This is a genomic window from Mesorhizobium sp. G2-6-1 (genome assembly GCF_055809095.1).
Map to the genome: position 1 here is coordinate 2072501 of NZ_CM147896.1, position 57671 is coordinate 2130171.

Here is a 57671-nt window from a genome sequence, read left to right on the forward strand (position 1 = left end):
TGCAAGCTTTGAATCGAAGCCCCAGTAAACGGCGGCCGTAACTATAACGGTCCTAAGGTAGCGAAATTCCTTGTCGGGTAAGTTCCGACCTGCACGAATGGCGTAACGACTTCCCCGCTGTCTCCAGCATAGACTCAGTGAAATTGAATTCCCCGTGAAGATGCGGGGTTCCTGCGGTTAGACGGAAAGACCCCGTGCACCTTTACTATAGCTTTACATTGGCATTCGTTGTGGCATGTGTAGGATAGGTGGTAGGCTTTGAAGCCAGGGCGCCAGCCTTGGTGGAGCCATCCTTGAAATACCACCCTTATTACTATGGATGTCTAACCGCGGCCCGTTATCCGGGTCCGGGACAATGTATGGTGGGTAGTTTGACTGGGGCGGTCGCCTCCTAAAGAGTAACGGAGGCGCGCGATGGTGGGCTCAGAACGGTCGGAAATCGTTCGCTGAGTGCAATGGCATAAGCCTGCCTGACTGCGAGACTGACAAGTCGAGCAGAGACGAAAGTCGGTCATAGTGATCCGGTGGTCCCGTGTGGAAGGGCCATCGCTCAACGGATAAAAGGTACGCCGGGGATAACAGGCTGATGACCCCCAAGAGTCCATATCGACGGGGTTGTTTGGCACCTCGATGTCGACTCATCGCATCCTGGGGCTGGAGCAGGTCCCAAGGGTATGGCTGTTCGCCATTTAAAGCGGTACGTGAGTTGGGTTCAGAACGTCGTGAGACAGTTCGGTCCCTATCTGCCGTGGGTGTAGGAATATTGAAAGGATCTGTCCCTAGTACGAGAGGACCGGGATGGACGGATCTCTGGTGGACCTGTTGTGGCGCCAGCCGCATTGCAGGGTAGCTATATCCGGACGGGATAACCGCTGAAGGCATCTAAGCGGGAAACCCACCTTAAAACGAGTATTCCCTGAGAACCGTGGAAGACGACCACGTTGATAGGCCGGGTGTGGAAGAGCGGCAACGCTTGAAGCTTACCGGTACTAATAGTTCGATCGGCTTGATCGTTCTCATTCCTTATGCTCATCGCTGCGGCGATGTGTTGCACAAACGAACAGCTTCTCGAAAAATGTGCGTTTTGCCGACCTGGTGGTTATGGCGGAGCGGCTGCACCCGATCCCATTCCGAACTCGGCCGTGAAACGTTCCAGCGCTGATGGTACTTCGTCTTAAGACGCGGGAGAGTAAGTCGCTGCCAGGTCTGCCAAGCGCACATTTTCAATCTTCTCTTTACAATATGGCCCGCCAAACGGGATTTCGGGCCGCGAAAGCGGCCTTTTTATTTGGTGGTCATGTGAATTATGCGGGCGAATACCTGCATATTTGGTGGCGCGGGGTGGAGCAGCCCGGTAGCTCGTCAGGCTCATAACCTGAAGGTCACAGGTTCAAATCCTGTCCCCGCAACCATTTTTACCGAACAATCATTGAGATTGGCTTCTGGCTCTGCCAGGCTGATCATTGCCGTGATAGCGCCTTCGAGCTCCACGGTTATGTCGCCATTGACGTCGTGGATTGTCACTGATGAAATGAGACTGCGAATGATCTCCAACGCAGCAGTACGAATTCCCGGATCGGTTAGCGTTTCTGCCAACGCGCCGACCTTTCTACGATAGATCTCACCTAGGTTTGGATGAAAACGGATTGGCGAAGGTGGGGGCTTTGAGAGCCGCACCTCGAGCTCTGCACGACGTTCTTCCAATTTCTCCAGCCTTTCCTTGAGGCCGGAAGTACGGAGTCCGTCAGCTATAGCGTCATACAGGCCATCAAGGCGACGAGTGATCTGTGCGCCTTCTGCCTCAAATCGTTGCCTCTCGGCATTATCCTCTGCACGGTCGGCGTTTGCCTCTTTGGCACAGGCGGAAATGAATTCTGCGACTGCCTCCGGCTGCATTAGCCGCTTGCGCAGAAGTTCGAGAATGAATTCTTCCAACTCTGGCCTCCTGAATGAGCGTCTTTGATTACAGGTGCCCATCTTCCGCGCGGCCGAGCAGGCAAGGTAGTCACGCCCAATTGCGGCGAACCCGCCACCGCAACAACCACAGCGAAGAAGTCCAGTGAGTAGATGGATCTGACGGCGCTGCTCCCAGAATCGGGTCGCCTTGATGGCCATCACGCGGGGGTCCGCGTCGATCTCACCTTGGCGATCCTTGGCGCGCTCCCAGAGGATATTCTCAACAATTCGTAGCTCGGGTACTTCGGTTACGATCCAATTTCTACGGTCATTGAGGCGTGACACGCGTTTTCCGGTATCAGGATCCTTGATATAGTGGAGGCGATTCCAGACGAGCCTGCCGATATATAGCTCATTGTTGAGAAGCCCTGTGCCCCGAGCGCGGTGGCCACGGATTGCGGTGTCCCGCCACAACTTGCCGCGTGGACCCAAGACGCCTTCTAGGTTCAACTGTTTTGCTATGGATTTTGGTGAATGCCCGTCACTGAATTCCTCAAAAATCCGGCGGATGATGGCTGCCTCATTCTCATTGATCTGCCTCTCTCCGGTGACGGGTTGTCCGTCCGAGCCAAGCCTGCGAACCACATCGTAGCCATAACTGTTACCGCCACCGGATAGGCCGGCCTCTACACGTCCGCGAAGGCCGCGATGGGTCTTCGCAGCGAGGTCCTTGAGGAACAACTGGTTCATTGTGCCCTTAAGCCCGACGTGGAGTTCCGAAACATCGCCTTCCGAGAGTGTGACGATCCGGATCCCATGGAAGCTGAGCCGCTTGAATAGGGTGGCCACGTCCGCCTGATCTCGGCTCAACCTGTCAAGAGCTTCGGCAAGGACAATGTCGAAGTCGCCGCGACTTGCACCATCAATCAGGCTCTGCAAGCCGGGCCGATGCAGGCTTGCTCCAGAAATTGCCATGTCCGAGAATATGCCTGCGACGGGCCAGTGATCGTGCTCTGCCCGCTCCTCGCAAACGCGCACTTGGTCCTCGATCGACGTCTCCCGCTGCATCTGGCTAGAAAACCGGGCATAGATAGCGACGCGGGTCATCGTTACTTCCTCTTCAATCTACTGATTAGCGCTGCATAGTCGCGGCCAGCGTCGATCATCTGGGCGTGGATGTAGTGACGTTCGGCAGTACCGAATCCGGAATGTGCCAGAATTGGGCGGATCAGTCGCGCGCTTTGTGGAGATAGGCGGGCCAAGGTCGTTGCGGCTGCATCACGAAAAAATGCGGCGGTATGCGCTTTCCAGTAAGCTTGAGCGTGAGATCCCCAATCCTCATTCCAACGTAGTCGTCGCCAAGTTGTTCTCCTTTTTTGCCAACCCATAGATAATCGTGTTGCTGGTTGCCACGGGCCATGAGCCAAGGGCGGACCTCGTTCAGATAGCGGCGAAGCAGCGGTTCGATCTGATGTGGAATCGGTGCTTCCCACGGCACACCGGTTTTTGTCATTTCTTCGAGAAGGGAAATGAGAATCTTGTCCTCGCTCACGTGAACTGAGACGCCGATGCGAAGGCCGTTGAAGGAGCGTCGACGCATCGGCATGAGTGCCAGCATGGCGATCATTGTGCCATCGCGCTGTCGTTTCATGGCCTCAAGGGGGTGGTCGCTGTGGCCGCATGCTGTCCAGAATACAACAAGCCGGCATTTAGCAACACGTCGCTCGAGAGAACCCGCCCGAGTTTCCGGTTCGGATCGCCTCGTTCGGCCGCACTCTTCAAGGATGCGAGGAGGCGCTTTTGTTCGTGCCAATCGAAATCGGATGCCTCAGCCCGTAGAGTACGCAGAACACCGTCGACGAACATCAATTGGGTCATCGGCTTTGTGTGTGCGAGGTCTGTGAGCCAAGCTTTCAGGTGAAACATACTTGCCCGCTCTGCGGGCGGCATTGCCATCGTGTCGGGCGCGTTGACCGACAGCCAGCACAACCAACGACTATAGCTGCACTCAAGTATTTTGAGTGATGTGGCGCGGAGGTGGGAGAGCGCGCCATTGGAATCAAGTGGACCAGCTCGTATTTGCAGGGCGTCCCACATGGCACGGTCTTGTATCGGCCAATCCTTCACAGCCAGAACGAGACTCATTTGCGCCGGCCTTTCTTGGCTTCTATGAGATCTGCGAATGCCCTAGTCGCTGCCTTAACTTCCAGACCGGAATACATATTGATGGTGCTGCTTAGTTCCGAATGGCCAAGCAAGCGCCGGGCGACTTCATAGCCGCCAGGATTGGCGTCGAGCCAGTTCATCACCGCGAAATGACGAAAGAGATGAATGTTCATTTCAAGACCGGTTTCTCGTTTGACGCGCGTCGAAATACGATTAGCCAGTTGCCCGCTAATAATTGCACCAAGTCCGTCCCGTCGCGGAAAGAGCCAAGGTGTCCCGGCGGGGCACAGCTCTGGCGCGCGAGTGGCGAGATGTCTATCGATCATTCGAATCAGATATTTTGGCAATTCGAATTCCAGCGGACGCTCATTCTTGACCTCGTCTTCGGTCAAAACGAGGTACACATTCCCGTCACCTGGCCGTTGAAGATTTCGCTCCAGATGGATCTGTGCGAGATTCTTCACGCGGACAGGGCAAACCAGAAGGATGGCGATGGCCAACGCATCCTCTTGGGCAAGCGCCATCGTGAAGTTTTGAGTCTTGCCGTGCGCACGGGCGAATATCCGTTCCGGAAGAAACAAGAGGCGTTGTTGATGCTTCTCCTCTTGCAATATTCTCAGACGGTCGCGGTTCTTTCGCGTGATACCCCGCTGCCGTTCGACTGTCACCCTGCTGGCCAACTTCGCAACTTGTGCCTGTGCCTCCGGCTGAATGCCAATGACCTTGCCGAGTCCGCGCAGAAATTGTGCAACCTCACTTATCATGTTCGTGGTCTTGTTATCGGTGCGCGACAACATATGGCGCAGGCCGCGCTCAACCATGACAGGGTCGAGAATGACACGGAGGCTGGTTACCTCGTCCGAGGTCACCCCTGAATGTACGAGTTCCGATGCAAACCGGAACATGTAGCGACGATATTGCGAGACAGTCACAGGCTTTAGTGGCTTCGTGAGGGAGTTGTCATCGAGCGGATCGGGGGCTGAGTACTTTTTCAACACTTCGGAAACTTCGCGCCGGAAACTCTCAGGCAGCTGTTCCTCATTTATTGTGATGATCTTCTTGCGCGATGTGAGGGAAGGCTTTGGCGAGGCCATGTCGGAACTCGACGCACGGCAAGGTTCCATCCATTCACGGCGGCACGATAGGCAACTTCCGGTGATTTGCTGATTTCATTGTGTTTTAGGGCATGGCGGTAGGTGAGCGCATGATCTTCATTGACCTCGTGTGGGCAAATGCGGTGTCGGCTCAGGAAATATACGAAACGGCAAAGAGCTGGCTCGAGTGTCCTGTCTTTAGAGGCGAGGACAGTAGTCCATAACGTAACCCACTCAGGTGAAAGATCAGCGATCTTGTTGGAACGACGTTCCAACAAGCCGAAATGTGCCATGGCTGCTCGTGTATCGCTCAGGGCATTCTGCCAAGTTTTGGTTGCCACTCCATACCGCGCGGGGCTGATTTTTGACAGACGGGGTTGCAGCCAGCGTCCATGACACGGTACGTCGGATGGAGGCAGGCCAAGGACTTTGCGACACGACGCAAGCCAGATATCATGTCGCGGCGACGTGTCTCCTTTAGACTCTCGTCGTCAACAAGGCGATCTATCAGATTACCGAACATCGGCGTGTCTGGCGGCACGAACGCCATTTCGATCCTAATATTCTCGTGTTTGGTCATCGGGAACCTCTCGTTCTGGTCAGGCGTGATCTCGAGATGACGCCAAAGGTCAAGGGTGGACATTCGGGAAAACAATAGCATGAATAGTTGATATCTATCGTACGACACCTCTTCCCGAATTCCATCTAAGATATTGACATTATTGTACATTCGTGGACTTTGGAGATTAGAGGCGCGTGCCGACGCGGTAGATTGCGTGGGCGGCAGGATCGATGCGAACAAGCCGCCCTCCGGGGCCGATTCTGATGGACTCGAGCTGGCCGGCGGTGATGGCACGACGCACGGTCTTTTCCGAACAACCATCGAGTTCCGCAACCTCGTGGACGGTCAGCAGCGTTCTGGGCCTGTCAGTCTTTTTTTGTTGCATCTTGACCATGATGGTAGTCCCCTTCGGCGTTATGGGCGTCATTCAATTCCCGCACCGTCTGCACAGCGAGCAGACGGATCAAGAGCCGCACCGATTGATCGGCATGGTCCAGTTTCGGTGTTGTCTTGTTGGGAATGGTGGTGCCGGTTGTCATGGCATGACCATGACGCTAACGCCCGATTGGGTCTAAGTGGAATGATTGAACAAATTCGTTTCGATCAGTCCACTTATGCCGTACTCACCTTGCTGTCTGGGCGATGATCGCGCTTCGCAGTACGCTTGAATGCTCGGAGTTCGTGGTAGATCGTGTGGCCGTTGAGAGCTGTGGCTGGATCAGTCAGGTACTCAGTAACGGCATTCACGAATTCAAACAGCATGCCTTGCCGCTCGCTGGTCACGGGATCGGTCGTGAATGTGAGCTTTTTCCAGCCTTGTTCCAGAAACCAAAGAGCGCGTGGCAGATTAACCCGCGATGTACGTCACGCAGCATCCTATGGTCCGGGGTGTCGTTGAACACGGTGGTGCGCTGCTCTGCGTTCTTGTGAAAAAGCTTATGGATTCTATTGATATCACCGTAGGCGTTGCGAAGATCCCCGCAAAAAACGAAATAGGGGTTCTCTGTACCCGTGCGCCCACACGGGTCGATCATCGTGATTTTATCGAAATGCTCCAAAGCCTTCGCCAAAGATTGTTTAGCGCTGTGTAGCTTTGTCAGCGCTTTTTGCAGTTCCTTTGGGCCCTTTGTAATCATCCGCATTGATTCATCCAGACCGATTGCGCGAAAGGCCGGATTGAGAAGTTTGCCCAATCTAACCGAGAGGGTTCCCAATTGTGCTCGGTCGAGTTTAAACCGAATAACGAGCGTCTCGATTTGCTTTTCGGTCAGGGCACCATCGTCGCCGTATATGCCGAGTTTCCAGCTTGGACCTGACGCAGTCATTTTTGTCATTGTATGGTTCTCCAGATCATGTGCCATAAGCTCGAGCATTTGGTCACAGGTCATAAACATCTCCTTCTTCCCAATTCTGGGAGGCTAGGGGAATGTCCCGAGAGCAATGGCAAATCTACAGGCCGCCTTCTCCGCCGTGTCCGTCATCAGATCTCGACGCAATGAACCTCGATGCCGGTTTCACGCTCCAGACTCTCCATCCGGCCATAGGGGAAGTTTGGTGCGTAGAAAAACGCGTATCGAAATCGGGCGTTTGAATTTTTCAGCTTGGCTAGGTCTTTCGCCAGTTTTCGGTTGCTATTGGGGTGTGTGGCTGCAAACGTTTCAGCTCCCACGAGATCAGTCACATTACTCATAATGTCGAGAGGCATAGCCATGGTGGCTCCCGGCGCAAGCTTGAACCCCTCTGCTTCCGGGTGCTGTTTCAAGAGCCATTGTGTCGCTTTGAACGCGACCATGAATGTATAGGTCTGGTTGATTTGCTCGATTAAATTCAGTGGCCGTCCATCAATAGGATGGAACCCAATTTTCTCGAATTTCATGGCACGCAGAATGTCACGTGAATCGCCAAGAGACGGCAAAGCGGATAATGCGCGATTGGTCACGTCATCCATGTGTTCTAAATGATCTTCGAGATCGCTCGCGTTGTTGATCGTCAGGATCATCTGACAATCTCTGCACAGGATGACGAAAAATGCAAAAGGCCGGGTTGACGCCCGGCCTCGCTGCCTCACTGCCTCACCCTGCGTGTGAATTTCCACGAAACTTAAACCCGCCGTCGAACTGGCTTTATCATGCTGATTTGGCAGCATAAATCGACATTTCCACCAGGACAAACGCCGGACAATTTGGAGGATGACCTTGGAGTGACACTGCTCGAAGCCCGCGTCAGCTAGGCGCCACGCGATGGGTCTGTGATAATTGCTAGTCGTCTCAAAGCCGCAGACCACAGGTCGGCCGTACGCCAGCAGCACCTCGATCTACCGATCAAGTTCGGCACTATTGCTAAGGACCTGCAGCCGGCGGCAGCGTCTGTTGCCAGGTGCTTCGATCAGAACTTCATTGCGAATCTTGGCAATGTCGATGGCAACCAGCACGGCATCGGTGGGTATAGAATTTGCAATGGTCATGGTTGGTATCTCCGGAATGGGTTGTGACATTCACATTCTAGAGAAACTCTGACTGGCCATGGCCGCCTCGAGCGGTGCGTGCCTGCAGCGAAAAGCTGCGCGCACCGCTGCTCGACTGCCTCCGCTCATTCCTTCCGTAGGTGATACGGTCATGAGTTCCAAGCCAAGTTCCATTGGCACATCGAAGATATTGGCATCCGGCACGCCTACATCAAGTGTGGCACACCCCAGCTGAACGGCAAAGTGGACGAATGGGAGCGCTTCTACAACTTCCACAAACCGCACGGCGCGCACAGCGAAAAGACACCTTACGAAGCACTCAGAGAAAAGCTATAACTCGAAAACAGGATGTCCCAAAAGCACCCGTAGCTTACACCTCGCTGGCGCGCTTTTCTCCTGTTCAGGAACGATTTCGGACACCAACGCTGATAACCGTTAATTCGTCGCTACGACCAAGTTTAGCTCACGGATCGAATTTGGGGGAAAACCATGACCGGCAAGGATCAGTATCGCATTCGCGATTTCGTTCTAGATTTTGACGCAATCGCATCCGAGATCGCGGCGCGCAGCCGGGCGTTGTCGGCTCGTATCACAATGCAAACGGATATCGCCTACGGCTCGACCCCGCGCGAAGTGCTGGACATTGTGTTTCCTGAAACGCCACTGGCCGGCGCGCCCCTGCACATCTTCGTGCACGGTGGCTACTGGCGTTCGGGCGAAAAGGCCGATTATCGCATCGTGGCTGCGCCGGTGCTTGCGGCAGGCGGTATAGCCGCGCTGGTGGAATATGACCTGATGCCCGGCCAGCGCTTGGGGGGGCTGGTGGCTCAAGTGCGGCGTTCGGTGCTCTGGCTTCAGCACCATGCAGAGCATTTTGGAGTCGACCCCCAACGTATCACTGTCAGCGGCCATTCTGCCGGCGCGCATCTTGCGTCCTACCTTGCGGCGAAGGGCCCGCAGGAAACCAAGCAACCTGCCTTGCCGGAAATAAATGGCCTGTTGCTTGTAAGTGGCATTTATGAATTGTCGGAGATACCCGACAGTTACCTTAAATACGAAACCGAAATGACAAAGAGCGAGGCGACAGCCTGGTCACCGCTATCTTCGCTGCAAAATGTGGGGCCGAATCGAATCGTTGCCTATGGTGGTGGTGAAACGCCGCCTTTTCATCACCAAGCAGTCTCGCTTCATGAAAAGCTTGTAACCCAAGGCCACCCATCGGAATTGCTGGAGGTGCCTACACTTAACCACATGAATATCGTTCTGGATCTTGCCGATGTTGACGGAGTTCTGGGCTCGAAGCTGGCGAACCTTGTAGCATCCGAGGAGTTTGTGTGAACCATATGGGCTTTCACCATTGTCGGTGGGCGACGGACCTAGGGGTCAAGTCGAAGCCACATGCAATGAGCGGAGCGGAGATCGCATCGCCCAGCCGCCAAGAACAGCGGTCTTGATCCAGCATCATCCATCCAACTCGCTTCAATCCGTATCTGGTTGAGAACATATGAGTCGGTGATCTAGTGTCGGATGCGCCCTGCACCCAGCAGCCCCTTCGTTATTTCAGTTGCGCTTGGAGAACTTCGCTTGCCCGCGAGATATCGTAGCAGATTTCCGCTCTGACCGCTTTCGCGTCGCCTGCTGCCAGAGCCTCCACGATCTCGGAATGTGTGCGGTTACCCTCCGTGAAATTGCCCGCGGGTTGCAGGTGGTGGAGATAGGGAGACACCTGCAACCACAAGTCCTCAATGATCCCGCAAGCGGTGTCTGACCCTGAATTCCAGTAGAGGGCGAAGTGAAAATTCCGGTTGTATCGAAGGTACTCCTTCGGATCCGGTTTCCCGATCGCGGCAGACGTGGCCTCGAAGTGCGCCCTCATCTCGTCCACCAGGGCTGCGGAGGCTCTCTCGGTCGCCCATTCCGCAGCAGCACCCTCGATTTCAAGCCTGACGCGCGTGAGGTCACGGAAGCGTTCGAGTGTCAGGGAGGGGATCCCGATCGTCCGACCGGAAATCACGGTCAGGATGTTCTTGGCCGCCAACTTCTGCAAGGCTTCGCGCACCGGCATCGCACTGACCCCGAAAGCGTCCGAAAGCTCGGCTATAGTAATACGCTGACCCGATTGGATCTCCCCGTTCAATATTAGATTGCATAGTTCGTGATATACATGATCTGGCAACTTTCTTCTTGGTAGAGTAAAAGAAGGAATACTGCGCGATTTAGTAGAGATATCCGGAATATCTCTTTCAGATTTTTCCATAATACTGAGTACCTTTTCTCATAGTTCGATTGTTATTATTTTGCAGTCAGCAGCCGCCGGAACATCGGTCTCTCCTCTTGCGGGCACATTAGCACAGGTCGCTAACCTCGTTGAGTGCCGGTTCGCAGTGCTTGATTTGGACGCTTGACATTTAATTGATATATGATCAAATATGAAATGCAACCCGATTTGGGACATATGGGAGGAACTAACCGTGTCCAATGTTGAATCTGTAGGCTGGGCCGCGCGAGCGCTCGCGGTCATGGCAATCGTACTAACAGGCACTGTGGCGAGCGGGCCACATGCCTTGGCGCAAGAAAGCGAACCTGTTAAAATTGGTGTACTCCAGTCCCTAAGCGGAGCGTTTGCACCGATCGGGCCGTTTGGTGTAAATGGCGCTCAACTCGCCGTGGAAGGGGCGACCGCACTCGGCCGGTCCGTCGAACTGGTCGTGGAAGATGACCAGAGTGATGCCCGAGTTGGCGCGCAGAAGGCGCGCAAGCTGATTGATGTCGACAAGGTAGTGGCAATCGAGGGAATGGTCGGAAGCTCGGTCGGTGCGGCGGTATCAAACGTTGCCGACGAAGCCCGGATACCTTTGATTCTTGCGGGCCCCAGCGCCAGTGAACTTACCGGCAGCAAGTGCAGGCGTTCGACTTTCCGCGTCAAGCCGCCTACCCGTCCAATGGTTAACGCGGTTGTGCCGTACGTCCTGGAGAACGCTGGCAAAAAGTGGTACTTCATCGCCTACGACTACTCTTGGGGTCATGAAGGCGTGCAGTTCGCCTCGGAGATTCTCAATGCCAACCAGGGTGAGATCGTCGGAACCGACTATGTTCCCGTAGGGACGCAAGATTTCAGTTCCTATCTACTAAAAGTGCGGAGTGCGAATCCGGATGTGCTGTTTTTTATGCTCGGCGGAAACGACGCGGCTGCGCTGATGAAGCAGTTCAGCGACTTTGGGCTGAGCGACACAGTTACGCTTAGCAGTGGCGTGATGGATGTCGCCGTCGCCTGGCAGGTTGGCGATTCAACCACGGGCATCTATCCCGTTTCCTTCTATCACAGGGCACCTGCGGCGGCGGCGTTCGTCGAACGCTATCAGGCCCGATTCGGTGCTGCGCCCGACAATCAGGCTTGGCAGGATTATACAGCCGTCAAATCGCTTATTGCTGCCATAAACAAGGCGGGTTCCACTGAATATGACGCCATCGTCGGCGCACTTGAAGGTCTCGAGATCGATGCCGACAAGGGTCGACCCGCTTGGTATCGTCCTTTCGACCACCAATTGATGCAGAGTATCTATGTGGTCAAGGCCAACCCGGGTGCCAATCCTGACGATAAATGGGATTGGGGTGAGATCGCTTTCGAATCCCCTGCAACCGATGCGCCGCTGGACTCGATCTTTGGCGACGAAGCGATGGTTGGCTGCAATTTTGCTGCGGCTGCCCAGTAAGCCGGGCAGTCAGCATCCACCGCGGGCAAGAGTAACTCTCTAGGGCATCGGACTGAAAGTGATATCTGGGTTTCAGGCTATTCCGATGCATAATCAAAGTGTTAGATCGCCCTTCGTGCGTCCGGGAGGACGCACGACGATCTAAGTACGTCTTCAGGAGTGGCAGATGGAAGCCTTGCTGGCTCAGCTCATCAACGGGCTTGTGCTCGGAATTCTCTACGTGATGCTCGCGGTGGGTCTTTCGCTGATCTTTGGCATGGTTGGCCTTATCAACTTCGCCCACGGGGTGTTATTCACCCTCGGGGCGTATCTTGCATACACTTTGTATTCGATAATTGGTTTCTGGCCTGCTATCGCTGCTTCGGCGTTGCTGTCGGCGTTGTTCGGCATGGCTGTCGAATATAGCCTGCTGAGACAGCTCTACGACCGAGATCCACTCGACGGTTTCCTCATGACTTTCGCGCTTGCACTCATGCTGGAGGAAATCGTCCGCGCCGTATGGGGACCGGCTGCACTGACTTTCAACGTCCCTGAAGGCCTCAGTGGCCTTGTCGTCTATGGCCCGATCATCCAAACCAAGTACCGGCTTGTCGTTTTAGCCGTATCGACGGTGCTTTTGTTAGCACTATGGCTTGGCCTGGAGCGGACCAGACTCGGCATGGTCGTTCGAGCGGGAAGCCGGGATCCGATCATGGCGCAGATGCTTGGAGTTAATATCAGACGCACGTTCACACTAGTGTTCGGGACGGGGGCGGCGTTGGCCGCAGTGGCCGGCGCCATGGCTGCACCCTTGTGGGGGCTGCATCCGGGGCTCGGCACCAGTGCCGTGATGCCGGCCTTCGTGGTTGTCACGATCGGGGGGCTGGGGAGTATTCGCGGCGCGATCGTGGGCGGGATCCTGATCGGCGAGGTCGTCAGCTTAAGCATCATGTTCTTTCCACCCGCTTCCGAGGCGGCCATGTACGCGATCATGGCCATTATCCTTCTGCTCCGTCCTCGCGGGCTGCTGGGAGAAGAGTGGGAAAAATTCGAATGAGGCAGGAAGTGAACGACTTGACCATGACCACCGAGAATGCTTCCTCGCGGGCTTTCCATCGCTTGGGACTACACCCGCTTTTACTGGTAGCCGCCTTGTTCATGGCGCTGCCGTTCCTGACCCGTTCGGTTGGAACCAACATCGCGACTGAGATCGTCCATCTCGCGCTCTATGCCACGGCATTCAACCTGCTCTTGGGCTATACTGGCGTGGTTTCCTTCGGCCACTCGCTGTTTTTCGGAATCGGCGCCTATGCCACCGGTCTGATCCAGCTGCATCTGATCCAGTCGACCAGCGTCGCACTGATCGCCGCGCTCTTCCTGGGAGCTGCCGCCGCATTGTTGCTGGGCGCACTGATCATCAGGCGGAAGGGATTTTATTTCGCGCTGCTCACGCTCGCGTTCACCCAGATGATGTTCACTATCATCTTCCGCTGGACGGATTTCACCGGTGGCGAGATGGGTCTGCAGGGTATCAGGCGTATGGCAATCGGCCCGTTCGCATGGTCGATAGAATCTCCCGGCGCATTCTACATATTCACCAGCATCGTATCCTTTGCCGGCATTGCCGCAGTATGGATGCTGCTGGGTACGCCATTCGGGAAGACCCTGCAGGGTATCCGCGAGAATGAGAAGCGCATGCGCATGCTGGGCTGCAACACGTCGGCATATAAGCTGGCGGCATTTGCGATCTCCGCGGCGCTGGCCAGCATAGCCGGGGGACTTCAGGGACTGCTCTTCCACTCGACCTATGCCCAGATATTCGACTGGAAGTCCGCAGGCGTCGTCGTCGTGATGGTGGTGCTTGGCGGCACACGTTACTTCCTGGGCCCGATCGTTGGCGCCGCCATCTATGTGTTCCTGCAGCACTATCTTAGTTCTTTGACGCAGCATTGGATGATCGTTCTCGGCCTCATCTTCATAGCAAGCCTGATCTTCTTGCCGGAAGGTGTCGCCAGTCTCTACCGGCCGCTCGTCCGCACCTTCACCCTCGGCAGGCTGAACCCCATGCGCCCGGCGGATTCGCCTTATCCGCGTCCTACCCGGCAGATCGTCGACCCGCCGAGCGAGCCGGAAATCTTAGAGATCGAGGGTGTTTCAAAACGTTTCGGTGAGGTTGTTGTCGCTAGAAACCTGAGCCTGAAAGCTGAAAAGCATCTGCTCAACAGCATCATTGGCCCCAACGGAGCCGGCAAGACGACGCTGTTCAATCTTCTGACCGGGGTTCTTCCGCTCGACGCTGGGCAGATCCGGATGGGAGGCCTCCGTATCGAGACCATGAAGGATTACGAAAGAGCCCGAGCGGGCCTTGCGCGCTCCTTCCAGATAGTCAGCGTGTTCCGGGGGTTGACGGTATTTGAAAATGTTCGTCTGGCCGTACAATCGCAACTTGGCGCAGGCCCGACCTTGTTCAGATTTGCGAGCCGTTTCGACGAAGTGAACGGGCGCACTTGGGCTATACTGGACCGTCTGGGCCTGTCGTCCAAGGCCGGAATTATCGCCGAGCAACTGCCTTACGGCGATCAGCGGCTCGTTGAAATAGCTATTACCCTGGCGGTCAATCCGAAGGTGCTGCTACTCGATGAGCCGCTGGCGGGTCTTGCAGAAGCAGAGCGTGTGGTCGTGACATCACTGATCCAGGAGCTTGCGAGCGAGCGCACAGTGGTGCTGGTCGAACACGATATCGACCGCGTTCTGGCGATTTCGGATACGGTCGCGGTTTTGAACCAGGGGCATCTGGTGGCGAATGGTTCTCCTGAACTCGTCTCCATCGATCCCGAGGTGAAGCGTGTCTATCTGGGCACGGCTCACTCGGAGCGACGCGCGCCCGTACGCCCTGAGGTGTCGTCCTCCGCCGAGACCATTCTCTCCGTGGAAGACCTCCATGCAAGCTACGGCAAAAGCAGGGTTCTCCACGGCGTATCGTTGAAGATCCGCCGGGGGGAAATCGTCGGCCTGCTCGGGCGCAACGGCGTGGGCAAGACAACAACGGTGATGACCGTTATGGGAACTCTTCCCGCGGACAGCGGGAAGGTGGAATTCGCCGGGCAGGATGTCACCAAGCTGAGGACAGACCGAATCAATCGTCTGGGAATAGGCATCGTTCCGCAGGGGCGGCGGATATTCCCGAACCTTACGGTGCTCGAGAATCTGCGCGTCGCGCAAGTGCCAGGACGTCCCGGGCGCTGGAACGAAGACAAGGTGTTCGAGATATTCCCCCGCCTCAACGAGCGGCGTCATCAGAAAGGCCGTTTCCTGAGCGGTGGGGAGCAGCAACTGCTCGCGATCTCACGTGCGCTGATGGGACGTCTGGATCTTCTGATCCTCGACGAGCCTCTCGAAGGTCTCGCCCCGGTGATGGCCGATCTCGTCGCGGATGCGATCGAACGGCTTAGAGAGGAAAACCTTACGGTGCTCCTGATCGAGCAGACGGCGAGCATCGCCCTGCGGCTCGTTGATCGCGTCTACGTCCTAAACAACGGCAAAGTAGTCCACGAAGGGTCGGCGGTCGATCTCGCCGACGATGCCGAACAGCAGAACAGGCTGCTTGGTATCCATGTCTGATCAGGTCCATGCAGAGCGGCGGCTCGCCGGCAGGCTTGCGGTAATCATCGGCGCGGGAAACGGCATCGGTCGCGCGACCGCGATGCGGATGGCCGCACACGGCGCGCAAGTGGTTGCCGTTGACGTTCATGCGGATGTGCTTACCGAGCTTGCCGAAGAAATCGGGGAAACGCTGCACCCGGTACGGGCCGACATCCTGTCCCTGGAGGGACGCGAGACGGTTCTCGAGAGGGCGCTGAAACTTGGCTCTCCCGATATCCTGGTGAACTGTGTAGGAGGAAGCACGGGTCTCACACGGCCTGACATGCCACTGGTCGAAATGACCGAAACGCAGTGGGACGGGATGATCGGCTTCAACCTGAAATCGGTGTTCCTGAGCTGCCGGGACATGATTCCGCACATGGTCGGCCGACCCGACGCCGCGATCATCAATCTCAGTTCCATTTCGGGCCGTGGGATCACACCGGAATCCGGAGTCGCATATGCTACGGCCAAGGCCGGGCTGGTCGGCTTCACCCGTCGTCTCGCAGTCGAACTCACTGGGAGCGGAATTCGCGTCAACGCTGTCGCGCCGGGATATGTGATGACGGAACGGATACGAGCCAATCTTTGGGAAAAGATCGGCAAGGACAACCAGGATGCGCTCCTTCGTAGGATTCCAATGGGTCGTTTTGCCGAACCTGAGGAGGTTGCCAGCTTGATTGCGTTCTTGGCTTCGCGAGAAGCGTCTTACATAACGGGTGTAACTTATGATTGCAATGGGGGCGTCGTTTAGCTCTAACCGGGCATCCGACCTCGATGGATCAAGCTTTAGTGAGGGCATTTCAATGAAAAACGTGGGCTTCGTAGGTTTGGGTCGCATGGGTTTTCCCATGGCAGCCAATCTCGTGAAAGCTGGTTTCGACGTGACGGTTTTCGACCTGGCGTCTGCACCGCTGGAGGAGTTGCGGAGCCGGGGTGCGCGGGTCGCCTCGAGCATTTCAGAACTAGGTGAGACGAATGACGTCGTCCTGACGATGCTTCCGAGTTCGCGGGAGGTTACGGCCGTGGTTGTCGGGCCCGACGGGCTGGCGGCCGGCATGCGCCCGGGCTCGCTCCTCGTCGACATGAGCACCAGCGATCCGGTGGTGACACGGTCGCTGGGGCAGACGCTTGCCTTGCGGAACATAGCGATGGTGGACGCTCCCGTGGCCAAGGGTATCCCCTCGGCCGAGGCGGGGACGTTGACAATCATGGCTGGCGGTGAAGCCAAGGATGTCGAACGCTGCAGGCCGGTTCTCGTCGCGATCGGCGAAGAGATCGTCCATTGCGGGACTCTTGGTTGCGGCCACATCGTAAAGATAGTCAACAACCTGCTGGTCGGGGTTCTGGTGCCTGTTTGTGCCGAGGCCCTTGCTCTTGGCGTCAAGGCGGGGGTGTCCGCCGACACCCTCATGCAGGTCGTCACGAAGGGATCGGGAGGTAGCTTCGTGCTCGACCAACTGGTTCGCAAACACCTCCTGCATGACGACTATGAGGGCGTATTTTCGGTCGACTACATGATCAAGGATATGAATCTCGCGCTAGGTCTGAGTCGTGACCACCACGTGACCATGCCGTTCGGTGCTCTGGCGGCACAACTCTACGAAGGCGCGCACAACGCGGGCTGGCAGCAGGAGTGCTACGTGATCGTAGCGAAGCTCATGGAGACGCTGGCCGGCGTGGAGGTCAGGGCCGCGACAGGCGCGGTCGTCCCGACTGCCAGCATCGACATTTGAATGCGGATTCCGGCTCACCGGCGCAGAACCCATCATCAATGACTGAAGAAAGGCCACCCATGTCCTACGACAAGCTAATAATCCTCGTCGCAACCACCGGTAATCAGGTCGATCGCGATGGCGTGATGGTGCCAACATCCCCTGCCGAGATCGCGGAGGAAGCGGAGCTTTGCTGCGAAGCCGGCGCGGCGATCATACACATCCATGCACGAGACCCGGTCACAAAGGCGGCAAGTGGCGACCTGTCGATCTTCGGCGACACCATAGGTAAGATCAAGACGCGTTCCGACATCTTGATACAGACAACGACAAGCCTCGGGCTCAAGCGCGATCCGGCTAGCGGGCAGATGGTCTGGCATTCGGCCGAGGAACGCTTGGGACTATTGTCCATAGAGCCCGGCCAGGACCTGCTGAGTTGCCCGCTCGGATCGTGGGAATTCGTCCATCCAGAGGGCGGCCAGCCGAACCCCACCACGATGGTGAACAGCTTCGCCTTCCTTCGTGAAAACATCGGCCATATCGTCCGCAAGGGGATCCCTTGGGAGATGGAGATCGCAGAAGTCGGGTTCCTGCACAATGCGGCCAAGCTCGCGGCCGAAGGGGTATTCGACGCAAATTCAGAAAACTTTTGGCTCGACTACATCATGGGTTTCGGCGGTATGCCCGCAACCGCCCGCCAGCTTGTTTTCATGTCCGAAGAGGGCAAGCGCCTGTTCCCGGAGGCGCGCTGGCAAGTCAACGCGACGGGCCAGGATCAATTCAAAATGAACATCCTGGGCGCTTCGATGGGCTGCGATATCGTGCGCGTCGGGTTCGAGGACAATGTGCGTCTACCCAACGGCAATTTCGCGAGGCGCAATCACGAGCAGGTCGCGGCCATGGCTGCGCTGGCCCGAGACCTCGGACGCGAACTCGCCACGCCTGACGAGGCGCGGACGATGCTCGGCGGCTGACGGCCATCGCCAACATCCACTGCATCGGGCGGAACCTGGGGAGGGACACTGGGACATGGAAGAGTCGAGCCGAGTCGATAAGGTCGCGATCATCACGGGGGCCGCTGGCGGCATAGGCCGCCGGCTGGTCGAGTCCTTCTGCGCGATGGGCTATCGGATCGGGGCCTGCGACGTTGATGTCGAAGGGTTGAAGGAGCTGGAAGAACAGTTCGGTTCGCGCCTCGTTGCAAAGGCCTATGACATCGCCGATTCGATGGCCTGTGAGGCGCATGTCCGAGAAGTGGTCAAGACTTTCGGTGGCCTGCACGTGGTGATCAACAACGCCGCCCTAGGAATGAATGCTATCCGCGACGACTATTTCGTGGACCCGGTGCAGTTCGAGGAGATCGAACCGCAGACTTGGATGCGGATGATTGCCGTAAACCTCAATGGTCCGGTGTTTCTCACCAGAAGCGCACTACCCCAGTTCAGGGCCCAAGGTTGGGGTCGCATCATCAATGTAACGACCAGCTTCTTTACGATGCTCAACCGGGGGTTTGGGCCATATGGCGCGGCCAAAGCCGGGCTCGAAGCCTGGTCCGCATCGATGGCCAAGGAACTCGACGGCAGCGGCATCACGGTGAACATTGTGGTGCCAGGCGGGCCGGCAGATACCCCGATGGTACCGGCTGGGAACGGGCTTCGGCGCGAAAACCTCGTAGCACCGCAGTTGATGGCTGCGCCGATGCTTTGGCTGTGTGCCGACGCCGCCGGCCACGTCAATGGTCGCCGATTCATCGCCGCCGACTGGGCGCCCGGGTCGCCGATCCAGCCGGACCCGCTCGGTGCTCCAATAGCCTGGCCGGATCTCGCAGCCAACCCCGGATGGTTGACATGACCATGGCTCGCAAAAATTCACCTTTCCCACCGAAATATCGAATGGAGTCAAGAATGGATAACGAGAATCCGAAAAAAGCCAGCAGGTCGGAATCTGCTGGGCGCGTACTGTCCCGATCCGTTCAGGTGCTCTGATGGCTGGCCGTAAAGTAATCATAACGTGCGCGGTCACGGGTTCGATCCACACGCCGTCCATGTCGCCGAACTTGCCCGTGACAGCGGAAGAAATCGCGAATGCCGCTATTAATGCAGCCGAGGCTGGCGCGGCGATCGTTCACCTTCACGCGCGTGATCCAGAGACGGGGCAGCCTGATCAATCGCCGGAACGATTTCAGCCCTTCCTGCAGGTCATCAAACAGCGTTCGGACTGCGTCGTGAATATCACGACCGGTGGCGCGTCGACCATGACCATCGAAGAGCGGTTGAGCCCGGTGTCGGTCTTCAAGCCGGAGGTCGCTTCGCTGAACATGGGCTCGATGAACTTCGGCCTTTATCCGATGCTGAGCCGGTACAATGAGTTCAAATACGACTGGGAGCGCTCTTACCTGGAAGGGTCGAACGACCGCATATTCAAGAACACCTTCGCGGACATAGAGAGAATCCTGACGACCTGCGCCGAAAATGGAACGCGTTTCGAGATCGAATGCTATGATATAGGGCATCTCTATACGCTGGCGCATTTCGTCGATCGCGGTCTCGTCAAGCCTCCCTTCTTCGTGCAGAGCGTCTTCGGCATTCTTGGCGGAATCGGTGCCCATCCTGAAGACGTGATGCATATGAAGCGCACCGCCGACCGACTTTTCGGCGACGCCTACTGCTGGTCGGTCCTCGGCGCTGGCAGAAACCAGATGGCGATCGCGACGATCTCGGCGTCGATAGGCGGCCATGTCCGCGTAGGGTTGGAGGATTCTCTTTGGGTCGGTGCCGGGAAGCTTGCTCGATCCAACGCGGAGCAGGTTGGTATCGTACGCAGTTTAATCGAAGGTCTGGGTCATGAAGTCGCCACGCCTTCCGACGCACGCGAGCTTCTTCAACTCAAAGGCCCGGACGGGGTCGCGTTCTGAGTGCGCTACGGCCCATGCTGGGCTTGCCCGGATTTAGCGGAGAGGCTTTCACTCAGTTTTATCATTTCGGTCTCGAGGGAAACCGACTGTATCCTAAAGCGCGGTGTCGCCGACGGGTGTTGTAGAAACCGTGTGTAGATGTATATGGACCCCGCCTAATTGCAAGGCTTGGATTGGTTCTGGCTCGGCGATCACGATTGCGGACGAATATCCGGCTTTTCGTTGCAGCTTTCACACGCCGATGGTCTGTATGGTGCCCGTGGATCAGGTCCGAATCGTCGATGCGAGCACGAGGCTCTCGGCTTCTATCTGGTTTCCCTGCCCCCGTCATATGACCGATGTGTTGCCCGACAACTCCCTCTTTTCTCATGATTCGAAACTTTTATATATAAATCAAAGATATATGGGTGATACGTCCGCAGAGATTCGAACCTATGATCCCTCCAGAATCTTAAACCTCTATCATGTTTTGTTACCACTCCGCATTTTCAATTGGCCGATAGTTCGGCACAGGCCAAGGCGGGTCCCCGCAACCAACGTTATCTGTCTAGCCCCTTCGGCATTGCCGCGGGGGCTTTCTTGTTCCTGCCCAGGGCAAGGATAGACGCCAATTCTCCCAACTTGGACCCCGGCATGATATTGATCCTATCATGCTAATTTTGCACCATAAATTGACATTTTCGTAAGAGCGAAAATTGCATTCGTCGTACCCCTGCCTGCGCCCGAAAACTTAGCGGAACCAGATGGATGATGTTCCACTGCCAAGGGTTGCGGCTTGGGGCAATTTCACAATGCGCCATAGAATCTTTATTGTTGGCTGGAAATCTTCTCAGTTGCCGAGGCATACGGCCTGTCTCAATGTTACATATGAAAATTCCCCACAATATTTCAGTCGATGTGAATGTCATGACATCTGACAACGAGGCAATGCTCGCAATAGATGACATCGCTACTGAATGGATAGAGATGGACGATGGTTGCCGCCTAGCGGCTCGGATTTGGCGTCCGACGAATGCATGGGAAATTCCGGTCCCTGCGATCATGGAGATGATTCCTTACAGGCGGCGTGACGGCACTGCGGCTGGTGATGCCACGCGCCATCCCTACATCGCTGGACACGGATATGTCTGCGTGCGCGTCGATATCCGGGGCACCGGAGATTCTGATGGCATCGTGACAGACGAATACACGGATCGTGAGCATGCTGATGCCCTTGCAATTATCGCTTGGCTGGCTGAACAGCCTTGGTGTGATGGCAACGTTGGCATGTGGGGTATTTCATGGGGTGGCTTCAACTCTCTCCAGATTGCTGCAATGAACCCTCCGAATTTGAAGGCCATAATAACGCTTTGCGCCAGCGATAACCGATACGCAAATGATGCACATTATCTGGGCGGCTGTTTGATCGAGGCCAATCTGCGATGGGGAACCCGGTTCTTGTCCGAAACCGCGCGCCCGCCGGACCCTCGGGTGGTGGGCGATAAATGGCGAGATATGTGGATGGAGCGGCTCGACCGGTTGGAGCTCTTTCCCGACACCTGGCTACAGCACCAGACACGTGACGATTATTGGAAACGCGGCTCCGCTTGCGAGGCATTCGATAATATCACCGCCGCGGTTCTGGCCGTAGGTGGCTGGAGCGATGCTTATGTTAATTCGGTGGGGACGACGCTTGCTGGTTTGAAAGCGCCAAAGCGCGGGTTGATTGGCCCTTGGGGGCATGACTATCCCCATGTGGCCAGCCCTGCACCTTCCATCGGTTTTTTGCAGGAAACCGTGCGTTGGTGGGATCATTGGCTCAAGGGTCATGACACTGGCATCATGGATGAACCGACCATTCGTGTCTTTGTTATGGATAGCCAGCCCCCAGAACCAGGCGGCCTGCAGTTACAGGGCGATGGACCTACAATGATAGCTGGCCTCCAAAAAATGTAACGTCGATCAAGTTTTCGCTGGGTGATGGCACGCTGGAGCTTTGGCAGCAGGGGGTGTCACTCTATGTCACAAATCCCCGTTAACAACAGGGATGGATGGAGGCGAGTGGAATACCTGGGGTGCGGGAGCGGAATTTGGCGGTGACCAACGAGCGGATGACGGTCAAAGCCTGAGCTTTGAGTCCCAGCCTGTTGAACAGGACATTGAATTGTTTGGTGCTGCGGTCGTGAAATTGTCGTTCTCGGTCGACCAGCCGGTGGCAATGATTGCATTGCGACTGATTGATGTGTGGCCTGATGGTGAATCAAACCGGATCACATACGGTTTGATTAATTTGAACCACATTGACGGCCATGAGGCTCCCAAATCCCTGATAGCCGGGCAAACATACGAGGTGGCAATTAGCTTGCGGGATGTGGCCTATGTCATTCCCGGCGGCCACCGCATCAGACTAGCCATATCGACGAACTACTGGCCATTAGTGTGGCCTTCTCCAAAACCAGTCACATTGTCTGTTCTTACAGGCGGCTGTGAATTGTTGCTGCCCGCCCGGGAAAATACGGCAGGTGTAAATTTTTACCCTCAATTCGGCGAACCTGTCGGATCCAGGCTGGTAGAACATAAGGTATTGATCGAACGGGATTCGACACGCCAGATTTCCCGTGATCTTGCCACGGGAAAGACCTCTTATGTCGTCAGCAGAAATGCAGGTTCGGTCCATCTCACCGATTCCGAAATCACCTATACCAGCCGTGGGCAGGCGTCTTTTGAAATATGCGCTGGTGATCCGCTGAGCATGGTCCATATCGAACGGCAGACCCAAATTCTTGAAGGCAGTGATTGGCACACAAGAGTCGAGGCCAGAACCGAACTTACTGCAACAAGCGAAGAATTCGTTTTGCGCGCCAATGTTGAAGCTTTTGAGAACGGAGATCGTGTATTCGCAAAAGACTGGGAAACCAGAAACAAACGCGTTTTTATCTAATACTTATTTTCCGAACAAACGAATCCGCCTGATCGCCGTTGTCTGGAGCATCGTGTGTCCAAAGCTCATTCTATCACATTGATAGAGTATCGGAGTACTCCGAGCACCGGGAACCATTTTTCGGTACGATGCTCTAATGTCTGTTTTGAACCAACCACTCATGAAGACGTATACAGGCCGGACTGGTATTTTTTGCTCCTGTCACAATATATCGCGGCAGCACCAGCGTGAATTCGTCGTCAAATGGCAGGATCAGCTCGCCATTCCGAAGATACCTCACAATGTTTGATTGGCTGATCAAAGCAACGCCTTGATCAGAGAGAGCGGCTTCGATCGCCGGAATGGCATGTGCAAAATGCACACCGATGTTTTCTGAAGGAAGCGTAACGGCATATTCTGCCGCCCACTCTTGCCAGCCCGGATAGGGGCTTGCGTTCTGATCAGAATCCACTGAAATCAGTCTGTGATTTTGCAGGTCTTCCGGTTTTGCAAGCGGTTCGGAACTCTTGAGATATGCAGGGGAGCAAACAGGTGACAGCTTTTCGTGATGCAACAGCGATATGCTGGCTCCGCGCCTTGTCTCGGCAAAGTACTGGATCGCCATATCCACATCGACTCCGGCAAGGCTCGCGGTGTCGATTGGTGGGACGACCCAAACTTCTATTGAGGGCTCTACCCGTCTGAATTCTGCAAGTTTGGGAGCAAGCCACATACTCGAAAAAGTAATGTCTGCGGCAACCTTGACCGTTAGTGAGGGCGTAGATGCCGTCATTTTATCCACGGCCAGACACATTGTTATCAATGCGGAACTAATTAACGGCAACGCCTCGTTGCCTTCGCGGGTCAATTCCAGATAATTGCCAGATCGTTTGAACAGTTTCACATTCAGCCTATCCTGAAGGGCATGAATTTGATGTCCAACGGCACCCGGTGTGACAGATAACTCCTTTGCTGCCTTCGTCAGGCTTAGATGCCTCGCAGCAGCCTCGAAAGCTCTGAGTGCATTCAGCGGCAAGTTGCACGGCTTTGAAGTTTGAATTTTTTTCATCATTCGGGTCAATGTTCTGACTTGCTTCGTTAGGTCATTGCGGTTTCAATGAGAAATATACACTTCGGCACTTTTAGTTATACAATTAACCCATAGACATCGCCCGCACTCTACCTTCGCACGGCAATAGAATCCAGATCATGCGAACAAGCTGTCAGCCAAGCGTATTTGCAAGAAAATTCAACCAGGGAGAGCTTGCGATGAAGAATGCTCCTTTGACTGTAGGGGCCGCCATTGCGCTCTGGTGTTTTTCCTGATCAGGCGGCGGCGGATTGCGGCAATGTTCCGATCACAGGCATCAACGAGGTCTCCGTCGCGATTATCACGCCGGTTTCAACTTTCCTGATGGAAAATGGGTAAACATCTCATAGCTGGCAGCAAGCCTTCGCCCGAGGGGAGCCCTGCGCCCGATTGAGCTTTGTTCTGGCAGCTCGCAAAAATACTCGTTTGGCCACGATACGCTAAAAAGCTACTGTGAAAGAAGCTCTTAAGTGGGTGCGATGCTCGCTTTGACAGCCAGGAAACTCACATAATCCCGTTAGGGAAGAAAATGTGAAAATGGACAGGATTTGCGTCGCACCGTTCTGAGGGAAGTATCTCAGGCCAATGCAGAGCAGTAAGGAACCAATGGCACGCGTTGGGAGAACAAGCAGAACAAGCAGACGCAAGTCACCGCTCGGCTCAGTTGCGCAATGTGACAAAGGACAAATGACAAACCGCGCTGCGCCAACGAAGATACTCAGTGACGATCAAATTACAGACATTCACCACCGCACGCTGCGGTTTTTAGAAGATTGCGGGATGAAAGTGCAGTCCGCCCGTGCCCGTCAGATGTTACGCGTGGCGGGTGCGACAGTGGATGACTCAAACGAAATGGTGCGGATGGATGGGGGCTTGATCGAAAGCCTTCTTTGCACGGTGCCTGCTTCTTTTGAGCTCCACGCCAGAAACCCGGAACGCTCGCTCCATATCGGTGGCGATAAGATCACTTTCATGTCGGTGGCCAGCGCGCCGAATGCGTCGGATCTGAAGCGGGGGCGCAGGCCTGGAAACCACGCTGACTTCCAAAACATGCTGCGCCTGTCGCAGCAGCTAAATGTGGTAAATGCGTTTGGCGGAAATCCGGTCGAGCCAACTGACCTGCCTGTAGCCACTCGCCATCTTGACTGCAATTTTGACTTCCTGACGCTGTCCGATAAGCCGTTTCGGCTCTACGCAATTGGGGCAACCCGTATCAAGGATGGGTTGGAGATGAACCGCATTGCGCAGGGCCTGTCAAACCAGGAGCTGGAAACCAGAGCGGTCGCAATTACCAACGTCAACATCAACTCGCCGCTGTTGATTGACGAGGCGATGCTGGACGGCTTATTCGCGATGTCCAGCCGGAACCAGCCCGTCATAATCACGCCATTCACTCTGGCTGGAGCCATGGCACCGGTGTCTCTTGCGGGCGCGATTTTGCAGCAAAACATCGAGGCTGTGATGGGAATTGCCATCACCCAGATCGTGCGACCGGGTGCGCCTGTCCTTTATGGGTGCTTCACCTCGAACGTGGATATGAAATCGGGGGCACCGGCTTTCGGAACACCTGAAAACGTGCGCGCAATTGCAGCGGGCGGGCAAATGGCACGGCACTACAATATCCCGTTTCGAGCCTCGAATGCCAACGCTTCTAACGCGATGGACGCCCAGGCCGCTTATGAATCCCTGTTCTCGTTGCAGGCCGCAGTCGGGGGGCAGGCCCATCTTGTTCAGCATGCCGTTGGCTGGCTAGAGGGCGGTTTGACCGCCTCATTTGAAAAGATGGTTCTTGACGCTGAATTAATACAGTCGCTGATGCTGTGCCACACGCCAATCGACACGTCAGAGGAAGAGTACGGCCTGGATGCGATGCGCAATGTCGGGCCAGGAGGCCACTTCTTCGGCACACAACATACGCTCGATCGTTATGAACGCGCCTTCTACGCGCCCATACTCTCGGACTGGCGCAATTTTGGCGCATGGACCGAGGCCGGTGCTCCAGACGCCCTAACCCGCGCCGCCAGGATCTCCGAGGATTTGTTGAGTTCCTATACGCCGCCCGCAATTGACCTCGCAATCCGCGAGGAACTGCAAGCCTTTGTCGCCCGGCGCAAAGATGAGGGCGGAATATCTGATGCCTAAGCCTTATGAGAATGTCTTTGATTTTGCGACAAACCTCACTGCGACGGCTGTGCCCGACCCAGTGATGCATCAGGCACGACGCTGCCTTGTGGATCTGCTGGGCGTATGGGCCGCTGGTGCGGCCACGAAGCCCGCACGGATAGCACGAAACCATGCCGCAAAACGCTATGGGGCGAGTGCGGGGAGCGGCGTGCCGATGCTGTTTGATGGCCGCGAGGTTAGCCCTCCGGGGTTTGCCTTTGCCGGCGCGATTGCGATTGATTCAATTGACGGCCATGACGGGCATCAATCCTGCAAAGGGCACGCCGGTGTGGCGCTTCTACCGGCGCTTTTGGCAGAACTGGGTGTCGATCCCATGCTAAGCACCGATGAGTTTCTGACGCATTTGGTGGCAGGATATGAGGTCGCTATACGGGCAGGTTTATCGCTACATGCCACAGTGCCTGACTATCATAGCTCAGGCGCGTGGAATGCCCTTGGTTGCGCTGCGGTGTCCAGCCGCATTCGAGGCTTTTCCAGTACGACGTTTCGCCATGCTTTGGGAATTGCTGAATATTACGGACCGCGCGCACAGATGATGCGCGCGATTGATCATCCAACCATGGTCAAAGACAGCTCGGGGTGGGGGGCCATGGTGGGCGTGTCTGCCGCAGATTTGGCCGAAGACGGATTCACCGGTGCACCTGCAGTCACCTGCGAGGCACCTGAAGTAGCCGGCATCTGGTCAGACCTTGGGCAGCGCTGGCGCATATTGGAATTGAACTTCAAAGCCTATCCGGTGTGTCGTTGGGCTCAGCCCCCGATTGAAGCGATTGCCGCATTGAGACGAAGCCATGACATTTCGACCGACGCCATTGCCGGAATTGAAGTTTTCACATTTCATGAAGCCACACGGCTTGCGATGACGCGGCCCAAATATAGCGATGAAGTGCAATACAGTTTGCCGGTCACCGTTGCATTGTCGCTTATCCATGGCGATCTTTTACCCAATCATCTTGACCCCGATGTGTTCAATCGCCCCGAAGTTCTGGCGCTTGCAGACTTGGTCACATGTTGCGAAGTCGATGAATACAATTTGGCATTTCCAGATGAGCGCTTCGCGCATGTCAGGCTGAAATATATCGACGGGTTGGAACTGACATCTGGTCCGCACGTGGCGCAGGGCAATTACGACAACCCGCTCAGTAACGCGGCTCTCGCACAAAAATTTCGCATATATGCGCAGCTTTCCATGTCGGGCACCAAAATCGATTGCATAGCGTCGCTGCTCGAGAAGGGAAAACAGGACATGAGCGTCAGCGCCCTTCTTGATGGGCTAACAAAAGCAACACAATGACGCTTGTTCACCTCAAGCACATTCCACTGCGTACCGTTGAGAAATCAGCGGGCAACCCCTCGGACAGTTCGAAGATTGGCCGGAAGATCACTTTCATACGCGGAACCTTCGGAGTGTGTCCGGGAAGCCTCTGCGCGGCGGCTCCGCCGTTTGGCTGTGAAATCTGACCCTGAAATCAACCCGCGCTGCGCTCCTCAATCGCGATGATCAAATCTGGAAAGTAACCACCCATGAAAACAAAAACGCAGGTCGTGGTCATCGGGGGCGGGGTCATCGGTTGCTCCATTCTCTATCATCTCACCAAACTGGGATGGAGCGATGTCGTCCTGTTGGAACGAAACGAGCTGACCTCTGGCAGCACATGGCATGCAGCCGCCAATATTCATGGTTTGCATGACAACAGCAATGTCAGCCGAATCCAGAGCTACACGATGCGTTTGTACGACGAACTGGAGGCCGAAACGGGTCAAAGCTGTGGGGTGTTTCGCACTGGCACGATCTATACCGCACTGACCGAAGAGCGTGAGCATCAACTGCGCCTGCAAGTGGCGAAGGCCAAACTCTACAATATGGGTTTCTACGAAATCGATGAGGCGAAGGCGCTAGAGTTAAACCCATTCCTGAATCTCGATGGCGTGCGTTGCATCATGTTCGAGCCCAATGGAGGCAATGTAGATCCCTCTGGTGTGACCAACGCCTATGCCATCGGCGCGCGTCAGCGCGGGGCCGAGATTCACCGATTCACGCCTGTTACTGCTACCGTTCAGCAGGACGACGGCTCCTGGATCGTTGAGACACCGAAAGGCAGCATTCACACGCAATGGGTGGTCAATGCTGCGGGCTTGTGGGCCCGAGAGGTTGCCGAACTGGCGGGTGTCACGCTGCCCTTGCAACCGACTGAGCATCAGTATTTCGTGACTGACGCCATTAGCGGCATCGAAAAACGCGAGGCGCGTCTTCCGGTACTGTCCGACCGTGATGGCGAATACTATTTGAGACAAGAGGGAAATGGCCTCTTGGTGGGGGCATATGAAACCGACGTGCGGACGTGGGCTGAGGACGGGACACCTCTTGATTTTGCACATGAACTGTTCGCTGACGATCTGGAAAGGATCGAGGACAACGTGATGAACGCGGTCAAGCGCATGCCTGTCGTGGGCGAGGCTGGCATCAAACGCGTGATCAACGGGCCGATGATCTGGTCGCCGGACTCCAACGTCTTGTTTGGGCCTATCCCCGAGCGGGCAAACTACTTCTGTTGTGCTGGCATTATCCCGGGATTTTCTCAGTCCGGGGGTATGGGGCTGATGGCTGCTCAGTGGATCATCGAAGGTGAGACCGAATATGATTTGTTCGTTTGGGACGTGGCGCGTTTTGGCGACTGGGCAAACAAGGAATTCACCAAAGCCCGGGTAAAGGACCAGTATGCCAAGCGCTTCGCAATCCATTTTCCCAACGAAGAGAGAGAGGCCGGTCGTCCCGTTCGCACCCGCCCGGTTTACAAGATGCAAAAGGACATGGGTGCAGTATTCGGCCTGAACTTTGGCTGGGAACATCCGCAGTGGTTCGCTGACACCCCTGGTACGAAAGATACCAACGGGTTTACCCGCCAAAATTGGTGGGAGCCGGTCGGTGTGGAATGCAAGATGCTGCGCAACCACGTTGGTGTCATCGATATCTCTAATTTTGCCAAATACATCTGTAAAGGACCTGGTGCTGAAGATTATTTGAACGCGCTCTTTGCCAATCGGATGCCCAAGGCAACCGGCCGTTCCTGCCTAACGCCGCTGATTGGCAAACGCGGTGGGATCGCAGGCGATTTCACGGTGACCCGTACCGGAGATGAGGAGTTCTGGATCATCGGTTCCGGCATTGCCGAGCGCTATCATAGCCGCTTCTTCAAAGAAGTTCCGCTGCCTGCTGGCACCACTTTTGAAAGCAAAACGCCCGAGATTTGCGGCTTCAATGTAGCCGGTCCCAAGTCACGTGATGTGTTGCGTGGTTTGACACAGGCCTCGCTTGCCAGCGGGGATTTCCCCTTCATGCGATCACAGAAGATCCAGATTGCCGGGGTCGAGGCGCTGGCCCTGCGGGTCTCGTTCACGGGTGATCTTGGCTGGGAATTGCACTGCGCAGTTGAAGATCAGGAAACGCTTTACAAGATACTTTTAGATGCTGCGGCAAAAGTCGGGGGCGGACCGGTTGGTGCGCGGGCCTTGATGAGCCTGCGTATTGAGAAAGGCTATGGCTCATGGGGCCGGGAATACAGCCCGGAATACTGGCCACAAGAAGTTGGCATGGTCGGGTTGTGCAAGATGGACAAGGATTTCCTGAACAAGAATGCCGCAATGGCCAACATCGCAAAGGTCTCGCGCGAAAACTTGGTAATTCTGGCGCTCGACGAAGCGCAAACTAGGGCGTCGAATGCGGACGCAACCGGAGGCGAGCCGATATTCAAGGACGGCCAGCCTATCGGGAAAGTCTCTTCAGGTACCTATGGCTATAGCGTGGGAATGTCCCTGGCACTCGGTTACGTCAATGGCGCAGAACCTGGCGACACGGTAGATGTCTATGTCATTGGAAAGCCTCATAAAGCAACGATCCTGAGCGCCCCGCCTTTTGATCCGGAGGGCCGGCGACTGCGTGCTTGATCATCTCTTCGGTCTCCTGTTGCTAGCTCTAAACGCTCAGGTGACCGGCACAAAACCGTGACAAGTCCGCCTTGGCACATAGCTAGGACACGGAGTGCCAAGTCAATGTTGCCCGCCATGTGCAGCGCCTCCGTTGCCTGCTCCAGCAGGGCCATGGCAACGGCCTGGGTTGCTGCACGGGTCTCGGTGGATTCGTGGAACTCAGGTCATCTGGATTGATGCAGCTTTGGTAATCCGGCCCAATGCGTTGCCATTTCTGCATTCGATTCGATGCCGCTAAAGCACATCGCGTCTAAAGGGATTCATGCAGGGTGATTTAAGCCTTTGTTTTTGTGCATGTCGCCCAAAACCGCTGCACACTTTTGGGCGACATGCATTAGCTTGGCAGCGTCGGATCAATGCGACCCATCGTTGACCAGTTCCGGTATCAAGGTCTTTGATCCAATGAGGAAGGCGCGGATGGCATCGCGCACAATATCGTCCAGAAATTCAGGCGTGGGCGTACCGTAGACGTAACGGCGAATTGCCATGTAAAAAATCCGCCCGTGCAGTCCCCAAAACATTTCCACTTCGCGGTCGGAGATCGGTGCGCTCTCTTTGGATGGCAGATGGAGATCGTGACGCAGTTCATCGCAAGCAGGTTCGATGATTTCGCTGCGGACGATTTCCAGATAGCGGCCAGTGATGTTGAACGATTTCATGCCCGAGAAGACAAATATCCTGACCCAATTATAATCGAATACACGTTCGACATATTCGAGATAAAATCGGGACAAGCGCGTTTCGAAGGGAAGGGTTCGGTCGCGGATCAACGTGCCCCATGATGGCGACCAGCGGCTGAGAAATATCTCTTCATAGACACGTTCGATCAGGGCTTCCTTGCTGGGGAAGTGCCGATAGATGGCGGAATGAGTGATCCCCATTCGCTTGGCCAGTTCACGCGTCTGCCCGCCAAATCCCTGTTCGGCAAAAAACTGGATGGCTTCGTCGAGAATGAATTGCTCGCGCTCGGCTGCGCGCATATTGCGGCGGCGCGGCTTCACAGTGGTTTTTGTGGCCTTCTTGGTCAAATCCAGTTCCTCATGGCATCGAATCCGTGTGCGCAGTCATAGCTTAATCCGGTAAAGTGACCAAATGGTCGTTTTTAATTGACAACGAATTTCTTGCATGCTCTAAATTTGAAACCAGATGGTCACAAATCTGGATTTGAGTGATCCGGGAGGTAAGCTGTTGAAGGCGCGAGCGTTCAGCTACGCGCGCCCCACATCCATTGTGGAGGCGCTGGAGATGTTTGCGGCATCCGACGATGATGCGAGTTATATCGCAGGCGGCCAAAGCCTTGTGCCTGCGCTGGCGATGCGACTGCAAGCTCCGCAAATCCTTATTGATATTGCCCATATTCCAGAACTGCGTGGCATCGAAGTGCAGGGCGATTGGCTGCGCATAGGGGCGCTGACCCGTCACTGCGAGGCGCTGAGCGATCCATTGATCGCCAAATATGCGCCATTGTTTCATGAAGCTGCGCCCTATGTGGCTCATCCGGCAATTCGCAACAAGGGGACGCTGGGCGGCAGTATCGCGCTCGCCGATCCGGCTTCCGAGTTTCCAGCCATGGCGCTGGCTATGGGCGCTGAACTCGAAATTGCCAATGGCGACGGTACACGCCGCGTGCCGGCGGATGAATTTTTCCTCGATCTGTTCCAGACAGCGGTGGAGCCCGGCGAACTTTTGGTGGCAATCCATATTCCGCTTGTTCGCAGCAGCCAGCGCTGGGCGTTCTCCGAGTTGGCGCGCCGTCGTGGAGATTACGCCATTGTCGGTTCCGGCATTCTTGCGGATTTCAACGGCGATGTCGTTGAGCAAATTCGCCTCGTACTCTTTGCCGTTGGCAGTACGCCAATACGTGCCAAAAGAGCGGAGCAAGTCTTGTCCGGGCGTAGGTTGACATCCGATGCCGTAGTTGCCGCACAAGCGGCGCTTGAAGCCGACCTTGCTCCACCTGACGACGAACATGTGTCTGCGGCGATGCGGGTTCACCTTGCGCGCGTTCTGGTAGGCCGTTTGCTTGGTCAGTTATCGGAGGCAGCGTGAATCAGACAGTCAATATCAACGTTACAGTCAACGGCGAGTTGGTTTCGCGAAGCGTTTCCCCGCGCGAGACATTGGTGGATTTCCTGCGCGTTTCACTAGAACTTACCGGAACGCATGTAGGGTGCGAGATGGGCGTTTGTGGCGCTTGTCTGGTTCTCCTGGATGGTCGGGTCGTCCATGCATGCCTGACATTTGCGGTGCAGGCCGATGGTTGTTCCATCGAGACAATTGAAGGCCTTTGCGAACGTGCCGCACTGGTCGATATTCAAGAAGCGTTCCATCAGCGTAATGCGCTGCAATGTGGCTTTTGTACCCCCGGCATGTTGATGACCGCGTTTGCGCTGTTGGCACAACCGGGAATTCCTTCCCGCGATGATATTCGCGATGCGCTGTCTGGGAATTATTGCCGGTGCACCGGCTATGAATCGATTGTCGATGCCATTGAGACGGTGGCGCGGAACAGAGCCTCTTCCCAATCAGCAAGCCAAGAGGTTGAGGAGATGGGGGCATGAACGACGCACTCACACATCTTGATCGGCCCAATTCCTATGTCGGGCGCTCAGTATCGCGCCCGAATGCAAAGAGGCTGCTCGCTGGACGTGGCCACTATGTTTCTGACATCGTGCTCCCGAGGATGGTGCATGTGGCCTTCGTGCGCAGCCCTTATGCGCATGCTCGTATTGCTTCCATAGACACTGAAATTGCACAAAAGATGCCAGGCGTTCGTCTGGTTGCGAGAGGTGAAGATCTTGCTCGTGTGTGCAAGCCGTGGACCGGCAATCTCGATCATTTCAAGGGAATGAAGTCGACGCCGCAATTGCCGCTGCCGCTCGATAAGGTGGTGTGGTCGGGCCAGGCGGTCGTCGCTGTCGTTGCCGATACGCGCGCGCTTGCCGAGGATGCGGCGGAAGCGGTTATCGTGGAATTCGAGGAACTTCCGGTTGTTGTCGATGTAGATGAAGCGTGCGCGCCGGGTGCTCCTGTAATCTCGCCGGAACTTGGCGACAATATCTGTTTCCACGGAACTATCGATACCGGCGGTATCGACGATATTTTTGCAAACGCGGCACATGTCGTGGACGAGGAATTTCATTTCGCCCGCCATACGGCGGTGACAATGGAGCCTCGCGCCATTGTTGCCGATTATAATCCGAACGAGATGCGTTTGACCGCGCACCACGCGACCCAGACGCCATATCAATTTCAGGACATTTATTCCCGCCACTTTGGTATTGCGGAAGCAAATGTGCGCGTTATTGCACCCGATATCGGTGGCTCATTCGGCATGAAACTGCATGTCTATCATGAAGACATGGCGGTCGTTGGGCTCAGCATGATCCTGGGGCGGCCAGTGAAGTACGTTGCCGACCGGATAGAGTCCTTTGTTTCCGATATCCACGCTCGCGACCATCGTGTGCGTGCACGCATGGCACTCGATGGTGAGGGCACGATCCTGGCCATGGATGTCGATGACGTGACTGCCGTTGGTCCATTTTCTGCATATCCGCGTACCAGCGTTGTCGAGGGCAACCAGGTCTATCGGTTGATCGGGACGCCTTACCGCTTCCAGAATTACCGCGCCGATTTGCAGGTGGTGTTCCAAAACAAGGTGCAGATGAGCCAATACCGGGCGGTCGGTCATCCGATCGCCTTTGCCGTCACCGAACGAATGGTTGACAAGGCGGCGGTCAAAATCGGGTTGGATCCGGTTGTAATTCGCACTCGCAACCTCATTGCCGATGATGCGTATCCATGCGCGTCACCTGCCGGTTTCAAATTCGAATCTTTGTCACATCATGCTTGCCTGACGCGGCTTATCGAAATGATGGACTATGATCGCTTGCGGAGCGAACAGGCCGAATTGCGCAAGCAAAATGTCTATCGCGGCATCGGCTTGGCATCGTTTGTGGAGATTTCCAATCCGGGGCCGGCTTTTTATGGCGTAGGTGGTGCACGAATATCTTCCCAGGATGGTGCGGTTATCACCATCACACCGTCAGGCGATGTGCGTTGCTCCATCTCGGTCACTGAGTTGGGGCAGGGTACCGAGACCATTATCGGGCAAATCGTTGGTGAATATCTCGGCGTAGACCGGGAGCGGATCAAGGTGATTACGGGTGACACCGAAACCACGCCACATGGTGGTGCGGTGTGGGCCTGCCGGGGCGCAGGCATCGGCGGAGAAACCGCGCTACGGGCGGCGCGCAAGCTGAAGGAAAATGTCATCTCGCTGGCGGGGACAATCCTGCAGGAGCAGCCGGATAAACTTGACGTTCGCGCCGGCTGGATCGTCGATGCCGATTCAGGACGGCAGCGTGTCGAGCTTTCGGAAATCGCGCGAATTGCCTATTTCCGGTCGGATACACTACCGCCAGGCGTGCAGGCGCAATTGACGGTGGCGCATCATTATGCCCCACAAGGTTACCCTTTCGCCTTCACCAACGGCATTCAGGCCTCGCATGTGGAAGTCGATGTTGAAACCGGGTTCGTGAAAATCCTGAAACATTGGGTGGTGGAGGATTGCGGTCGCGTCATCAATCCACTGCTGGTCGATGAGCAAATGCGTGGTGGCGTGGTGCAGGGGCTTGGCGCGGCATTCTTTGAGGAATGCCTCTATGATTCAGCCGGGCAACTCACCAACGGATCGCTGGCAGATTATCTGGTGCCAATGGCTGTGGAGATACCCGACATCGAAATAGCGCATGTTGAGACACCGACACTGGACACTGAGCTTGGTGCGAAGGGATGTGGTGAGGCTGGTACTGCGGCTTCGCCAGCGGCAGCACTCAACGCAGTCAACGATGCGATGGCACCTTTAGGTGCTTCTATTGCCCAGCTTCCAATGACACCGGCGCGGCTGCTTAAGGCGCTCGGGCGCATCTAATAATAAAGCCATCAAGGAGGAGAAAACCATGAGCGACAAGATCCGGAACCTTACACAGCATAAAATTTCGCGCCGTACCGCACTGGCGGGGTTGGGAGCAGGAGCGAGCCTTCTTGCCATGCCGTGGGTCGCGCGTGCGGCTGACGACACGATCCGCATTGGATTTCCGACGCCATTGACGGGGCCCTATGCTGCTGAGGCCAATGATCAGGTGAAAAGTGCGGAACTCGCCATCAAGCTGGTGAATGACAAGGGCGGTATCGCTGGCCGGAAGATCGAGCTCCTGGTTCGTGACGGCAAGCTCAACGGTGGTGAAGCGGCGACACGAACGCTGGAACTGATCGAAAAGGAAAAAGTTCATGCGGTCGTTGGTGCGTTGTCGAGCGCGGTTCAACTTGCCGTCAACGAGGTAACTCGCGCCCGTGGCATCGTTTACGTTTCCATCAGCCAATCCGACACGATCAATGAGGTGAAGGATTTCAGCGACGTTACATTTCACGAGGCATTAAACCCGCACATGACGACGGCTGCGGTGGCCAGGCACGCCTTCAAGAAGGGATCGAAGATCGCCCATCTCGTGGCGGACTATGCCTATGGCCACGAGATGCTGCGAGGCTTCAAGCGGGCGCAAGAGGCTATCGGTGCAGAAACAGTCGGGGAACTGCTGCATCCGATTGCGGCAGCCGACTATTCGACTTTGATGCCGCGAATCCGTTCGATGAAGCCTGACATTCTCTGCATCTCGAATTTTGGCCGGGATCAGGCTAATTCGATCAAGCAGGCTGTCGATTTCGGCATGAAAGAGCAGATGAAAATCGTGGTGCCCGTGCTGCTTTACAACCAAAGGCTGGCCGTTGGCCCCGAGGTGTTTGAAGGTGTTGTCGGCGGCGCCAATTATTATTGGGAGCTTGAACAGCAATTGCCAACCGCCAAGTCATTCAATGACGCCTACCGGGCAGAGTATGACGGTGCCATTCCAACCGACTATGGCGCATATGGCTTTACCGGCGTTTCGTCATTGTTGCTGGCGATGCAGGCGGCTGGCGGTACCGAGTCCGAGAAGGTGGCAGCAGCACTTGAGGACCTCAAATATGATGTCGCCAAAGGTGCCCAGCATTATCGCAAATGCGATCATCAATCGGTTCAGTCGGTGCTGGTTCTTGAATCCAAGAAGAAGGCGGACATGGCGGGCGCCAACGACTTCTTCAAGATTGTCGAGAATGAAGCGCCATCTGAAGATGTGCTGCGCAGTTGCGAGGAACTTGGCTTTCCTGCGTAAGATGGGTCTTTGATCTCGCGATGGACACTGAACTCCTTCTGATCCAGCTCTTCTCGGGCGTTGCCCTGGGAGCTATTCTTGTCATCACCGCGCTTGGTCTGTCGATCATATTCGGCATGCTGGGCGTGGTGAATTTTGCGCATGGCGCGCTGTTCATGATTGGCGCTTATGCGGGGCTTTGGGTCGCTTCATTGACCGGCAGCTTCTGGTGGGGGCTTTTGATTGCTCCGATCATGATAGGGTTGTTTGGCATGGTCATCGAATGGCTGCTTGTGCGTCCATTATACGGGCGTTCGGTGGATGATCCGCTGCTGCTGACCTTCGGCTTGAGTTACGTGCTCGTGGAAGCGGTTCGCATCGTGTTTGGCAATGATGGCATTCCCTTTCCAACGCCATCTCTGCTCAGGGGTGTTGCTGATCTCGGGTTCGGTTATTTCCCGATTTACCGACTCTTCGTGATCGTGGTGGTGGCCGTTGTGCTGCTCATGTTGTGGCTTGCTCTGGAGAAGACGAAATTCGGTCTCATAGTGCGGGCTGGCGCGCGCGATCCAACCATCATGCGCGTGCTTGGTGTCAATATCAGCAAGGTGTGGTTGCTGGTGTTTGGTGTCGGCGTAGGATTGGCAGCGCTTGGCGGTGTTCTTGCCGGGCCGATGCGCACCGTCAATCCGGAGATGGGCTCGCTTGTTCTCATTGAAGCATTCGTGGTGACGGTGATCGGGGGTTGGGTTCTCTGCTTGGTTCGGTTGTTGCCGGTTTGCTGGTCGGTATCGCGATCAGCATGACGGCGCTTTTCGCACCGGAACTGGGAACCATCGTAATGTTTGGGTTGATGGCGCTCATTCTCCTTGTTCGGCCGCGCGGTCTGTTCGGCAAAATGAATTAACCCGGAGCCAGGTGTGACCGTAAAATCCGTGCCCATAGAAGCGTCGCAACCTTCGATGTCGCAAAAGATATCGGCCTTGGTTGTTACACTCGCGCCATGGCGCGTCCTGTTGTCGATCGCAGTGCTTTGCCTGTTACCATGGGTGCTGCCGTCGAAGGCGCTTGCCGTCAACGTGCTGGTCTATGGGGTTCTCGCCATGGGCTACAATCTTCTGTTCGGTTACACCGGATTGCTGTCGTTCGGCCATGCCGCGTTTTTCGGAGCGGGTGCCTATGTCACCGGTATTGCGATCGGTCAATTCGGAGTGCCTTGGTATGGCGCTGTTGCGCTGGGTGTCGCCGGCGGGGGATGCCTTGCCTTCGCGATTGGCGCGCTTTCAATCCGCACGCGCGGTATCTATTTCTCGATGGTTACGCTGGCTCTGGCGCAATTGGTCTATCACACGGCGTTGCAAGCATCATCGTGGACAGGGGGCGAAAACGGTTTGCGAGGGTTTACCGTTGCCGAGATCAATGTGTTTGGGTGGAACATCAATTTTCTCGATCCTGTCAACAAATACTATATCTTGATGGTATTTGCGGGGCTGGCGCTGTGGTTTGTCTCACGTATCCTCAATTCGCCTTTTGGCGCAGCGATCGAGGCGATCCGGGAAAACGAAACGCGGGCGCGGGCATGCGGTTACGATGTTGAACGAACCAAATTGCTGTCATTTGTGTTGTCTGGACTGATCTGTGCGCTTGCCGGAGCAATGTCTGGATTGCATCTGGCCTTCGTCCCGCTCGACATTTTGCACTACCATACGTCCGGCATGATCGTGATGATGACCCTGCTTGGCGGCGCCAGCAGCTTCTTTGGTCCGTTTGTGGGTGCTCTGGTCTTTCTCTTGATGGAAGACGTGTTCTCGATATGGACGTCGCATTGGCAGATTATTGTAGGCTCGATATTTATTCTGTTCGTGCTGTTCCTGCCGAAGGGTATTTGGGGCACCTTTCTTGCAAAGGTGGTCAAATGAGTGCGCCGCTTCTCGCTGTCGAAAACATCGGGCGCAAGTTTGGTGGTTTTGTTGCGCTGGATGGCGTCACTGCACAGTTCGAGCCGGGCAAAGTTACTTCGATCATCGGGCCCAACGGAGCGGGCAAGAGCACCTTCTTCAACGTCTTGTCAGGTGTGCTGGCACCGTCGAACGGATCGATCCGGTTCAAGGGTGTGGATCTGACCGGAACACGTCAGCATCAGTTTGTGCATCTGGGAATCGCGCGGTCGTATCAGATCACTAATATCTTCCCTGAGTTGAGTGTTCACGAAAACGTTCGTGTCGCAGCGCAGGCAAGCCGGTCGCGATACAATATCTGGACCAATCGTAACGGATTGCAGGAATTGAGTGAAAGGGCGGATGCGACGTTGCAGGCGGTCGGGTTGACGGACAAGCGCAGCGAGACAGCCAAGTTTCTCGCACATGGCCAGCAACGCGCGCTTGAGATTGCCATCGCATTGATCTCCGATCCCGTAGTCTTGTTGCTTGACGAACCGACGGCGGGCATGGGGCCGGAAGAAACCAGGGAGATGGTGGCGCTGCTTGAGAAACTGGCACAACAGCGCACAATCCTTCTGGTTGAACACAAAATGAAAATGATCCTGGGCCTCAGTGACCGTATTCTCGTGTTGCATCACGGGCGGTTGATCGCTGATGGCTCACCGCACGCTATCCAGACCGACCCGGAAGTGCGGCGTGTATATCTGGGGCAAAACGATGGCTATGCTTGAAGTCAAGGATTTGCACGCGTGGTATGGTGCGAGCCATATTCTGCATGGCGTGTCGATTGCTGTGGAACGGGGCGAGGTAGTCGCGCTTGTGGGGCGAAACGGCGCAGGCAAGACCACAACGATCCGCTCCATTATGGGGTTGATGCCGCGAACCACCGGAACGATCAAATTTTCCGATGCCGACCTCGTTGCGATGCAGGCACATGATCGTTTCAAGCTTGGTTTGGCGTATGTTCCCGAAGATCGACGTGTCGTACCGGGCTTGACCGTTCGCGAGAACCTGCAATTGGGCCTGGTTGCCTGCCGAACGAAAATTGATGAACGTGACGCGATCGACGAAATTGCCGAAAGCTTTCCGCGCCTGAAGGAAAGGCTGGATCAGGAAGGCGTTACGATGTCGGGTGGCGAACAACAAATGCTAGCGATTGCGCGTGCGATGATCGCGAAACCGAAGATGATCCTGCTCGATGAACCTTCGGAAGGCATCATGCCGGTCCTCGTGGAGGAAATGGGGATGTTGTTTCGCCAGCTACGCGATCAGGGCGTGACACTGCTTCTGGTGGAACAAAATGTCGAGTGGGCGCTGCGCCTTGCCGACCGTGCGGTCATTATCGATCAGGGTGAAGTCGTTCACGAGAGCAGTTCCGCCGCACTGTTGGCTGATAAAGCAATCCAGGAACGCTATTGCGCCGTGTGAGGCTCGCGCTCACGCTCGACATATCGGAATATGAGGATGCCGATCTTCGTCACTACCTTGGCATCGTTCGCAAGTGCCTTTCGCCCCTTCATGCTCCTGCATTATAGGCGGCGATGGCCGCCATGTTGACGATGTCGCTATCCTTGGCGTTGAGCGAAACGATCTGCACCGGCTTGTTGAGACCGACGAGCAGCGGGCCGATGACGGTGGAGCCGCCCAGTTCCTGCAACATCTTGGTTGAGATCGACGCAGAATGGAACGCCGGCATGACCAGCACATTGGCCGGGCCGGTCAGGCGTATGAAAGGATATTGCTGCATGGCGCGCGGGTTCAGCGCGACATCGGCAGCCATTTCACCATCATACTCGAAATCGACGCGGCGTTTGTCGAGAATCTTGACGGCCTCCTGAATGCGCTCGGAGCGTTCGCCCTGCGGATGACCAAAGGTCGAGTAGGCCAGCATGGCAACCCGCGGTTCATAGCCCATGCGCCGTGCGAAATTCGCGGCTTCCTCGGCGATGTCGGCAATTTCCACCGCATTGGGCATGTCGTGAACCGCGGTATCGGCAACGACCACGGTGCGGCCCCGTGCCAGCACAATCGAAGCTCCGATGACGGTGTGGCCGGGGCGCGCGTCAATAACGCGGCGAATGTCTTCCAGCGCCGTCGAATAGTTGCGGGTAACGCCGGTGACGATGCCGTCAGCATCGCCCAATGCCACCATGCAGGCGGCAAAATGATTGCGATCATTGTTGATGAGGCGCTGACAGTCGCGAAACAGGAAGCCTTTGCGCTGCATGCGCTCATACAGATAGTCGGCATAGATTGCATTGCGGCGCGACAGGCGCGCATTGATGATCTCGATGCCCGGCTTGTTCAGGTCAACGGCCGCATTGCGGGCGTTTTCCTTGATGATATCGTCGCGCCCCAGCAGGATTGCGGTGCCGAGGTTCTGGTTCACATAGGACACGGCGGCGCGCATGACCTGTTCTTCCTCGCCTTCGGCAAAGACGATGCGCTTGGGCTGGCGTCGTACGCGGTCATAGATGCGCTGCAAGGTGGAAGCGATTGGATCGCGCCGCGCCGACAGTTCGTTGACATATTTTTCAAGGTCGATGATGGGTCGGCGCGCAACGCCGCTTTCCATGGCGGCCTTGGCTACAGCGACGGGGATCGCCGATATCAGGCGTGGATCGAACGGCACCGGGATGATGTAACTTGGCCCGAATTTCGGGCGGTTACCCCGGTAGGCGGCGGCGACGTCGTCAGGCACGTCCTTGCGCGCAAGTTCGGCCAGCGCATGGGCGGCGGCAATCTTCATGGCGTCATTGATGGTGGTAGCGCGCACATCGAGCGCGCCACGGAAGATGTAAGGGAAACCAAGCACGTTGTTGACCTGATTGGGATAGTCCGAACGACCCGTCGCCATGATGGCATCGGTGCGGATTTCGGCGACTTCCTCAGGTGTGATTTCCGGATCGGGATTGGCCATGGCGAAGATGATCGGGTTCTTGGCCATCGACTGCACCATGGCGGGCGTCAGCGCACCCTTGGCCGACAGACCGAGGAATATGTCGGCACCCTCCATGGCATCAGCCAGCGAGCGCGCTTCGGTCTTTACCGCATGAGCCGATTTCCACTGGTTCATGCCCTCTTCACGGCCCTGATAGACGACGCCCTTGGTGTCGCACAGGATGATGTTGGAAGGCGTGAAGCCCATCGCCTTGAGCAGTTCGATGCAGGCAATGCCTGCCGAGCCCGCGCCATTGCAGATCAGCCGGGCGGACTTCATGTCCCGCCCGGTTATTTCCAGAGCGTTGATGAGACCGGCAGCCGAAATGATCGCAGTGCCATGCTGGTCGTCATGAAAGACGGGAATATCCATCAGTTCGCGCAAGCGCTGCTCGATGATGAAGCACTCAGGTGCCTTGATATCTTCGAGATTGATGCCGCCGAAGGAGGGACCGAGATAGCGCACGCAATTGATGAAGGCATCGGCGTCTTCGGTGTCGACCTCAAGATCGATGGAATCGACATCGGCAAATCGCTTGAACAGCACCGCCTTGCCTTCCATCACCGGTTTTGAGGCAAGCGCGCCAAGATTGCCCATGCCGAGAATGGCGGTGCCGTTGGAGATAACAGCCACCATATTGCCGCGCGTCGTATAGTCGAAGGCGCGTGACGGATCGGCGGCAATGGCTTCCACCGGAACGGCAACGCCTGGAGAATAGGCAAGGCTGAGGTCGCGCTGGGTCGCCATCGGCTTGGTGGCAACGATCTCCAGCTTGCCGGGTCGGCCCATGGCGTGGAATTCCAAAGCCTCTTGTGGGCTGACCGAAGGGCCGCGTTCGTCTTGTTTGTCTTTTTTTGCCATCCTGACGCTACTTTCCTCACCTGTGACACGCCTGTTTGGCATGTGCATTCTTTCTTTTGTGGAGTGCTTTGGATTAAGGCTACACTTTAGTGCCGTAAAGCGCCAAGCAGTTGGGTTTGGAAATAGTGGAAACAGTTTCTTGAACGACGAGACTTCCATTGACGTCAAAAACGGTGCAGCCGCCACGGAGGCCGACAGCACTGCGCATACGGGTGGCCGGGAACCGAAGCCGGTTGCGACTGGCGGTGTAACGCCGATGATGGAACAGTTCATCGAGATCAAGGCGGCAAACCCTGATTCGCTGCTGTTTTATCGCATGGGCGATTTTTACGAATTGTTCTTCGATGATGCCGAAAAGGCGTCACGCGCGCTGGGAATCGTATTGACCAAGCGCGGCAAGCATCAAGGCAATGACATTCCCATGTGCGGAGTGCCGGTCCATGCAGCCGACGATTATTTGCAAAAACTGATCGGGCAGGGCTTTCGCGTTGCCGTTTGCGAGCAGATCGAGGACCCGGCTGAAGCCAAGAAACGCGGTTCGAAATCGGTCGTGCGCCGCGACGTCGTTCGCCTCGTGACGCCCGGCACCATTACCGAGGACAAGCTTCTGGCCCCGGCAGAGTCCAGCTTCCTGATGGCATTGGGGCGGGTGAAAGGATCGACGGACAATGCCTATGCGCTGGCCTGGATCGACATTTCCACCGGTGCATTCCGGGTGAGTGAATCGAGTGCGGAACGGCTGTTGGCCGACATCGTGCGGGTTGATCCGCGCGAAGTCATCCTTGCCGAGCCGGTCTTTCACGACCCTGAATTGCGGGCTGTGTTCGATGTGCTTGGCCGCGTCACCAGTCCTCAGCCGCCAAGCCTCTTCGATTCGGCTTCGGCGCCGGGTCGGATTGCCCGCTTTTTCGAGGTGGCGACGCCCGATTCCTTTGGAACATTCAGCCGCGCCGAACTTTCGGCGATTTCCGGTGTGATCGCCTATGTCGAAAAGACCCAGAAGAGCGAGCGTCCGCCATTGTCGCGGCCGGAGCGCGAGGAAGCCGGTTCGACGCTGTTCATCGATCCGGCGACGCGTGCCAATCTGGAATTATTGCGCACATTGTCCGGCAATCGCGACGGGTCGCTGTTCAAGGCAATTGACCGCACCGTGACGGGTGGCGGCGCACGTTTGCTTGCCGATCGGCTGATGGCCCCGCTGACCGATCCGGCCGCCATTGCCGCGCGGCTGGATTCTCTATCGTTTTTCCGTGCAGAGCCTGATTTGTGCGAAACGGTGCGCAGTGCCTTGAAAGGCGTGGCGGACATGCCGCGCGCTCTGTCGCGCCTTGCGCTCAATCGTGGTGGCCCGCGCGATCTGGGTGCCTTGCGCATCGGCTTCGAGGCTGCGTCGGCGATTGCCGAAATTTTCGCAAATGCCGATGTACCGGCGGAATTGGCTGAGGCATTGGCGGCAATTGCCAATCTTCCGCAGGCGCTCACTGAGCATTTATCGCGTGCGCTCGATATCGAATTGCCGCTTTTGAAACGAGACGGCGGTTTTGTCCGCCCCGACTATGACGACGAGCTTGATGAGATGCGGGCACTGCGCGATGGAACGCGCAAGGTCATTGCCGGCATGGAGCGCGACCTTGCCGAGGAGACCGGCATCCGTTCGCTCAAGATCAGACACAATAATGTGCTTGGCTATTATATCGAGGTAAGTGCGAACAATCAGGGTGCGATGAATGGCACGGATGCCGCCAAGGCTCGCTTCATCCATCGCCAGACGATGGCCAATGCGATGCGCTTCACCACGACGGAACTGGCCGGGCTGGAAACCAGGATTGCCAATGCTGCGGGCCGAGCCTTGAGCATCGAACTGGCAGCTTTCGATGCGCTGGTGGCAGAGGCGGTCGCGCAAGCGGAGCTCATCCGCGCTGGTGCTGAGGCGCTCTCGGCTCTCGATGTAGCGGCAGCCCTTGCCGTCCTGTCTCAAAACGAGAACTGGTGCAGGCCAATTGTCGATTCCAGCCTTGCTTTCGAGGTGACGGGTGGCCGCCATCCGGTTGTCGAGCAGGCGTTGCGTCGTTCCGGTGAAGGGTCGTTCGTTGCCAATGATTGCGATCTTTCGCCGGAAAACGGTGGCAAGGCAGGGGCGATCTGGTTGCTGACCGGCCCGAATATGGGCGGCAAGTCGACCTTTCTGCGCCAGAATGCGCTGCTTGCCGTTCTTGCCCAGATGGGGTCGTTCGTTCCAGCTGAGCGCGCCCATATCGGCATCGTCGACCGGCTGTTTTCCCGTGTCGGTGCATCGGATGATCTGGCGCGCGGGCGCTCTACCTTCATGGTCGAGATGGTGGAAACAGCGGCAATCCTCAATCAGGCAGGCGAACGGGCCTTGGTGATCCTTGACGAGATCGGCCGGGGTACGGCTACCTTTGATGGCCTGTCGATTGCCTGGGCTGCGGTGGAATACCTCCACGAAAAAACCGCTGCCGGGCGATCTTCGCGACCCATTTCCATGAAATGACGGCGCTTAGTGAAAAGCTGGGGCGGCTGCACAACGTAACGATGCGGGTCAAGGAATGGGAAGGCGATGTCGTTTTCCTGCATGAAGTCGGCAAGGGCGCGGCTGACCGTTCTTACGGCGTGCAGGTTGCGCGCCTTGCAGGATTGCCAGAAGCCGCCGTTGCGCGCGCCAAGGAAGTGTTGCATCAATTGGAAGCCGGCGAAGTATCGGGCAAGGCAGATCGGCTGGTTGACGACCTGCCGCTGTTTTCCATGCTCGTAAAGCAGGAAGCTCCAAAGCCGGTGAAAAGCGATGCTTTGAACGACGCTCTATCTGAGCTCAATCTTGACGAAATGACGCCACGCGAAGCGCTGGATGCGCTCTACAGGTTGAAGGAACTGACCGGCCGCAATTAGGAGTCTTTCAGATCATATCAAGCGATTGCCTGCGCGATGGCGGCGGAAAGGCGCGGTCGATTTCGGCCATGTCTTGCGCTGTGAGCTTGATATCCAGCGCGGCCGCATTCTGGCGCACATGGTCGGGCTTGACGGCTTTGGGTATGGCAATGGTGCCAGCCTGCGCCAGCACCCATGCAAGCGCTATCTGTGCGGCCGTGGCGTTGTGGCGCGCAGCAATGGTGTCGAGCTTGCCATTGCGTGCCAGCGCACCCTGTTCAACCGGCGAATAGGCCATGATCGGAATGCCGCTTGACCGGCATTGCTGGGCCAGATCGAACTCAATGCCGCGCCGCGTCAGATTGTAGAGAACCTGATTTGTCTGAACCTCGTTGCCGTGCGGCAGGCTGGCAAGTTCACCCATGTCGTCAGCATCGAAATTGCTGACGCCCCAATGCCGGATTTTGCCATCTGCCTTCAGCGTCTCGAAAGCGTCAATGGTTTCGCCAAGAGGCGTGCCGCCACGCCAATGCAACAGGTAAAGATCTATGCGGTCGGTGGCCATTCGCTGCAGGCTACGCTCGCACGCCGCAAGAGTTGCAGCGTGGCCCGCATTTGAAGGCAGAACCTTCGACACCAGAAAGACCTCGTCGCGCCGGTCGCGAATGGCCTCACCAACCACCTCTTCGGCACCGCCGCTTCCATACATTTCCGCAGTGTCAATCAAGCTGATGCCGAGATCGAGCCCCAGCCTCAGCGCGGTCACCTCGTCTGCGATGTTGCGTACATTTTCACCCATATGCCAGGTTCCCTGACCGAGTATGGGAATGGGCTCGCCACAAGGCAGCGTCGTTGTTGGCATGGGAGAGGACATGGCAGATTCCAAGCTGTGGCGCGATTCATGGCTATCGCACCACAGTCGTGGACAGAAATCCAGCGGCTACACCATCTTTGCCCGGCCATGACAGATAAATCGGTCACGACCGGCTGACTGATCGGGTAGCCCGGCCTACAGCTTTAGTGTTCTCAGCCTGAGCGCGTTACCAATGACCGACACCGACGAAAGGCTCATCGCGGCGGCTGCCAGCATTGGCGACAATAGCGTGCCAAACACCGGATAGAGGACACCAGCGGCAATTGGAACACCCACGACATTGTAGAAGAAGGCGAAGAACAGGTTCTGCTTGATATTCGTGAGTGTCGCTCGTGCCAGATGGCGAGCCCTGACAATGCCGTTGAGATCACCCTTGACCAGTGTGATGCCAGCGCTTTCCAATGCCACATCGGAGCCGGTGCCCATGGCGATGCCGACATCCGACGCGGCAAGAGCCGGTGCATCATTGACGCCGTCGCCAGCCATTGCAACGACCGCGCCGCGCCCCTGAGTTCCTCGATCAGTGCCGCCTTTGCTTCGGGAAGAAGCCCGGCGTGCACGCGCTTGATGCCGAGTTTTTCGGCAATGGCGTTCGCCGTTCGCTCATTGTCTCCGGTTGCCATGACGATGGCGAGGCCGCTTTCGCGCAAGTTGCGGATGGCATCTGCGGCCGTTTCCTTGATGGGATCGGCAACCGCTACAAGACCCGCAAGCTTCTTGTCGATTGTCACGAACATCGCCGTTTTGCCCTGCGCCTGAAGTGATTCAGCCTGCGATGCCAGCGCCGTTGCATCGATTTCCAACGCGGCGAGCATCGCCGCATTGCCAAGCGCAATCGCTTTGCCCGACACGGTGCCTTGGACACCCTTGCCGGTGATAGCCTCAAAATGAGTCACTTCGGCAAAATCCGCACCACGGTCTCTGGCTCCCTCGACAATGGCATCAGCCAGGGGATGCTCCGAGCCCTTCTCCAGACTGGCTGTGAATGTCAAAAGATCGCTCTCGGAAACGCCGCTGACCGGCACGACATCGGTCAGCTTCGGCTTGCCTTCGGTGAGCGTGCCAGTCTTGTCGACAATCAGCGTATCGACTGCCGCCAGCCGCTCAAGTGCTGCTGCATCCTTGAGCAGAACACCGGCTTGAGCACCGCGTCCGGTGGCCGTCATGATCGCCATCGGCGTGGCCAACCCCAATGCGCAGGGACAGGCGATGATGAGTACGGATACGGCAGAGACAATAGCAAAGATCAGGCTGGGTTCCGGCCCGAACATCGCCCATCCGATGAAGGCAAGAACAGCCACCAGAACGACCGCGGGAACGAAGTAGAACGCGACGCGGTCGGCCATTCCCTGAATGGGTGCGCGGCTGCGCTGAGCCTTGGCCACGAGCGCCACGATTTGCGACAGCGTTGTTTCGGCACCGACCTTTTCGGCGCGCATGACAAGTGAACCGTTGCGGTTGAGCGTGCCGCCGATGAGGTTGTCACCTTCAATTTTTTCAACAGGGATCGGTTCACCGGTAATCATTGCCTCGTCGATAGACGAGCGGCCATCCTCGACGATGCCGTCGACGGGTACGGATTCACCCGGACGCACGCGAAGGCGATCTCCCGTTGTGACATCGGCAAGTGGCACATCCGTTTCCGTGCCGTCGCTGGCGATCAGCCGGGCTGTCTTGGGGGCAAGATCAAGCAAAGCGCGGATAGCCGAGCCGGTTTTCTCACGCGCTCTCAGTTCCAGCACCTGGCCGAGGAACACCAGTGCGACAATGACGGCGGAAGCCTCGAAATAGACCGGCACCGTACCGTCATGGCTGCGGAACTGATCGGGAAAAAGCCAGGAAAAAGCGTCGCGACGACACTGTAAATATAGGCTGCGCCAACACCGAGCGAGATCAACGTCCACATGTTCGGGCTGCGGTTGACGACGGAAGCCCAGCCACGCTCAAAGAACGGCAGCGCTGCCCACAAAACGACAGGCGTGGCCAAAACAAGCTCGATCCATACCGCCAGCGGTTCGCCGATCCAGGCGCGAAACGGCAGACCCAGCATCGGCCCCATGGCGATGACCAGCAGCGGAACGGACAGCGCCGCACTTACCCAGAAGCGCCGGGTAAAGTCGACCAGTTCAGGGTTTGGCCCCTCATCGCCGGTCGGCACACCCATAGACTCCAGCGCCATGCCGCAGATCGGGCACGCACCGGGTTCGTCACGGATAATCTCCGGATGCATCGGGCAGGTGTACTGCGTGCCTTCCGGCATCGGCTCGGGCTCCGGGCGCTCTCCAAGATATTTATCCGGGTCAGCCTGGAACTTCGTGTGGCAACCATTGCTGCAGAAATGATAGGTCTGCCCCTCGTGATCGAAGGTCGGCTTGCCGGCATCGGGATCGACCGTCATGCCGCAGACAGGATCGCGATAAGCGGTATCAGGCGTTGACGCCGAACAGCAGGTGCCATCGGCAGCATGCTTATGGTTCTGGTGATGATGATCGGTATGCGCCATGGCAAAGCCCCGGTTTCATTGTGATGAACATGAGATAGGGCTTCCAGTCGCTGGAAGGTCAAGGCTTTACTTCTCGACGACCGCAAATTTTTGCGTGGCGATTAAAATCCTAGATATTTCGATAACCGGATCGTACCACAGGTGGCGCTAATATAAGTCATTATGAACATAAACAAGCATACAAGGCGCATTGCGGCCAGAACATTGACAGTCGTTGGTTTGGCAATCATTGCGACATTTACAATTTCATTTTCGCTGCGTTGGGCGTTTTCGATGCCGATCGACTGGCTCGCCTGGATCGAATGCGCCGCAATTCCCACTGTCGTCGGCGCACCGATCGCGATGTATATTTTCGTACAGGCAGAGAAACTTCAGCATACGCATGAACGTCTGGAACGGTCTCATCAGGATCTTGGCAAGGCGCATGAGCGTCTGGCATTTGTCGCCAGCCACGATCAGATGACCGGACTGCTCAATCGCGAGGGTTTCCTGCGGCGTGTTGAAGAACAGCAGGACCGCAGCGACGGGCATATGCTGCTGGTCATCGACGCGGACAATTTCAAGTGCATCAATGATCGTCATGGGCATCCAAAGGGCGACGAAGCGTTGATGAAGATTGCCAAGGCTCTTCAATATGCGGCGCGGCGCAAAGATATTGTCGGGCGCATCGGTGGCGAGGAATTCGCCGTATTGCTCGTTTCGGTTGACAGTGATGAGGCTATGCAGATCGCTGAATTGATCAGGCGTCAGGTCCTGTGCATTCCATGGCAGTTAGACGACCCCGATGCACAACGCCTGAGCGTAAGTATCGGCGGTGCTCCCTTGACGTTCAGTCATGCAAAAATTGACGAGGTCATGCGTCAGGCTGATCGTTGTCTTTATGAGGCCAAACGGCTCGGCCGCAACCGTGTTGCGTTCAATTACGCGCTTTCAGCGGCTGCCTGAGATAGCCGGGTTTCTCAGGCAAGTTTCATGCATTGTACATGCGCCCCATACACAGCGCGCGAAAAACAGGCTATAGACGCCGCCGAACGATGAGACCTTCCGGCGCATATGGTGAAAATCTCCCTGAAGCTCAATGAGCTGATCGACAAGGATGCGCTTTGCAGCGAGCTTGATGCGCTCGTGGCTGGTGCGAATGGCTCCACAACGGCAGTTCGTGCGGCTGTGCTCGAACTGTTAAAGGAGCACAGGGCGGCAGGTTTCAAGATTGCTGAAGCGATGCTGAGTGACGATGGCGGTGGCACTGCCTGTGCCGTTCGCCTGTCGCATGTCATGGACGAGATCATTCGCGCGCTTTACGATTTTGCCGTCACCCATGTTTACCCGGTGAGCAATCCGTCATCGGCCGAGCGCATGGCCGTTGTCGCCGTTGGCGGCTATGGGCGCGGCACGTTAGCGCCGGGTTCCGACTTAGATCTGCTTTTCGTGCTGCCCTACAAGCAGACGCCGTGGGGCGAGCAAATCGTCGAATACATGCTCTACATGCTTTGGGACATGGGTTTGAAGGTTGGACACGCCACCCGCAACATCGACGATTGCATCAGGCTTTCACTCACCGATATGACGATCCGCACCGCGATTCTCGAAGCGCGGTACGTGTGGGGCGACGAACAATTATGCGCTGAACTGCTTGTCCGTTTCGACAAGGAAGTGGTGATGGCAAGCGGCCTTGAATATGTTCAGGCCAAGCTGACTGAGCGCGATACGCGCCATGCCAAGGCCGGCGAGAGCCGCTATCTGGTCGAACCGAATGTCAAGGATGGCAAGGGTGGCTTGCGCGATCTTCACACGCTGTTCTGGATCGGCAAATATTTCTACCGCGTGCGCACCAGCGAAGAGCTGGTCGCCAAGGGTGTTTTCACGCAAGCCGAATACCGGCTGTTTCGCAAATCGGAAGATTTATTGTGGGCGGTGCGGTGCCACATGCACTTTCTGACGGGAAAGGCCGAGGAGCGGCTGCATTTCGACATTCAGCGCGAGATCGCCGAGCGCCTGGGCTATACCAGTCATCCGGGGTTGTCGGGTGTCGAGCGCTTCATGAAGCACTATTTCCTCATCGCCAAGGATGTTGGCGATCTGACGCGCATCTTTTGTGCAGCATTGGAGGAGGAGCAGGTCAAGCATGTGCCCGGTTTTGGCCGCATGTTTTCAGGCTTTTCCCGGCGCAGGCGCAAGCTTGCCGGCACCAGCGATTTCATTTTGGACAATCATCGGCTCAATGTTGCCGACGAACAGGTTTTCGAGCGCGATCCGGTCAATATGTTGCGCCTCTTCTGGTTTGCCGACCGGCATGGGCTTGAGTTTCATCCGGCCGCCCTCAAGCTTCTGCGCCGTTCGCTCAAACTCGTCGACAAGACGCTGCGCCGCGATGCGGAAGCCAACCGGCTGTTTCTCGATATCCTGACATCGGACCGCCGTGCGGAACTCAATTTGCGACGCATGAACGAAGCCGGATTGCTGGGCAAGCTGCTCGTGGATTTCGGCAAGATCGTTGCCATGATGCAGTTCAATATGTACCACCACTACACAGTTGACGAGCATCTGATCCGCTGCGTCGGCGTTCTTGCCGAACTCGAACGTGGCGACGATGCCAAGGTGCATCCGCTCTCGCATACGCTGATGCCGGCGCTGAAAAAGAGCCGGGATGCGCTGTATGTGGCAGTGCTCCTGCATGATATCGCCAAAGGCCGGCCTGAGGATCATTCGCAAGCGGGTGCACGCATTGCGCGGCGCATCTGCCCGCATATGGGCCTTTCAGCGGCCGATACGGCAACGGTTGCCTGGCTGGTGGAAAACCATCTCGTGATGTCGATGACGGCACAGACACGCGATTTGAACGACCGCAAGACCATCGAGGATTTTGCCGATGTCGTGCAATCGGTGGAACGGCTGAAATTGCTGCTTGTCCTGACCGTATGTGATATTCGCGGCGTCGGCCCCGGTGTCTGGAACGGCTGGAAAGGCCAACTTCTGCGCAATCTGTATTATGAGACCGAGTTGCTGCTGACCGGCGGATTTTCCGAATCATCGCGGGCCGAACGCGCCGATATTGCACGCCAGAACCTGGCCGAGACATTGGCCGGGTGGTCGGACGAGATGCGCCGTGACTATGTCGGCCTGCATTACGAGAATTATCTCCTGACCGTGGACCTGGACGACCAGAAACGCCATGCCGAGTTCGTGCGCGAGGCCGACGCCGAGGGGAGGAAACTGGCGACGATGGTCAAGCCTCGCGAATTCGAGGCCGTCACCGAGATCACCATTCTGGCGCAGGATCATCCACGCCTGCTCTCGGTTATCACTGGTGCCTGCGTGGCGGCGGGTGGCAATATTGTCGATGCGCAGATTTTCACGACCTCGGACGGGCGTGCGCTGGACACCATTCTGATTTCGCGCGAATTCGATCTGGACGCCGATGAACGGCGGCGTGCCGAGCGGGTCGGCAAGCTGATAGAAGACGTTTTGTCCGGTCGCAGTTGGCTGCCGGAAATGATCGAGAAGCGAACCAAAACGCGACGTGGCTCCAGGGCGTTTCGCATTGTGCCGCGCGCTGAAATTCGCAATGCCTTGTCGAACCGTTTCTCGGTCGTTGAAATTGAGGGACTGGATCGACCGGGCCTGCTTTCGGAAATCACCGGCGTGCTGTCCGATCTGTCGCTTGATATCGCGTCGGCTCATATCACCACATTCGGCGAAAAGGTCATCGACACGTTTTACGTGAGCGACCTTATCGGGCAAAAGATCGACAATCCCTCACGGGTCAAAACCATCCAACAAGCCTTGGTTGCTGTACTCGATGGTACGGCATCGCAACTTCACGGCAAGGTCAGGGTGGGAGCCCGGTAATATCCATCAATCTGGCGTGAGCTTTGGGCAAGCGCCATTCAATGAGCCTGATCGCATGAGCCAAGCAGTATGAGTCTAGTCAGGAAATTCGCGACCGTCGCTTCCGGCACGCTGATGAGCCGCATTCTGGGCTTTACGCGTGAAATGCTGATGGCCGCAGCACTTGGCACCGGACCGGTGGCCGACGCATTTTATGCCGCTTTCCAGTTTCCCAACACCTTTCGGCGCCTGTTTGCCGAAGGCGCATTCAACACGGCATTTGTGCCACTGTTTGCCAAGGAGATCGAAGCAGGTGGCATTGATGGCGCGCGCCGCTTTTCCGAAGAGGTTTTCGGCGTCCTGTTCACGGCGCTGATCGGGCTCACCATCATCATGGAACTGTCCATGCCCCTTCTGGTGCGCACGATCATCGCACCTGGATTTGCCGACGATCCGGAAAAATACGGACTGACCGTGGCCTTGGCGACGATCATGTTTCCCTATCTGATGTGCATGTCATTGGCTGCAATGATGGCGGGCATGCTGAATTCGCTTCGCCGCTATTTTGCTGCGGCAGTCGCACCGGTATTTCTCAACATCATCCTGATCGGCGTCCTGTATCATGCCTGGCGCACCGGTGCCGATGGATTGACCGTCGGTCACGCAATGGCCTGGGGCGTGATGGCGGCCGGTGTCGTGCAATTGGCAATCGTGTGGGGGGCCGTGCGCCATGCCGGGATAACGGTCGGTTTTCGCAGGCCGCGCATGACGCCGAACGTCAAACGTCTGCTGATGCTGGCGCTGCCTGCCGCGGTTACCGGCGGCATCACCCAGATCAACCAGTTGATCGGTACGGCCATCGCTTCGACGCAAGATAGTGCCGTGTCATCTCTGGCGCTGGCCGACCGCGTTTATCAATTACCGCTGGGGGTTGTCGGCATCGCGGTCGCCATCGTGCTTTTGCCGGAACTGTCGCGGGCGCTGAAGGCGGGAAATCATGTCGAGGCGGCCAATCTGCAAAACCGTTCGGTTGAATTCACGCTGTTTCTGACCCTGCCAGCCGCCGCAGCACTGCTGGTCATTTCTGAGCCGATTGTGCGCGTGCTTTATGAGCGCGGCGCATTTGCAGCCAGCGGCAGTACGCCGACTGTGGCGGCGATCCTGGCGATCTTCGGCATTGGCCTGCCCTCATTTGTACTGATCAAGGCCTTCACGCCGGGCTTTTTCGCGCGCGAGGATACACGGACGCCGATGATCTTCGCCGCGATTTCGGTTGTGGTGAATATCGGCACGGCGCTCACGCTATTTCCGTCGATGGGCGCACCGGGAATTGCCGTTGCTTCGGCGGTTGCGGGATGGACCAATGCGTCGTTGCTCTTGATCTTCCTGATCCGGCGCGGCCATTGGGGACGCGATGCGGCGCTGATCAAGCGTGTTCCCCGCTTGGTGCTGTCTGCGGCATTGATGGGGGTTGCACTTCACTATGGCGCACTGTGGGGCGCACCCTGGCTCGCCTCCGCAGCGCCACTTGCCACCAAGGTGGCAGCACTTGCGGGGTTATCAGGTGCAGGAGCTGCCCTCTATTTCGTGCTGGCTTTCGCGATTGGCGGGGCCGATATCGGCATGCTGCGTCGTAGCATCAAGCGCGGTGAGGCAAAAACTGAAGCCTGATTGCCGGAACAAAAAAGAAAGGGCGTTGCCGCCCTTTCTGTTTGTGGGAGGATTACGGCAAGCCTATTTCAGCGCAGCCGCCGCATTTTCGGCATGTTGCAGATGGCCCTGGAAAATCTTGAGGCCGGTTTCAAGCAGGCTTTTCAATTCCGGGTTGGAAGCCGACGGGATCAACAGCGATTCCAACGCACCATTGACCTGTGCATGATAGGCGACCTCGTTTTCGATATAGGCTTTGTCGAAGGCAGCTCCGTCCAGCTTGGACAGTTCCGCACGCTTTGCGTCGGCGGCGGCGACAAGCGCCTTTGAGGTGGCGTTGTCTTCAGGCGTCACGTTAAGTTTCTTGACGAGGTCGAGCGCCTGATCGTTGACCGCCTGGTGGTCGGCCAGCATGGAATTGGCAAAATCGACAACTGCCTTGGTATGGGATTTCTCGATAGCAAGTTTTGCCGCCTCAATGTCGATAACACCGGCTGTATAGGCGATGTGAGCGATTTGGGGGTCGGTCGGTGCGTCGGCGGCCTGCGCGAAAGTGACAGCGCCGAGCAGCAATGCAGCGGCAGCGGCAAGATACAATTTTATGGTCATGATGAACTCCGTTTTTCCGGCGCGACACGATGCGCGCCACCCTGTGACACCCATTGGATGCGGATGGCGGAGAAACGTTCCCGAGAATTCGTAACCTGCGGCCAATCAAATGGCTTGGGGCTTCATTTTTCTTGCCTGTGCCGTGGCCATCGTTCATAAGCGCGCCGTCGGACATCTTCATCAATTGCAAACGGCCTTCCACAAGCCAAGAGAATCTCATGACCGCCTTCAAGAAACTCGTCTTTTCCGGTGTTCAACCAACCGGAAATCTGCATCTCGGCAATTATCTCGGCGCAATCAAGAAATTCGTTGCCTTGCAAGATGCATCTGATTGCATTTATTGCGTCGTTGATCTCCATTCGCTGACCGCACAACTGGTGCATGAGGATTTGCGCGACCAGACGCGTTCGATCACTGCGGCATTTCTTGCGTCGGGCATCGATCCGACGAAACACATCGTTTTCAATCAGTCGCGCGTGATGCAGCATGCCGAGCTTGCGTGGATTTTCAATTGCGTCGCCCGTATCGGGTGGATGAACCGTATGACGCAGTTCAAGGACAAGGCCGGCAAGGATCGTGAAAACGCCTCGCTCGGGCTCCTCGCCTATCCAAGCTTGATGGCCGCCGATATTCTCGTCTACCGCGCCACCCATGTGCCGGTCGGCGAGGATCAAAAGCAGCATCTGGAATTGACCCGCGACATCGCGCAAAAATTCAACAACGATTTCTCCGCGCGTATTGCCGAGCTGGGTGTTGGCACCAAGATGGAAGTTGGCGATGTGCCGGTGGATGGCTTTTTCCCACTGACCGAACCGGTTATCGGTGGCCCGGCGGCGCGTATCATGTCGTTGCGCGACGGCTCGAAAAAGATGTCGAAATCGGACCCTTCGGATTTGGCTCGTATCAATCTGACCGACGATGCCGACGCCATTTCCAAAAAGATTCGCAAGGCAAAGACCGACCCGGACGGTTTGCCCGGTGAGGTCGAAGGGTTGGCCAACCGGCCTGAGGCTGAAAATCTTGTCGGCATCTATGCGGGCCTGGCCGAAATCTCCAAGGAGGATGTGCTCCAGCAGTTTGGCGGCCAGCAGTTTTCCGTATTCAAGCCAGCACTTGCCGACCTTGCGGTGGACCGGTTGGGGCCGGTGGCAAGCGAGATGCGCCGCATTTCAGCCGACCGCACCTATGTCGATTCGGTTTTGAAAGATGGCGGTGAACGCGCTGCCCGGCTGGCCGAGACAACGATGAAGTCGGTGCGCGACATTGTCGGCCTGCTTCAGGATTAAGTAAGACTCAATCGCCGCTGAGTAAGGGCGGCTTGCCGTTGGGTGATGCGGGTGGCAGATTGCGCACCAGCATCAACCGGGCTACATCGTAAGATATGGTTTCCAGACGTCTCAGTCGTGAAGCGGGCCACCGCCGCAAATTTCTGGCAATTGTCGACGATACGCCCGAATGCGAGCGTGCAGTCGCCTACGCATCGATGCGCATGCAAAGCACCAATGGCGTGCTGGTCCTGCTCTATGTGATCGAACCCGATGACTTCCAGCATTGGCTGGGGGTGGAAAAAATCATCCGTGAAGAGGCGCAGGCCACCGCCCATACGGCGCTCGATACCTATGCCACCAAAGTTCGCCAGAAGCTTGGCATCGAGCCTGAGCTGGTGGTGCGTGAAGGCAAGGCCGTCGAAGAAATCCACAAATTGATCGAGGAAGATCAGGATATCGCCATTCTTGTGCTGGCGGCCGGTTCTGGCAAGGAAGGTCCGGGACCTTTGGTTGCATCGATCGTCGGCAAGGGCGCTGCTTTCCCGATACCTGTCACGGTTATCCCGCAGACCCTGTCGGACGAGGAGATCGAAACCCTCGGATAGTAGCAAAATCGGGGATTTCAACCGCCTTGCGGTCCAGTCTTTGGCTTGAATAATGCCGGCGAGAGGTCTATTTAGAATTATTCCAATCTGTACGGCCCGCATATGGGCATGGAGACGGCTATGTTCATTCAGACCGAGGCGACCCCCAATCCAGCAACGCTGAAGTTTCTGCCCGGCAAGGAAGTGTTGCGCGAAGGTACCGCCGATTTCCGCGATGCCGATAGCGCGCGCGCTTCTTCCCCTCTGGCAGGGCATTTGTTCGATATTCCCGGTGTGACCGGCGTTTTCTTCGGCTATGATTTCATCACCGTGACCAAGGATGGTCCGGATTGGCAGCATTTGAAGCCAGCAATCCTCGGCACGATCATGGAACATTTCATGTCCAATGCGCCGGTGATGGCAGGTTCGGAGCCCGCTGCAGAAACCAGTGAAACCGAAGAATTTTACGACAAGGCCGACGAGGAAATTGTCATCACCATCAAGGAGTTGCTGGACACGCGAGTGCGCCCGGCCGTTGCTCAGGATGGCGGCGATATTACCTTCCGTGGCTTTGAAAATGGCACCGTGTTTTTGCACATGAAAGGCTCTTGCGCGGGTTGCCCGTCATCGACGGCGACGCTCAAACACGGCATTCAAAACCTCTTGCGCCATTTCGTACCGGAAGTTCAGGAGGTCGAGCAGATCGCTTGACGCGCCGCCGCTCTACATTGAAATGAACCGTGTGAAACAAAAAACCGGGCTCTCAACAAGCCCGGTTTTCTGTTTGGGACGTCTGTGTTGCCTAGACGGTCCGCATATGAAACATGCTGCCAGCGCGCTATGCGCCGAAATCCGATAGCCGACTTTCGGCCCGATACTTTAGAGCGGTTCAGCTTTTGATAGAAACACTGAGCCGCTCTAAGTATTTGTTTTTACGCAATCCCGGACAGAAAACCGCTGCACACTTTTCCTGGAATTGCTCTAGATCACAAGCACCTTCGCACCGACGTTAACGCGGTTGTAAAGGTCGATAATATCCTGATTCATCAGGCGGATGCAGCCTGACGACATTGCTTTGCCAATCGAATTCCACTCCGGCGTGCCATGTAGCCGGTAGCCCGAATCGCCACCCCTGTTGAACAGGTAAAGAGCGCGCGCGCCGAGCGGGTTTTTCAGACCCGGTCCCATGCCTCTGGCATATTTCGCAAGTTCCGGCTGACGCTTGATCATG

Annotated in this window: 41 protein-coding genes, 1 tRNA gene, 2 rRNA genes and 5 pseudogenes (2 of these 49 running past the window's edge); 33 read left to right on the forward strand and 16 right to left on the reverse strand. The window is 56.5% G+C overall.

Going from position 1 to position 57671, the window contains the following annotated elements; translation table 11 throughout:
• The 3 genes from AC0L7S_RS10035 to AC0L7S_RS10045 form a co-directional block, all read left to right on the forward strand.
• A 23S ribosomal RNA gene (locus AC0L7S_RS10035) occupies positions 1–1014 on the forward strand (it extends 1782 nt beyond the left edge of the window).
• 77 nt (positions 1015–1091) lie between these two features.
• A 5S ribosomal RNA gene (gene rrf / locus AC0L7S_RS10040) occupies positions 1092–1206 on the forward strand.
• A gap of 129 nt (positions 1207–1335) precedes the next feature.
• Positions 1336–1412: transfer RNA gene (locus AC0L7S_RS10045), tRNA-Met, on the forward strand.
• Here the strand turns inward: AC0L7S_RS10045 and AC0L7S_RS10050 are convergent.
• From AC0L7S_RS10050 to AC0L7S_RS10085, 8 genes and pseudogenes are all read right to left on the reverse strand, one after another.
• Positions 1369–3003, reverse strand: a complete 1635-nt coding sequence (locus AC0L7S_RS10050) for a recombinase family protein (protein ID WP_473474252.1) — start codon at positions 3001–3003, stop codon at positions 1369–1371. The genes AC0L7S_RS10045 and AC0L7S_RS10050 overlap by 44 nt on opposite strands.
• A 121-nt stretch (positions 3004–3124) precedes the next feature.
• Positions 3125–3523 carry a hypothetical protein gene (locus AC0L7S_RS10055; RefSeq protein ID WP_473470724.1) on the reverse strand — a complete coding sequence of 133 codons (399 nt, stop codon included), beginning with the start codon at positions 3521–3523 and terminating at the stop codon, positions 3125–3127.
• A 514-nt stretch (positions 3524–4037) separates the two neighbouring features.
• Positions 4038–5156 (reverse strand): hypothetical protein, encoded by a 1119-nt coding sequence (locus tag AC0L7S_RS10060; RefSeq protein ID WP_473470725.1) that lies wholly within the window; start codon positions 5154–5156, stop codon positions 4038–4040.
• A 746-nt stretch (positions 5157–5902) separates the two neighbouring features.
• Positions 5903–6112: a helix-turn-helix domain-containing protein gene (locus tag AC0L7S_RS10065; RefSeq protein ID WP_473470726.1), complete on the reverse strand. Its 210-nt coding sequence runs from the start codon at positions 6110–6112 to the stop codon at positions 5903–5905.
• Entirely contained in the window at positions 6084–6257 is a 174-nt protein-coding gene (locus AC0L7S_RS10070) for a hypothetical protein (protein WP_473470727.1), read from the reverse strand. The genes AC0L7S_RS10065 and AC0L7S_RS10070 overlap by 29 nt, the downstream gene beginning before the upstream one ends.
• Positions 6258–6497: 240 nt before the next feature.
• Positions 6498–7052, reverse strand: a complete 555-nt coding sequence (locus AC0L7S_RS10075; protein WP_473470728.1) for a hypothetical protein — start codon at positions 7050–7052, stop codon at positions 6498–6500.
• Positions 7053–7198: 146 nt separating this feature from the next.
• Positions 7199–7864, reverse strand: a complete 666-nt coding sequence (locus AC0L7S_RS10080; RefSeq protein WP_473474382.1) for a hypothetical protein — start codon at positions 7862–7864, stop codon at positions 7199–7201.
• 66 nt (positions 7865–7930) lie between these two features.
• Positions 7931–8182, reverse strand: a pseudogene (locus AC0L7S_RS10085) (IS110 family transposase); the annotation flags it as partial.
• A gap of 147 nt (positions 8183–8329) precedes the next feature.
• Between AC0L7S_RS10085 and AC0L7S_RS10090 the strand changes: the two are divergent.
• Both AC0L7S_RS10090 and AC0L7S_RS10095 read left to right on the forward strand, forming a co-directional pair.
• Positions 8330–8518 (forward strand): annotated as a pseudogene (locus AC0L7S_RS10090) (IS481 family transposase); the annotation flags it as partial.
• Positions 8519–8671: 153 nt separating this feature from the next.
• Positions 8672–9520 (forward strand): alpha/beta hydrolase, encoded by an 849-nt coding sequence (locus tag AC0L7S_RS10095; protein WP_473470729.1) that lies wholly within the window; start codon positions 8672–8674, stop codon positions 9518–9520.
• A 217-nt stretch (positions 9521–9737) separates the two neighbouring features.
• Here AC0L7S_RS10095 and AC0L7S_RS10100 read toward each other — a convergent pair whose 3' ends face one another.
• The gene (locus AC0L7S_RS10100) at positions 9738–10439 is read right to left on the reverse strand and encodes a GntR family transcriptional regulator (protein ID WP_473470730.1); all 702 of its coding nucleotides are present in this window, start codon (positions 10437–10439) and stop codon (positions 9738–9740) included.
• 214 nt (positions 10440–10653) lie between these two features.
• Here AC0L7S_RS10100 and AC0L7S_RS10105 point away from each other — a divergent pair, with 214 nt between their 5' ends.
• From AC0L7S_RS10105 to AC0L7S_RS10150, 10 genes are all read left to right on the forward strand, one after another.
• Positions 10654–11895: an ABC transporter substrate-binding protein gene (locus tag AC0L7S_RS10105; RefSeq protein ID WP_473470731.1), complete on the forward strand. Its 1242-nt coding sequence runs from the start codon at positions 10654–10656 to the stop codon at positions 11893–11895.
• Between the two features lie 166 nt (positions 11896–12061).
• Positions 12062–12931 (forward strand): branched-chain amino acid ABC transporter permease, encoded by an 870-nt coding sequence (locus AC0L7S_RS10110; RefSeq protein ID WP_473470733.1) that lies wholly within the window; start codon positions 12062–12064, stop codon positions 12929–12931.
• 23 nt (positions 12932–12954) lie between these two features.
• Positions 12955–15495 carry a branched-chain amino acid ABC transporter ATP-binding protein/permease gene (locus tag AC0L7S_RS10115; protein ID WP_473474253.1) on the forward strand — a complete coding sequence of 847 codons (2541 nt, stop codon included), beginning with the start codon at positions 12955–12957 and terminating at the stop codon, positions 15493–15495.
• Complete coding sequence (locus AC0L7S_RS10120; RefSeq protein WP_473470734.1) at positions 15488–16270, forward strand: SDR family NAD(P)-dependent oxidoreductase; 783 nt, start codon at positions 15488–15490, stop codon at positions 16268–16270. Before AC0L7S_RS10115 ends, AC0L7S_RS10120 begins: the two co-directional genes overlap by 8 nt.
• Entirely contained in the window at positions 16254–17252 is a 999-nt protein-coding gene (locus AC0L7S_RS10125) for an NAD(P)-dependent oxidoreductase (protein ID WP_473474254.1), read from the forward strand. The genes AC0L7S_RS10120 and AC0L7S_RS10125 overlap by 17 nt, the downstream gene beginning before the upstream one ends.
• A 59-nt stretch (positions 17253–17311) precedes the next feature.
• Complete coding sequence (locus AC0L7S_RS10130; protein ID WP_473470735.1) at positions 17312–18205, forward strand: beta-keto acid cleavage family enzyme; 894 nt, start codon at positions 17312–17314, stop codon at positions 18203–18205.
• 55 nt (positions 18206–18260) lie between these two features.
• Positions 18261–19082 (forward strand): SDR family NAD(P)-dependent oxidoreductase, encoded by an 822-nt coding sequence (locus AC0L7S_RS10135; protein ID WP_473470737.1) that lies wholly within the window; start codon positions 18261–18263, stop codon positions 19080–19082.
• Between the two features lie 133 nt (positions 19083–19215).
• The gene (gene kce, locus AC0L7S_RS10140; RefSeq protein WP_473470738.1) at positions 19216–20145 is read left to right on the forward strand and encodes a 3,5-dioxohexanoate:acetyl-CoA acetone transferase; all 930 of its coding nucleotides are present in this window, start codon (positions 19216–19218) and stop codon (positions 20143–20145) included.
• A gap of 906 nt (positions 20146–21051) precedes the next feature.
• On the forward strand, positions 21052–22080 hold the full coding sequence (locus tag AC0L7S_RS10145) for a CocE/NonD family hydrolase (protein ID WP_473470739.1): 1029 nt from the start codon (positions 21052–21054) through the stop codon (positions 22078–22080).
• Positions 22081–22120: 40 nt separating this feature from the next.
• Positions 22121–23065: a CocE/NonD family hydrolase C-terminal non-catalytic domain-containing protein gene (locus AC0L7S_RS10150; protein ID WP_473470741.1), complete on the forward strand. Its 945-nt coding sequence runs from the start codon at positions 22121–22123 to the stop codon at positions 23063–23065.
• 133 nt (positions 23066–23198) lie between these two features.
• On the opposite strand, the gene AC0L7S_RS10155 is transcribed toward AC0L7S_RS10150, so the two are convergent.
• Positions 23199–24116 carry a LysR substrate-binding domain-containing protein gene (locus tag AC0L7S_RS10155; protein WP_473470742.1) on the reverse strand — a complete coding sequence of 306 codons (918 nt, stop codon included), beginning with the start codon at positions 24114–24116 and terminating at the stop codon, positions 23199–23201.
• A gap of 624 nt (positions 24117–24740) precedes the next feature.
• Between AC0L7S_RS10155 and AC0L7S_RS10160 the strand changes: the two genes are divergently transcribed.
• From AC0L7S_RS10160 to AC0L7S_RS10170, 3 genes are all read left to right on the forward strand, one after another.
• The gene (locus tag AC0L7S_RS10160) at positions 24741–26276 is read left to right on the forward strand and encodes a trimethylamine methyltransferase family protein (RefSeq protein ID WP_473470743.1); all 1536 of its coding nucleotides are present in this window, start codon (positions 24741–24743) and stop codon (positions 26274–26276) included.
• Positions 26269–27612, forward strand: coding sequence for an MmgE/PrpD family protein (locus tag AC0L7S_RS10165; RefSeq protein WP_473470744.1), 1344 nt, complete (start codon positions 26269–26271; stop codon positions 27610–27612). Before AC0L7S_RS10160 ends, AC0L7S_RS10165 begins: the two co-directional genes overlap by 8 nt.
• A 230-nt stretch (positions 27613–27842) precedes the next feature.
• Positions 27843–30263 (forward strand): GcvT family protein, encoded by a 2421-nt coding sequence (locus AC0L7S_RS10170; protein WP_473470746.1) that lies wholly within the window; start codon positions 27843–27845, stop codon positions 30261–30263.
• Between the two features lie 395 nt (positions 30264–30658).
• On the opposite strand, the gene AC0L7S_RS10175 is transcribed toward AC0L7S_RS10170, so the two are convergent.
• A complete protein-coding gene (locus tag AC0L7S_RS10175) occupies positions 30659–31285 on the reverse strand; it encodes a TetR/AcrR family transcriptional regulator (RefSeq protein ID WP_473474255.1) in 627 nt (208 codons plus the stop codon).
• A 208-nt stretch (positions 31286–31493) separates the two neighbouring features.
• Here AC0L7S_RS10175 and AC0L7S_RS10180 point away from each other — a divergent pair, with 208 nt between their 5' ends.
• The 8 genes and pseudogenes from AC0L7S_RS10180 (at position 31494) to AC0L7S_RS10215 (ending at position 39864) form a co-directional block, all read left to right on the forward strand.
• Positions 31494–32354: an FAD binding domain-containing protein gene (locus AC0L7S_RS10180; protein WP_473474256.1), complete on the forward strand. Its 861-nt coding sequence runs from the start codon at positions 31494–31496 to the stop codon at positions 32352–32354.
• Positions 32351–32866 (forward strand): (2Fe-2S)-binding protein, encoded by a 516-nt coding sequence (locus AC0L7S_RS10185; RefSeq protein WP_473470747.1) that lies wholly within the window; start codon positions 32351–32353, stop codon positions 32864–32866. The genes AC0L7S_RS10180 and AC0L7S_RS10185 overlap by 4 nt, the downstream gene beginning before the upstream one ends.
• Positions 32863–35238 carry a xanthine dehydrogenase family protein molybdopterin-binding subunit gene (locus AC0L7S_RS10190; RefSeq protein WP_473470748.1) on the forward strand — a complete coding sequence of 792 codons (2376 nt, stop codon included), beginning with the start codon at positions 32863–32865 and terminating at the stop codon, positions 35236–35238. The genes AC0L7S_RS10185 and AC0L7S_RS10190 overlap by 4 nt, the downstream gene beginning before the upstream one ends.
• Positions 35239–35266: 28 nt before the next feature.
• A complete protein-coding gene (locus tag AC0L7S_RS10195) occupies positions 35267–36517 on the forward strand; it encodes an ABC transporter substrate-binding protein (RefSeq protein ID WP_473470749.1) in 1251 nt (416 codons plus the stop codon).
• A gap of 20 nt (positions 36518–36537) precedes the next feature.
• Positions 36538–37403: pseudogene (locus AC0L7S_RS10200) on the forward strand (branched-chain amino acid ABC transporter permease).
• A 55-nt stretch (positions 37404–37458) separates the two neighbouring features.
• Entirely contained in the window at positions 37459–38415 is a 957-nt protein-coding gene (locus AC0L7S_RS10205; RefSeq protein ID WP_473474257.1) for a branched-chain amino acid ABC transporter permease, read from the forward strand.
• Positions 38412–39167, forward strand: a complete 756-nt coding sequence (locus tag AC0L7S_RS10210) for an ABC transporter ATP-binding protein (RefSeq protein WP_473470750.1) — start codon at positions 38412–38414, stop codon at positions 39165–39167. The genes AC0L7S_RS10205 and AC0L7S_RS10210 overlap by 4 nt, the downstream gene beginning before the upstream one ends.
• Positions 39160–39864, forward strand: a complete 705-nt coding sequence (locus AC0L7S_RS10215) for an ABC transporter ATP-binding protein (RefSeq protein WP_473474258.1) — start codon at positions 39160–39162, stop codon at positions 39862–39864. The genes AC0L7S_RS10210 and AC0L7S_RS10215 overlap by 8 nt, the downstream gene beginning before the upstream one ends.
• A gap of 88 nt (positions 39865–39952) precedes the next feature.
• Here the strand turns inward: AC0L7S_RS10215 and AC0L7S_RS10220 are convergent, their stop codons facing one another.
• Positions 39953–42238, reverse strand: a complete 2286-nt coding sequence (locus AC0L7S_RS10220; protein WP_473470751.1) for an NADP-dependent malic enzyme — start codon at positions 42236–42238, stop codon at positions 39953–39955.
• Between the two features lie 256 nt (positions 42239–42494).
• Between AC0L7S_RS10220 and mutS the strand changes: the two are divergent.
• Positions 42495–45145: pseudogene (gene mutS / locus AC0L7S_RS10225) on the forward strand (DNA mismatch repair protein MutS).
• A gap of 7 nt (positions 45146–45152) precedes the next feature.
• Here mutS and AC0L7S_RS10230 read toward each other — a convergent pair.
• Entirely contained in the window at positions 45153–45998 is an 846-nt protein-coding gene (locus tag AC0L7S_RS10230; RefSeq protein ID WP_473470752.1) for an aldo/keto reductase, read from the reverse strand.
• Positions 45999–46133: 135 nt separating this feature from the next.
• Positions 46134–48501: pseudogene (locus AC0L7S_RS10235) on the reverse strand (heavy metal translocating P-type ATPase).
• A 162-nt stretch (positions 48502–48663) separates the two neighbouring features.
• Between AC0L7S_RS10235 and AC0L7S_RS10240 the strand changes: the two are divergent.
• The 3 genes from AC0L7S_RS10240 to murJ all read left to right on the forward strand — a co-directional run bounded on the left by AC0L7S_RS10240 (position 48664) and on the right by murJ (position 54000).
• Positions 48664–49446: a GGDEF domain-containing protein gene (locus tag AC0L7S_RS10240; RefSeq protein WP_473470753.1), complete on the forward strand. Its 783-nt coding sequence runs from the start codon at positions 48664–48666 to the stop codon at positions 49444–49446.
• Positions 49447–49554: 108 nt separating this feature from the next.
• A complete protein-coding gene (locus AC0L7S_RS10245; protein ID WP_473470754.1) occupies positions 49555–52350 on the forward strand; it encodes a [protein-PII] uridylyltransferase in 2796 nt (931 codons plus the stop codon).
• Between the two features lie 69 nt (positions 52351–52419).
• Positions 52420–54000 carry a murein biosynthesis integral membrane protein MurJ gene (murJ, locus tag AC0L7S_RS10250; protein ID WP_473470755.1) on the forward strand — a complete coding sequence of 527 codons (1581 nt, stop codon included), beginning with the start codon at positions 52420–52422 and terminating at the stop codon, positions 53998–54000.
• Positions 54001–54063: 63 nt separating this feature from the next.
• Here the strand turns inward: murJ and AC0L7S_RS10255 are convergent, their stop codons facing one another.
• The gene (locus AC0L7S_RS10255) at positions 54064–54588 is read right to left on the reverse strand and encodes a DUF4142 domain-containing protein (RefSeq protein WP_473470756.1); all 525 of its coding nucleotides are present in this window, start codon (positions 54586–54588) and stop codon (positions 54064–54066) included.
• A 218-nt stretch (positions 54589–54806) separates the two neighbouring features.
• Between AC0L7S_RS10255 and trpS the strand changes: the two genes are divergently transcribed.
• The 3 genes from trpS to AC0L7S_RS10270 all read left to right on the forward strand — a co-directional run bounded on the left by trpS (position 54807) and on the right by AC0L7S_RS10270 (position 57151).
• A complete protein-coding gene (gene trpS, locus AC0L7S_RS10260; RefSeq protein WP_473470757.1) occupies positions 54807–55874 on the forward strand; it encodes a tryptophan--tRNA ligase in 1068 nt (355 codons plus the stop codon).
• 95 nt (positions 55875–55969) lie between these two features.
• Complete coding sequence (locus AC0L7S_RS10265) at positions 55970–56461, forward strand: universal stress protein (RefSeq protein WP_473470758.1); 492 nt, start codon at positions 55970–55972, stop codon at positions 56459–56461.
• A 120-nt stretch (positions 56462–56581) separates the two neighbouring features.
• On the forward strand, positions 56582–57151 hold the full coding sequence (locus AC0L7S_RS10270) for a NifU family protein (RefSeq protein ID WP_473470759.1): 570 nt from the start codon (positions 56582–56584) through the stop codon (positions 57149–57151).
• Between the two features lie 270 nt (positions 57152–57421).
• On the opposite strand, the gene AC0L7S_RS10275 is transcribed toward AC0L7S_RS10270, so the two are convergent.
• Positions 57422–57671 carry the 3' portion of a L,D-transpeptidase gene (locus AC0L7S_RS10275; RefSeq protein ID WP_473470760.1) on the reverse strand. Its footprint extends 365 nt past the window's final position, so the window shows 250 of its 615 coding nt (coding positions 366–615); its start codon lies beyond the right edge, outside the window — the gene reads right to left on this strand; the stop codon is at positions 57422–57424.

Excerpts from the sequence above, each read along its gene's own strand:
- AC0L7S_RS10240 (WP_473470753.1), top strand. The coding sequence starts at position 48,664 with ATGAACATAAACAAGCATACAAGGCGCATTGCGGCCAGAACATTGACA.
- AC0L7S_RS10170 (WP_473470746.1), top strand. The coding sequence starts at position 27,843 with ATGAAAACAAAAACGCAGGTCGTGGTCATCGGGGGCGGGGTCATCGGT.
- AC0L7S_RS10120 (WP_473470734.1), top strand. The coding sequence starts at position 15,488 with ATGTCTGATCAGGTCCATGCAGAGCGGCGGCTCGCCGGCAGGCTTGCG.
- AC0L7S_RS10060 (WP_473470725.1), bottom strand. The coding sequence starts at position 5,156 with ATGGCCTCGCCAAAGCCTTCCCTCACATCGCGCAAGAAGATCATCACA.
- AC0L7S_RS10065 (WP_473470726.1), bottom strand. The coding sequence starts at position 6,112 with ATGGTCAAGATGCAACAAAAAAAGACTGACAGGCCCAGAACGCTGCTG.
- AC0L7S_RS10245 (WP_473470754.1), top strand. The coding sequence starts at position 49,555 with ATGGTGAAAATCTCCCTGAAGCTCAATGAGCTGATCGACAAGGATGCG.
- AC0L7S_RS10070 (WP_473470727.1), bottom strand. The coding sequence starts at position 6,257 with ATGACAACCGGCACCACCATTCCCAACAAGACAACACCGAAACTGGAC.
- murJ (WP_473470755.1), top strand. The coding sequence starts at position 52,420 with ATGAGTCTAGTCAGGAAATTCGCGACCGTCGCTTCCGGCACGCTGATG.
- AC0L7S_RS10205 (WP_473474257.1), top strand. The coding sequence starts at position 37,459 with ATGTCGCAAAAGATATCGGCCTTGGTTGTTACACTCGCGCCATGGCGC.
- AC0L7S_RS10095 (WP_473470729.1), top strand. The coding sequence starts at position 8,672 with ATGACCGGCAAGGATCAGTATCGCATTCGCGATTTCGTTCTAGATTTT.
- AC0L7S_RS10125 (WP_473474254.1), top strand. The coding sequence starts at position 16,254 with ATGGGGGCGTCGTTTAGCTCTAACCGGGCATCCGACCTCGATGGATCA.
- AC0L7S_RS10230 (WP_473470752.1), bottom strand. The coding sequence starts at position 45,998 with ATGTCCTCTCCCATGCCAACAACGACGCTGCCTTGTGGCGAGCCCATT.
- trpS (WP_473470757.1), top strand. The coding sequence starts at position 54,807 with ATGACCGCCTTCAAGAAACTCGTCTTTTCCGGTGTTCAACCAACCGGA.
- AC0L7S_RS10135 (WP_473470737.1), top strand. The coding sequence starts at position 18,261 with ATGGAAGAGTCGAGCCGAGTCGATAAGGTCGCGATCATCACGGGGGCC.
- AC0L7S_RS10215 (WP_473474258.1), top strand. The coding sequence starts at position 39,160 with ATGCTTGAAGTCAAGGATTTGCACGCGTGGTATGGTGCGAGCCATATT.
- AC0L7S_RS10210 (WP_473470750.1), top strand. The coding sequence starts at position 38,412 with ATGAGTGCGCCGCTTCTCGCTGTCGAAAACATCGGGCGCAAGTTTGGT.
- kce (WP_473470738.1), top strand. The coding sequence starts at position 19,216 with ATGGCTGGCCGTAAAGTAATCATAACGTGCGCGGTCACGGGTTCGATC.
- AC0L7S_RS10155 (WP_473470742.1), bottom strand. The coding sequence starts at position 24,116 with ATGATGAAAAAAATTCAAACTTCAAAGCCGTGCAACTTGCCGCTGAAT.
- AC0L7S_RS10165 (WP_473470744.1), top strand. The coding sequence starts at position 26,269 with ATGCCTAAGCCTTATGAGAATGTCTTTGATTTTGCGACAAACCTCACT.
- AC0L7S_RS10050 (WP_473474252.1), bottom strand. The coding sequence starts at position 3,003 with ATGACCCGCGTCGCTATCTATGCCCGGTTTTCTAGCCAGATGCAGCGG.
- AC0L7S_RS10130 (WP_473470735.1), top strand. The coding sequence starts at position 17,312 with ATGTCCTACGACAAGCTAATAATCCTCGTCGCAACCACCGGTAATCAG.
- AC0L7S_RS10160 (WP_473470743.1), top strand. The coding sequence starts at position 24,741 with ATGGCACGCGTTGGGAGAACAAGCAGAACAAGCAGACGCAAGTCACCG.
- AC0L7S_RS10195 (WP_473470749.1), top strand. The coding sequence starts at position 35,267 with ATGAGCGACAAGATCCGGAACCTTACACAGCATAAAATTTCGCGCCGT.
- AC0L7S_RS10110 (WP_473470733.1), top strand. The coding sequence starts at position 12,062 with ATGGAAGCCTTGCTGGCTCAGCTCATCAACGGGCTTGTGCTCGGAATT.
- AC0L7S_RS10255 (WP_473470756.1), bottom strand. The coding sequence starts at position 54,588 with ATGACCATAAAATTGTATCTTGCCGCTGCCGCTGCATTGCTGCTCGGC.
- AC0L7S_RS10055 (WP_473470724.1), bottom strand. The coding sequence starts at position 3,523 with ATGATCGCCATGCTGGCACTCATGCCGATGCGTCGACGCTCCTTCAAC.
- AC0L7S_RS10100 (WP_473470730.1), bottom strand. The coding sequence starts at position 10,439 with ATGGAAAAATCTGAAAGAGATATTCCGGATATCTCTACTAAATCGCGC.
- AC0L7S_RS10115 (WP_473474253.1), top strand. The coding sequence starts at position 12,955 with ATGACCACCGAGAATGCTTCCTCGCGGGCTTTCCATCGCTTGGGACTA.
- AC0L7S_RS10075 (WP_473470728.1), bottom strand. The coding sequence starts at position 7,052 with ATGACAAAAATGACTGCGTCAGGTCCAAGCTGGAAACTCGGCATATAC.
- AC0L7S_RS10190 (WP_473470748.1), top strand. The coding sequence starts at position 32,863 with ATGAACGACGCACTCACACATCTTGATCGGCCCAATTCCTATGTCGGG.
- AC0L7S_RS10265 (WP_473470758.1), top strand. The coding sequence starts at position 55,970 with ATGGTTTCCAGACGTCTCAGTCGTGAAGCGGGCCACCGCCGCAAATTT.
- AC0L7S_RS10145 (WP_473470739.1), top strand. The coding sequence starts at position 21,052 with ATGACATCTGACAACGAGGCAATGCTCGCAATAGATGACATCGCTACT.
- AC0L7S_RS10270 (WP_473470759.1), top strand. The coding sequence starts at position 56,582 with ATGTTCATTCAGACCGAGGCGACCCCCAATCCAGCAACGCTGAAGTTT.
- AC0L7S_RS10220 (WP_473470751.1), bottom strand. The coding sequence starts at position 42,238 with ATGGCAAAAAAAGACAAACAAGACGAACGCGGCCCTTCGGTCAGCCCA.
- AC0L7S_RS10080 (WP_473474382.1), bottom strand. The coding sequence starts at position 7,864 with ATGCTGCCAAATCAGCATGATAAAGCCAGTTCGACGGCGGGTTTAAGT.
- AC0L7S_RS10175 (WP_473474255.1), bottom strand. The coding sequence starts at position 31,285 with ATGCGCGCAGCCGAGCGCGAGCAATTCATTCTCGACGAAGCCATCCAG.